Annotated in this window: 50 protein-coding genes (2 of these 50 running past the window's edge); 24 read left to right on the forward strand and 26 right to left on the reverse strand. The window is 62.7% G+C overall.

What is annotated here, in order from left to right:
- Positions 1-263: the final stretch of a hypothetical protein gene (locus VGD45_RS18545; protein ID WP_331156829.1), read on the forward strand. 1,585 nt of this gene lie to the left of the window's left edge; the window shows 263 of its 1,848 coding nt (coding positions 1,586-1,848); the start codon falls outside the window, past its left edge; its stop codon occupies positions 261-263.
- A 3-nt stretch (positions 264-266) separates the two neighbouring features.
- Here the strand turns inward: VGD45_RS18545 and VGD45_RS18550 are convergent, their stop codons facing one another.
- Positions 267-647, reverse strand: a complete 381-nt coding sequence (locus VGD45_RS18550) for a hypothetical protein (protein WP_331156830.1) — start codon at positions 645-647, stop codon at positions 267-269.
- Between the two features lie 189 nt (positions 648-836).
- Here VGD45_RS18550 and VGD45_RS18555 point away from each other — a divergent pair, with 189 nt between their 5' ends.
- A complete protein-coding gene (locus VGD45_RS18555; RefSeq protein ID WP_331156831.1) occupies positions 837-2,051 on the forward strand; it encodes a GGDEF domain-containing protein in 1,215 nt (404 codons plus the stop codon).
- Between the two features lie 53 nt (positions 2,052-2,104).
- Here VGD45_RS18555 and VGD45_RS18560 read toward each other — a convergent pair whose 3' ends face one another.
- Both VGD45_RS18560 and VGD45_RS18565 read right to left on the reverse strand, forming a co-directional pair.
- The gene (locus VGD45_RS18560; protein ID WP_331156832.1) at positions 2,105-3,259 is read right to left on the reverse strand and encodes a response regulator; all 1,155 of its coding nucleotides are present in this window, start codon (positions 3,257-3,259) and stop codon (positions 2,105-2,107) included.
- A gap of 247 nt (positions 3,260-3,506) precedes the next feature.
- Positions 3,507-4,388: a LysR family transcriptional regulator gene (locus VGD45_RS18565; protein ID WP_331156833.1), complete on the reverse strand. Its 882-nt coding sequence runs from the start codon at positions 4,386-4,388 to the stop codon at positions 3,507-3,509.
- A 204-nt stretch (positions 4,389-4,592) separates the two neighbouring features.
- Between VGD45_RS18565 and VGD45_RS18570 the strand changes: the two genes are divergently transcribed.
- The 4 genes from VGD45_RS18570 (at position 4,593) to VGD45_RS18585 (ending at position 8,897) form a co-directional block, all read left to right on the forward strand.
- On the forward strand, positions 4,593-5,720 hold the full coding sequence (locus VGD45_RS18570) for a citrate/2-methylcitrate synthase (RefSeq protein ID WP_331156834.1): 1,128 nt from the start codon (positions 4,593-4,595) through the stop codon (positions 5,718-5,720).
- A 276-nt stretch (positions 5,721-5,996) separates the two neighbouring features.
- Positions 5,997-7,709 (forward strand): biosynthetic-type acetolactate synthase large subunit, encoded by a 1,713-nt coding sequence (gene ilvB / locus VGD45_RS18575; RefSeq protein ID WP_331156835.1) that lies wholly within the window; start codon positions 5,997-5,999, stop codon positions 7,707-7,709.
- Between the two features lie 11 nt (positions 7,710-7,720).
- On the forward strand, positions 7,721-8,080 hold the full coding sequence (locus tag VGD45_RS18580; RefSeq protein ID WP_331156836.1) for a tRNA-binding protein: 360 nt from the start codon (positions 7,721-7,723) through the stop codon (positions 8,078-8,080).
- A 28-nt stretch (positions 8,081-8,108) separates the two neighbouring features.
- Positions 8,109-8,897: a thioesterase family protein gene (locus VGD45_RS18585; RefSeq protein WP_331156837.1), complete on the forward strand. Its 789-nt coding sequence runs from the start codon at positions 8,109-8,111 to the stop codon at positions 8,895-8,897.
- Here VGD45_RS18585 and VGD45_RS18590 read toward each other — a convergent pair.
- Positions 8,818-9,540, reverse strand: a complete 723-nt coding sequence (locus VGD45_RS18590) for a MarC family NAAT transporter (protein ID WP_331156838.1) — start codon at positions 9,538-9,540, stop codon at positions 8,818-8,820. The genes VGD45_RS18585 and VGD45_RS18590 overlap by 80 nt on opposite strands.
- Positions 9,541-9,601: 61 nt before the next feature.
- Entirely contained in the window at positions 9,602-10,315 is a 714-nt protein-coding gene (locus VGD45_RS18595; protein ID WP_331156839.1) for a TetR/AcrR family transcriptional regulator, read from the reverse strand.
- A 223-nt stretch (positions 10,316-10,538) separates the two neighbouring features.
- On the opposite strand from VGD45_RS18595, the gene VGD45_RS18600 reads away from it, so the two are divergent.
- From VGD45_RS18600 to VGD45_RS18610, 3 genes are all read left to right on the forward strand, one after another.
- Positions 10,539-12,860: a TonB-dependent receptor gene (locus VGD45_RS18600; RefSeq protein ID WP_331156840.1), complete on the forward strand. Its 2,322-nt coding sequence runs from the start codon at positions 10,539-10,541 to the stop codon at positions 12,858-12,860.
- Between the two features lie 10 nt (positions 12,861-12,870).
- On the forward strand, positions 12,871-13,629 hold the full coding sequence (locus VGD45_RS18605; RefSeq protein ID WP_331156841.1) for a 3-hydroxybutyrate dehydrogenase: 759 nt from the start codon (positions 12,871-12,873) through the stop codon (positions 13,627-13,629).
- Positions 13,630-13,957: 328 nt separating this feature from the next.
- On the forward strand, positions 13,958-15,181 hold the full coding sequence (locus tag VGD45_RS18610; protein ID WP_331156842.1) for an MFS transporter: 1,224 nt from the start codon (positions 13,958-13,960) through the stop codon (positions 15,179-15,181).
- On the opposite strand, the gene VGD45_RS18615 is transcribed toward VGD45_RS18610, so the two are convergent.
- From VGD45_RS18615 to VGD45_RS18660, 10 genes are all read right to left on the reverse strand, one after another.
- The gene (locus VGD45_RS18615) at positions 15,178-17,001 is read right to left on the reverse strand and encodes a sensor histidine kinase (protein ID WP_331156843.1); all 1,824 of its coding nucleotides are present in this window, start codon (positions 16,999-17,001) and stop codon (positions 15,178-15,180) included. The two genes, VGD45_RS18610 and VGD45_RS18615, sit on opposite strands and share 4 nt — an antisense overlap.
- An 82-nt stretch (positions 17,002-17,083) precedes the next feature.
- Entirely contained in the window at positions 17,084-17,266 is a 183-nt protein-coding gene (locus VGD45_RS18620) for a hypothetical protein (protein WP_331156844.1), read from the reverse strand.
- Between the two features lie 15 nt (positions 17,267-17,281).
- Entirely contained in the window at positions 17,282-18,118 is an 837-nt protein-coding gene (locus VGD45_RS18625) for a DUF4159 domain-containing protein (protein ID WP_331156845.1), read from the reverse strand.
- 24 nt (positions 18,119-18,142) lie between these two features.
- Positions 18,143-21,799, reverse strand: a complete 3,657-nt coding sequence (locus VGD45_RS18630) for a hypothetical protein (RefSeq protein WP_331156846.1) — start codon at positions 21,797-21,799, stop codon at positions 18,143-18,145.
- Positions 21,796-23,874, reverse strand: coding sequence for a BatA and WFA domain-containing protein (locus VGD45_RS18635; RefSeq protein WP_331156847.1), 2,079 nt, complete (start codon positions 23,872-23,874; stop codon positions 21,796-21,798). Before VGD45_RS18635 ends, VGD45_RS18630 begins: the two co-directional genes overlap by 4 nt.
- Positions 23,874-24,773 (reverse strand): DUF58 domain-containing protein, encoded by a 900-nt coding sequence (locus VGD45_RS18640; RefSeq protein ID WP_331156848.1) that lies wholly within the window; start codon positions 24,771-24,773, stop codon positions 23,874-23,876. Before VGD45_RS18640 ends, VGD45_RS18635 begins: the two co-directional genes overlap by 1 nt.
- Positions 24,770-25,768 (reverse strand): AAA family ATPase, encoded by a 999-nt coding sequence (locus tag VGD45_RS18645; protein WP_331156849.1) that lies wholly within the window; start codon positions 25,766-25,768, stop codon positions 24,770-24,772. The genes VGD45_RS18640 and VGD45_RS18645 overlap by 4 nt, the downstream gene beginning before the upstream one ends.
- Positions 25,768-28,026, reverse strand: a complete 2,259-nt coding sequence (locus tag VGD45_RS18650; protein ID WP_331156850.1) for a tetratricopeptide repeat protein — start codon at positions 28,024-28,026, stop codon at positions 25,768-25,770. Before VGD45_RS18650 ends, VGD45_RS18645 begins: the two co-directional genes overlap by 1 nt.
- Positions 28,023-28,958 (reverse strand): hypothetical protein, encoded by a 936-nt coding sequence (locus tag VGD45_RS18655; protein ID WP_331156851.1) that lies wholly within the window; start codon positions 28,956-28,958, stop codon positions 28,023-28,025. Before VGD45_RS18655 ends, VGD45_RS18650 begins: the two co-directional genes overlap by 4 nt.
- Positions 28,955-31,231 carry a hypothetical protein gene (locus VGD45_RS18660; RefSeq protein ID WP_331156852.1) on the reverse strand — a complete coding sequence of 759 codons (2,277 nt, stop codon included), beginning with the start codon at positions 31,229-31,231 and terminating at the stop codon, positions 28,955-28,957. Before VGD45_RS18660 ends, VGD45_RS18655 begins: the two co-directional genes overlap by 4 nt.
- A 119-nt stretch (positions 31,232-31,350) precedes the next feature.
- On the opposite strand from VGD45_RS18660, the gene VGD45_RS18665 reads away from it, so the two are divergent.
- The 5 genes from VGD45_RS18665 (at position 31,351) to VGD45_RS18685 (ending at position 35,123) form a co-directional block, all read left to right on the forward strand.
- The gene (locus VGD45_RS18665; protein ID WP_331156853.1) at positions 31,351-31,770 is read left to right on the forward strand and encodes a ferritin-like domain-containing protein; all 420 of its coding nucleotides are present in this window, start codon (positions 31,351-31,353) and stop codon (positions 31,768-31,770) included.
- A complete protein-coding gene (locus tag VGD45_RS18670; protein ID WP_331156854.1) occupies positions 31,767-32,591 on the forward strand; it encodes a family 1 encapsulin nanocompartment shell protein in 825 nt (274 codons plus the stop codon). Before VGD45_RS18665 ends, VGD45_RS18670 begins: the two co-directional genes overlap by 4 nt.
- Positions 32,592-32,780: 189 nt before the next feature.
- Entirely contained in the window at positions 32,781-33,722 is a 942-nt protein-coding gene (locus VGD45_RS18675) for a LysR substrate-binding domain-containing protein (protein ID WP_331156855.1), read from the forward strand.
- A 282-nt stretch (positions 33,723-34,004) separates the two neighbouring features.
- On the forward strand, positions 34,005-34,346 hold the full coding sequence (locus tag VGD45_RS18680; RefSeq protein ID WP_331156856.1) for a hypothetical protein: 342 nt from the start codon (positions 34,005-34,007) through the stop codon (positions 34,344-34,346).
- Between the two features lie 303 nt (positions 34,347-34,649).
- Positions 34,650-35,123 carry a DUF5658 family protein gene (locus tag VGD45_RS18685; RefSeq protein WP_331156857.1) on the forward strand — a complete coding sequence of 158 codons (474 nt, stop codon included), beginning with the start codon at positions 34,650-34,652 and terminating at the stop codon, positions 35,121-35,123.
- On the opposite strand, the gene VGD45_RS18690 is transcribed toward VGD45_RS18685, so the two are convergent.
- A complete protein-coding gene (locus VGD45_RS18690) occupies positions 35,124-35,546 on the reverse strand; it encodes a hypothetical protein (protein WP_331156858.1) in 423 nt (140 codons plus the stop codon). It abuts the gene before it with no gap.
- A gap of 220 nt (positions 35,547-35,766) precedes the next feature.
- On the opposite strand from VGD45_RS18690, the gene VGD45_RS18695 reads away from it, so the two are divergent.
- The 3 genes from VGD45_RS18695 (at position 35,767) to VGD45_RS18705 (ending at position 38,759) form a co-directional block, all read left to right on the forward strand.
- The gene (locus VGD45_RS18695; RefSeq protein WP_331156859.1) at positions 35,767-37,818 is read left to right on the forward strand and encodes a response regulator; all 2,052 of its coding nucleotides are present in this window, start codon (positions 35,767-35,769) and stop codon (positions 37,816-37,818) included.
- 14 nt (positions 37,819-37,832) lie between these two features.
- Positions 37,833-38,513, forward strand: coding sequence for an alpha/beta hydrolase (locus tag VGD45_RS18700; RefSeq protein ID WP_331156860.1), 681 nt, complete (start codon positions 37,833-37,835; stop codon positions 38,511-38,513).
- Positions 38,514-38,621: 108 nt separating this feature from the next.
- Positions 38,622-38,759: a DUF3096 domain-containing protein gene (locus VGD45_RS18705; RefSeq protein WP_331156861.1), complete on the forward strand. Its 138-nt coding sequence runs from the start codon at positions 38,622-38,624 to the stop codon at positions 38,757-38,759.
- Between the two features lie 30 nt (positions 38,760-38,789).
- Here the strand turns inward: VGD45_RS18705 and VGD45_RS18710 are convergent, their stop codons facing one another.
- The gene (locus tag VGD45_RS18710) at positions 38,790-39,179 is read right to left on the reverse strand and encodes a UrcA family protein (protein WP_331156862.1); all 390 of its coding nucleotides are present in this window, start codon (positions 39,177-39,179) and stop codon (positions 38,790-38,792) included.
- 288 nt (positions 39,180-39,467) lie between these two features.
- Between VGD45_RS18710 and VGD45_RS18715 the strand changes: the two genes are divergently transcribed.
- On the forward strand, positions 39,468-40,538 hold the full coding sequence (locus VGD45_RS18715) for a sensor histidine kinase (protein ID WP_331156863.1): 1,071 nt from the start codon (positions 39,468-39,470) through the stop codon (positions 40,536-40,538).
- 22 nt (positions 40,539-40,560) lie between these two features.
- A complete protein-coding gene (locus VGD45_RS18720) occupies positions 40,561-41,397 on the forward strand; it encodes a LytTR family DNA-binding domain-containing protein (protein WP_331156864.1) in 837 nt (278 codons plus the stop codon).
- Here VGD45_RS18720 and VGD45_RS18725 read toward each other — a convergent pair.
- Both VGD45_RS18725 and proS read right to left on the reverse strand, forming a co-directional pair.
- Positions 41,348-42,265, reverse strand: coding sequence for a DMT family transporter (locus VGD45_RS18725; RefSeq protein WP_331156865.1), 918 nt, complete (start codon positions 42,263-42,265; stop codon positions 41,348-41,350). The genes VGD45_RS18720 and VGD45_RS18725 overlap by 50 nt on opposite strands.
- Before the next feature lie 58 nt (positions 42,266-42,323).
- Positions 42,324-43,871, reverse strand: coding sequence for a proline--tRNA ligase (gene proS, locus VGD45_RS18730; protein ID WP_331156866.1), 1,548 nt, complete (start codon positions 43,869-43,871; stop codon positions 42,324-42,326).
- A gap of 218 nt (positions 43,872-44,089) precedes the next feature.
- Between proS and VGD45_RS18735 the strand changes: the two genes are divergently transcribed.
- On the forward strand, positions 44,090-44,332 hold the full coding sequence (locus VGD45_RS18735; RefSeq protein ID WP_331156867.1) for a helix-turn-helix transcriptional regulator: 243 nt from the start codon (positions 44,090-44,092) through the stop codon (positions 44,330-44,332).
- Positions 44,333-44,342: 10 nt separating this feature from the next.
- Here the strand turns inward: VGD45_RS18735 and VGD45_RS18740 are convergent, their stop codons facing one another.
- The 3 genes from VGD45_RS18740 to tagH are packed head-to-tail and all read right to left on the reverse strand — an operon-like array spanning position 44,343 to position 47,989.
- On the reverse strand, positions 44,343-45,908 hold the full coding sequence (locus VGD45_RS18740) for a serine/threonine-protein kinase (protein WP_331156868.1): 1,566 nt from the start codon (positions 45,906-45,908) through the stop codon (positions 44,343-44,345).
- Positions 45,905-46,630 (reverse strand): PP2C family protein-serine/threonine phosphatase, encoded by a 726-nt coding sequence (locus VGD45_RS18745; protein WP_331156869.1) that lies wholly within the window; start codon positions 46,628-46,630, stop codon positions 45,905-45,907. The genes VGD45_RS18740 and VGD45_RS18745 overlap by 4 nt, the downstream gene beginning before the upstream one ends.
- Before the next feature lie 3 nt (positions 46,631-46,633).
- A complete protein-coding gene (gene tagH / locus VGD45_RS18750; RefSeq protein WP_331156870.1) occupies positions 46,634-47,989 on the reverse strand; it encodes a type VI secretion system-associated FHA domain protein TagH in 1,356 nt (451 codons plus the stop codon).
- A gap of 143 nt (positions 47,990-48,132) precedes the next feature.
- Here tagH and VGD45_RS18755 point away from each other — a divergent pair, with 143 nt between their 5' ends.
- Together VGD45_RS18755 and VGD45_RS18760 are read left to right on the forward strand one after the other, a co-directional pair.
- On the forward strand, positions 48,133-48,738 hold the full coding sequence (locus tag VGD45_RS18755) for an SRPBCC domain-containing protein (RefSeq protein ID WP_331156871.1): 606 nt from the start codon (positions 48,133-48,135) through the stop codon (positions 48,736-48,738).
- 108 nt (positions 48,739-48,846) lie between these two features.
- Positions 48,847-49,629: a hypothetical protein gene (locus tag VGD45_RS18760; protein ID WP_331156872.1), complete on the forward strand. Its 783-nt coding sequence runs from the start codon at positions 48,847-48,849 to the stop codon at positions 49,627-49,629.
- A 3-nt stretch (positions 49,630-49,632) separates the two neighbouring features.
- On the opposite strand, the gene VGD45_RS18765 is transcribed toward VGD45_RS18760, so the two are convergent.
- Together VGD45_RS18765 and VGD45_RS18770 are read right to left on the reverse strand one after the other, a co-directional pair.
- A complete protein-coding gene (locus VGD45_RS18765) occupies positions 49,633-52,122 on the reverse strand; it encodes an ABC transporter permease (RefSeq protein WP_331156873.1) in 2,490 nt (829 codons plus the stop codon).
- Positions 52,119-52,796, reverse strand: a complete 678-nt coding sequence (locus VGD45_RS18770; RefSeq protein WP_349263303.1) for an ABC transporter ATP-binding protein — start codon at positions 52,794-52,796, stop codon at positions 52,119-52,121. Before VGD45_RS18770 ends, VGD45_RS18765 begins: the two co-directional genes overlap by 4 nt.
- Here VGD45_RS18770 and VGD45_RS18775 point away from each other — a divergent pair.
- Positions 52,795-53,553, forward strand: a complete 759-nt coding sequence (locus tag VGD45_RS18775) for an arylesterase (protein ID WP_331156874.1) — start codon at positions 52,795-52,797, stop codon at positions 53,551-53,553. The two genes, VGD45_RS18770 and VGD45_RS18775, sit on opposite strands and share 2 nt — an antisense overlap.
- 23 nt (positions 53,554-53,576) lie before the next feature.
- Complete coding sequence (locus VGD45_RS18780) at positions 53,577-55,265, forward strand: AMP-binding protein (RefSeq protein ID WP_331156875.1); 1,689 nt, start codon at positions 53,577-53,579, stop codon at positions 55,263-55,265.
- Positions 55,266-55,505: 240 nt separating this feature from the next.
- Here VGD45_RS18780 and hemE read toward each other — a convergent pair whose 3' ends face one another.
- On the reverse strand, positions 55,506-56,591 hold the full coding sequence (gene hemE, locus VGD45_RS18785; RefSeq protein WP_331156876.1) for a uroporphyrinogen decarboxylase: 1,086 nt from the start codon (positions 56,589-56,591) through the stop codon (positions 55,506-55,508).
- A 45-nt stretch (positions 56,592-56,636) separates the two neighbouring features.
- On the reverse strand, positions 56,637-57,671 hold the 3' portion of the coding sequence (locus VGD45_RS18790) for a deoxyguanosinetriphosphate triphosphohydrolase (protein ID WP_331156877.1). It continues 129 nt past the right edge of the window; the window shows 1,035 of its 1,164 coding nt (coding positions 130-1,164); the start codon falls outside the window, past its right edge; it ends in the stop codon at positions 56,637-56,639.

The following is a 57,671-nucleotide window of genomic DNA, read 5'->3' on the forward strand; positions in this document are numbered from 1 at the left end:
CTGCGCCGGTGGCTGGAAATCTCGATGGCGGCGCGCTGTGCGCGACCCAGGGCTTCGGCGGTTATAACGGCGCCATCGCTTTGCGAGCCGCGCATGCCGAAGCATTCGCTCGCTACTCGCCGGATCGCAAAGTGCTGGCGGCCTATCTGGAGCGCTGGCCCGAGCTGCGGCGGGAACGCGAGCAGCGCGAGCGCCATTGGCGCTTGCGCCGTCGCAGCGCCATCGAGCTGGCGCAGATACATTGCTGGAAAGGGTTGGATTAGCGCTCAGCCGCCGGCTTTCTTGCCGCTGAACGTGCCTTCACCGAGGTCGCCGAGCTTCACCGTGCCCTTCATGGTCGCGCCATCGACCGTGCCGGTGTAGCTCACCGCCAGATCCGTGCCCTGCGCGTTCACCTGGAAATTGATTGCGATCTCGTTGCCCTTTACCGTGCCGGTCACGGGCGATTCGCCGAGCATGCCCTTGTAGGTGCCGGTGATCTTGTTGCCGTCCTGCTTCAGGCTGAAATGCGGATTGCCCGTGCCCGCCTGAGTCTCGACGGTCAGGTCCCATTCGCCGGCCACGTTGGCGTCGGCGGCGACGGCGGACGTAGTGAGCATAACGAGCGCGGCGGACGCGGCCAGAAGCATTCTGCGCAGACTGTTCATGACTGTTCCCTGATTGATGGTTATGAAGTCCGTGCGAATTGTCGATGCGCGCCACGAGCGGCGGCAAGAGCGCGGGGCGCGTGTTGACGATTCCTGACTCACACGCGTTTTGCCCTGCAGTTGCAACTTGTATGCAACAATACCAACGGACGAGGAACTACGCCGGTGCGAGTGTTCTAATCGAGACCGATGTTTCGCGACTTCCGCAAAATTTCGCCACGCATTTTCGGGCTGGTCACGCTTGCCGCGTTGGCCGTGCTGCTCACTGTCGTGGCGGTTCCGCAGTGGTTATCCAAGCAGGCGCGACTGCAGGTGCTGCGCTCGCATGTGGCCGAGATTGCGCAGCTCGCGGCCAGCGTCGTCGATGGAGACTTGCATCGACAGTTGCTCGATCCGGCCAATTACACACCCGACCTGTACGAGCGCACCGTCGCGCCACTGGTGCGATTCCACTCGGCGGATCCCGAGATCTTTTATGTCTACACGATGATGGAGCGCGGCGGTAAGAGCTTCTTCGTCGTCGACACCGCGGCCTCGGGCAAGCTGAAGACCATGCGCAAGCTGCGGGCTTCGGCGTACATGGAGCCGTACGTGAGCCTCGAGGTCGAGCCCGATCCGGATTATCTGCAACGGATCGCGGCCGGCGAAACTTATGTCTATCCGGGGTTCCAGCGCGATGCGTACGGCACGTTCCTGTCCGGCCACACGCCCATCTACGACAGCCAGGGCCGTTACAGCGGCTTCGTCGGCGTCGATTTCGATCTGACGTATTACCTGTCGCTGGAATCGAGCTTCCGCTCGATCTTCTATGGCTCGGTGGCTGGCGCGGTGTTGATCGCGTTACTGATCGGGTACGTGGTGGCGCGCTACCACTTTCATTTGCAGGACCGCATCGACGAGCAATATCGCATCTCCATTCGGGACGAGCTCACGCAGCTATTGAATCGCCGTGGCGCGCTCAGGTTCTCACGCGAGGCGCTGGAGACGCGCGCGTCGTGTTACGCGGTGATCCTGGTCGATATCGACGATCTCAAAGGCATCAACGATATCTACGGCCACGCCGCGGGCGACGAGTTCATCATCAAGGTGGCCGAGACGATTCGTGGCAGCGTGCGTGAGAAAGATATTTGCGCGCGTATGGGTGGAGATGAGTTTTTGATTTTCGCCACAGGCTGCGATTTGGACGCGGCCACGGAAATCGCCCGCCGCATACTCGGCAAGGTCTACGCACGCGATGGCCACTCGGGGCGCTCGCATTTTGGGGTGTCCATCGGGATCAGCGTGGCGGCTGGCGCCGACGCGAAGTTCGAATTGTTGTATCGGCAGGCGGATGAGGCGCTGTACAAGGCCAAGACGGCCGGCAGAAACCGCTTCGTGATTTTTGATCCGGTCGCAGCGGCATAACGCCGCCGCCTCAAACTCAAAACAATAGTTTTGAAAAGATCTCTGCGGCCGCGTTATGAGGCGCCCTGCGGGCGGGCCTGCAGGATCAGGCGGTGCAAGACGTCGCCCAGTTCTTCCACCGTGTTTGGCTTCAACAACAAATCTCGCACGCCCGTCTTCATTACGGACTCGCGATCCTTGGCGCGCACGTAGCCTGACGTCATCACCACCGGCACCTCGGGCCGCAACTGAAGCACGTGCGAGGCGAACTCAATGCCCGACATGCTGGGCATCGATAGATCCGTGACTACCGCTTCATACGCCGCCGGATCGGAACGGAACGCGGCCAGCGCCTCGTTCGCATCAGTGAAGCCAGCCACGCGATAGCCCAGCCGCTGCAGCACTCGGGTTATGAGATATACGAGCGATTCCTCGTCGTCGACGTAGAGAACGCTCTGACCTTCACCACGCAGCACTTGCGTCGCGAGCGACGGGGTCTTGGCGGCCGCGTCGTGGAATAACACAACGTCTTTCGAGGGTTCTTCTTCATTGCCGCTGAACGCCAGGATTTGATTGATGATGCCGGCCGCGCGGGCGCTGGCCCGCTGCACTTCGGCCAGCGACAATTGAGCCGGATGGTCGCCCGGGAGATCCTCCGCCGCGAGCCGGGCGTTACCGCAGATCGCCAACAGAATATTGTTGAAATCGTGCGCGATGCCGCCGGCCATGGCGGCCAGCGCACGGCTCTTTTCGAGCAGCTCGCGATCCCGCTCGGCCTGCAGGCGCGCCGTCACATCGCTCGCGAACGCAATTACGCCCTCATCGGCAGTGCCTCGATCGACCAGCGCCAGGCGCCAGTGACATTGCAGTCGACTGTGATCCTTGCGTCGCGTTTCGAGCACCACGCCTTCGGGAAACTCGACGCCGGAAAGTAACTTAGGACACACCTCGTCGATGATGGGCATGCTGGCGGGCGTGGCCACCAGCTCATGAATGTGACGACCGATGGCTTCCGCTTCGGTGTAACCGAAGGTAGCGGTGGCAGCCGGGTTCCAGGCACGCACGATGTGATGCGTGTCCCAGACGATGCAAGCCAGCGGCGCGCGGTCGAGATACAGCTGCAATCGTTTGTTGATTGCCTGTAGCTGCAGCACGCCTGCGTCCGCATCGAAATCGCCACGAGTCGCAGGCCGGCGACGCTGTCGCCACCACTGCGTAAACCCAAACATAACCGCCCCGCTGAAGAAAGGTTTACTTGTTCGCGTCTGCACCGGACGCGGATCTTTGTTATCCCCAGCGGCAACGTAGCACGGGAACGGGCGGAACGCCTTGAGCAACTCTCCCGGCAAACGCTTAGGCGAATGGAGTAAGCACCACGTTCAGTGACGTGGGCACGGCCTGCTGCCGAGTACTGGGTGGGGTGAGCTATCAGGCCGCGCGGCTAATAGTCCAGGCCGACGTCGGACCAATGTCTCTTCAGATATTCCAACGTTCGCGGCACAGGGCGAGGAAGCGCGCGCCGGCTTGAGACAATGGCTGATGTCGCAGGTGATAGACACCCACCTGTCGTTCGATGCTGGAAAACGGCAAGCCTTCGATGTGCTCGAGCTCGGGCGGCAGCTCGGTGACAAGATTTGACACATATGTCACAGCCTTGCCCTCGGCCACCAGCGCCAGGCGCAGCTCCATGTGACTCACCTCCCACACCGACGCGAAGGCGTTGCGCAATCGATCGCCGCTCGGACGCCGGGGCGCCTCGTCGAGATAGGAAGTCACTAACGGCAGCGTGCGTAATGTCGCTTGTGGATCGCGCTTCAACGCTTCGCGACTGGGATGATCGCGCGCAATCATCAATCGACGTGTCTCCGAGAAGCACGAATACACCGTGAAGTAATCGGGCATCGTGTGCTGCAAGGGGCCGAAGCCGACTTCCCAGCGTCCGTCGCCCACGCCATGCACGATCTCGCGGCTGGGCGCGACGGTCACCTTGAAACGGGTCAACGGATTGCGTTCGGAGAATTCGCGCAACAGGGCGATGCCAAAACGCGCATTGGTGGCGGGCGAGAGCGCGAGCGACAGAGTCGACAACGCGCCGGTCTTGATCTGCGCGATGTCCGCTAATGTCTCGCGCTCCTCGTTCAGGACAGTCTCCGCGTAGCGCAGCAGCCGGATACCGGCTTCGGTCAGCTGCGGCGGATTGCCCCGGCGTAACAGCACCGCGCCCAGGCGGTGCTCCAGGTTGGCGATGGCCTGGCTCACCGCCGACTGCGATAAGTTCAATCGTTCGGCAGCGCGACTGAAGCCGCCGGCCTCCACCACGGCGTGAAAACAACGGACTTCGTTACGCTCGATTTGCATGTGGTCAATTTTCGCGCAGCAGTCGCAACTACTGCAAATTGGTCAAGAAAGGGCGCGGCATTCAGCGAGGCGATAAGGGTATCGCGCCTTCCGATGCGATCACAGCCGCTGATAAACGCATCGCTCCCAAGCTCTCGTGGTCACCCACGCGCGGGCGTAGCTTGAACCTCATCGAGCCACGCCACGGATTCCGGGAGATACGCCATGAGCGAGTCCACTCACGTTCAGAAAGGCCTCGAAGGCGTGATCGCCGACACCACCGCCGTGTCACTCGTGGATGGCGAAGCCGGACGACTGTACTACCGCGGCTACCCCGTGGAATCGCTGACCAGCAAGCGCTTCGCCGAAGTCATGCATCTCGTCGTGTTCGGCGAATTGCCTGATGCCGAGCGCCTGGACGAAGTCGAGGAATACCTCTGGGTCGCCGGCCGTCTGCCGCCCGAGGTCGCCGCGTCTTTGCGGCAGATCGCGCGACATGGCGAGCATCCCATGGCCACGTTGCAATCGATCGCTTCGCTGCTCGCGATCGAGCCGCCCGCGATCAGCCTGGGAAGATCACAACAGGAAGAGGAGGCGTTGATCGTCGCCGCTCGCCTGCCCGCCGCGATCGCGACGATTAACGCAGCGTTGCAAGATCACCCCGAGCATCGTTATCCAGCGTCGCGTCACTACGGCGAGCGTTACCTGCAACTGTTGCACGGTCGCCGTCCCACACCGACGGAAGTGTCGGTGTTCGAAAGCACGCAGATCTTGCAACTCGATCATGGCTTCAACGCGAGCACGTTCACTGCGCGCGTCGTGACATCGACGTTGGCTCCAGCCACCTCGGCCCTGTCCGCTGCGATGGGCGCGCTATATGGCCCATTGCATGGCGCAGCCGATCAGCAAGCGCTGGAGATGGCGCTCGAAGTGGGCGAGCCTGAACGAGCCCGCGACTTCGTGGCGCATTGCCTCGCGACCGGACGCAAGGTGATGGGCATGGGTCATCGCGAGTATCGCGTGGTCGATCCTCGCTCACGAATGATCCGTACGCTGGCTCAGCAAGTGGCGCGTGAGCCCGCGCATGTGAAGCTGCTCGACGTGTTGAGCGCGGTCGACGAGGCGTTCATCGAGCAAACCCGTGAGAAACGACGCACCCTGCGCGCCAACCTGGAGTTCTATAAGGGGGTCGTGTATCTCGCGCTCGGCATTCCGAAAGAGTTTTTCACCGCGAGCTTCGCGGCCGCACGCGTGTTCGGCTGGATCGCGCACGTGATGGAGCAGCGACAGGACAACCGGATTATTCGTCCCGCCGCGCATTATGTTGGCCCCGCACCGCGCGAATCGGCGTGATAAAGCGCCGCCCGCTCTTGTCAGGTTATGCACAGGGTGGCTATAGTGCAGACACTTGACTCAAGTGACTAACCCGCACGTGTCCCATACTTCCTCCCCCATCGCCGCGATCATTACCCTGATCGACGTCGTAGTACCGGTCGTAGCCATCAGTTACGCGCCGTAGGGGAACTATTAAATAAACGAATTCACGACCCCCGTCGGTGCAAAGCCGGCGGGGGTTTTTCGTTTTTAGCGCCGGCGCACCGATGGGGTTCCGATCCAAGGAGCCAATCGATGATCGCGACCCAACCGGCCGCCGCCCAGCAACGCAGCGGCGCCGATCTCATCATCCACCTGCTGGAGCGGCAGGGTGTGGATATCGTCGCCGGCATTCCCGGCGGCGCTCTGTTGCCTCTGTATGAGGCATTGGGTCGCTCCACCCGCATTCGCCACATCCTGGCGCGTCACGAGCAAGCGGCGGGATTCATCGCTCAAGGCATGGCGCGTATCACCGGCAAAGCCGGCGTCTGCTTTGCAACGTCCGGACCGGGTGTGACCAATGTCGTGACGGCGCTCGCCGACGCCAAACTCGATTCGATTCCCCTCGTGTGCATTGCCGGACAGGTGCCCACCGCTCTGATCGGCACCGACGCGTTTCAAGAAGTGCCCACCCTCGACATGGTGCGGCCCATCACCAAAGCCAGTTTCTTCGTGCGGAATGCGAGCGAGCTATGGCACGTGATCCCGGAAGCCTTCCGCATCGCCGAGGGCGGCAGGCCGGGGCCGGTGTTGATCGACGTGCCCAAAGATATTCAGCTGCAACTCGCCGACAGCGAGCCGCTCGCAGCACCCGCTCGCGAACGCGCGTCCGCCACTATCTCGATGCTCGACTCCAGCCAGCACTTCGATCTCGCGGCTCAAATGATTCATGCGGCCCAGCGGCCCGTGCTCTATGTGGGTGGCGGCGTGGTCAAAGCGCGGGCTCATGCGGCCATTCGAGAGCTCGCTGAACGCGCCGGCCTGCCGGTCACTTCGACGCTGATGGCGCTCGGCGCTTTGCCGGTCGGACACGAGCTCGACATCGGCATGCTTGGCATGCACGGCGCGCGTTACACGAACCTGATCATCGACGAGTGCGACCTGCTGATCGCTATCGGCGCGCGTTTCGACGATCGCGCGACGGGAAATCCGAAGAAGTTCGCGCCGCATGCCCGGATCATTCACATCGACATCGACCCGCGCGAGTTCGGCAAGATCAAGCCAGCCGACGTGGCCATTTGCGCCGACGCGGGCTTCGCCACGCATGAATTGCTGAAGCGCGTGCCGCTCACTCAGCGCACGCTTTGGCTATCCCGAGTGCAGCAGCTAAAACACGGTCATCCTCTGCAGACGCCGGGCATTCGAGAGCTGTGTTCGCCTTATGGAATCGTGCAGGCCGTCGGCGCGCTGGCGCCTGCCGACGCGATCGTGACGACGGACGTGGGCCAGCATCAGATGTGGGTGGCGCAACGCTTTCCGTTCGCGCGACCGGATCGCTGGCTGACATCGGGCGGACTGGGCACCATGGGTTTCGGCCTGCCGGCGGCGATCGGCGCGGCGCTGGTTGCACCAGAAGCGACCACGCTGTGCTTCACCGGCGACGGCAGCCTGCTGATGAACGTGCAGGAGCTGGCCACGCTGGCCGAGCTGGATTTGAATGTGAAAATCGTGCTGCTCGATAATGCCGCGCTCGGGCTGGTGCGGCAGCAGCAGGAGTTGTTTTATCAGCAGCGCTTCGTGGCCTCGCTGTTTTCGCAGCCGAGCCGTTTCGTCGCCATCGCGCAGGCGTTCGGCGTCCCGGCATTCGATCTTGCCGAAGAGGCCGAGCCGCACGAGGCGTTGTCTCGCGCGCTCTCGACACGAGGACCCGCGTTGATACGAGTGCCGATTGCCGCCACTCAGCACGTGTTGCCAATGGTGGCGCCGGGCGCCGCGAACGTCGATGCGCTCGACCATGCGTTGGAATAAGAGGACTTGTGATGACAGAAGCCAATGGCCTCGCGCCGCCGATTACCTGGGCCGAGTTTGAAAAGGTCGAGCTGCGCGCCGGCACGATTCTGGAAGTGATGGAGTTTCCCGAGGCGCGCAAGCCCGCCTGGAAGCTGCGCATCGATTTCGGCCCGCAGATCGGCGAGCGCGTGTCGAGCGCGCAGATCGTCGCGTTGTACCGCAAGGAAGATCTGGTCGGTCAGCAGGTGATGGCGGTGGTGAATTTTCCGCCCAAGCAGATCGGGCCGTTCCGCTCCGAGGTACTGGTGACCGGATTCCACGATGAGGAAGGACGCGTCGTGCTGGTTCGTCCTGAACGACGAGTGCCGAACGGCGCGAAGCTGCTGTAATGTGCGGCCTCCTCTGTGGGGCCTAGCGATGCAGTTCTCCGAGATTCTCGATTCGATGGGTGCAACGGGCGACGAGTGCCACGTCACGGTGAGTGACGATTGGTTACAAGGACGCGCGACGTTCGGCGGGCTCGTGGCCGCCGTTGGAAACGAAGCGATGCGCATGCTCGTGCCCCGTGATCGTCCGCTACGTTCGTTGCAAACGACGTTCGTGGGCCCAGCGACTCCTGGCACGTGGCGCATTCGTGCACGTGTGCTGCGTGTGGGCCGTGCAGTCACGCTGGCTCAGTGCGAAGTGCTCGATGGCGATCAGGTCGCGGCCGTGCAGGTGGGCGTCTATGGCATGGACCGCGAGTCCGCGGTGCTCGTCAAACCGGCCGTCATCGATCCGCCGCGGAAAGTGGATGAGATCAACGAGGTCCGCTTCGATCCCGAACGCTTGCCGCCGTTCGTTCAACACTTCGCGCTGCGCTGGGCACAGGGTGCGAAGCCGTTCTCCGGCACCAGGTCCCCGTCCAAAGTGTTCATCCGCCATCGCGATCCGTCGCCGCTGACCGAATCCCACATCGTCGCGCTGGTGGATTGCATCCCTACGCCGGCGCTGTCCATGTACAAGGCGCCCGCGCCCGGCAGTTCACTGGTGTGGGTGCTGGAATTCTTCGAGCACGATCTGGAGTTCGGCGCGGCAGCGTGGTGGCGCATCGACAGCGACATCGATGCCGCGACCGCCGGCTACGTCAATCAAACGGGCTTGCTGCATGATCCGAACGGACGGCCGGTGGCGCTATCGCGGCAGTTGTTTGCTGTATTTGGCTAGCCAGGCGCGTGACGTCCAGCACGCCGTTGATCATGAACTGCACGCCGATGCAGATCAGCAGGAAGCCCATGATGCGCGCCATCGCGTTCATGCCCGCGACGCCCAGCACCTTCGACAGCTTGGTCGCGGCCCGCAGCGTGATGTAAGAGATCACGCCGACGACGGCGATACCCACCGCGATCAGCATGTGTCCGATGACGATATGCTCGGTCTGCTGCGCCGAGGCCGACATGCCGACGACCACGGCGATGGAGCCCGGCCCGCTCAGGCCTGGCATGGCGAGCGGAGTAAACGAGACATCATGCTTGGCCGCCGCCTCTGCCTGCTCCTGGCGCGACATGGTGGCGGTGTCCGGGAACAGCATGCGAAAGCCCAGGTAGCTCACGATCATGCCGCCGGCGATGCGCAGGCCGGGAATCGAGATGCCGAAGAAATTCATGATCAAGCCGCCCGCGACCAGGAACGACGTGAGGATGAAGAACATGTAGATGCAGGCGCGCCGGATCTGCTCGGTACGTTCGTGCTCCGTCAGATTGGCGGTGATGGTCACCACCATGCCCACGGCGGACAGCGGATTGACGATGGGCAGCAAGGCACCGATGGTGCTCAAAACGAGGGTGATACCTTGGACGAACCAATTCATGCAGCGACGCGCTTCCCGGCGACTGTTCGGTGAAGCGATCTTTTACAGCAAAGCACGCGCTTCACGTAGCCTTTTTGCGCTTAACCGCCTGCGGTTTGCACAGACGCTCGAAGCCGCTGGCGATGAACGGCGCCATGCGCTCGCGGATGGCTTCGAAATCGCTGGATTTACACAGTCCCTCGGACAGCCGGTCGATGCGCCCGGTCTGCGACAACGTGAGCGTCAGCGCGCCGGACAGGAAGTGATAGCTCCAGTACAGCTCCTGCTCGCTCACGTCGGGCAGCGCCTTGCGAAGCGCGTCGATCAGATGGTGAATGACGTTGTCGAAGGTGCGGCCCATGGTCTCGCCGCCCCAGGCCGGCGTGTTGTTCACCTGGGCGATCAATGCAAAGTAGTTGTGCCAGCGCTGATCGCCCGTGGCCGCGCGGCGCAGGATGGGCTGTAAGAATGCGTCGATCACGCCTTCCACGGTGATGGCGCTGCCGGCAGCCTTCACGTACGCGTCGATGGAGTCGATGCGCTCCTTGTTGATGATCTCGGCGCGCCGCTCGAACACGGCGTCGAACAGGCCGCGCTTGGTATTGAAGTAGTAATGCAAGAGCGCGGTGTCGACCTTCGCCTCCTGCGCCACCTCGCGCACCGTCACACCCCAGAAGCCATGGCGCGAAAAATGATCTTCGGCGGCGTCGAGGATGCGCTCGCGCATGTCCGGGGCGGCGTCGGTCTTCAGGGGCCGGCCCCGGCGGACCTTGCGGCGTTTGGTGGTCGTGGTCATCGGTCGGGTCGACACGGCTGGCGGCCTGGCTAGGAAAATCCCCTGTCAGCATACCGCTTTAGCGGGCTTTTTCCCTCCACGGCGGCTGCAGGCCAGTATTCATCAGTTGATGAATAATTGACAAGCGGGCCCGGCGAGAGGCAATCTCGCCAATAATCATCAACTGATGAATAAATCAGGCTTGAGCGGTCGTCGGATCGAAATCGGGTCATTAGGGGGAGTCATGAACGCCTTTGCTGCTCGCGGCGCATTGCGATGGTCGATCGCCGCCGTCCTTGCCACCCAGCTGCCGTTGTCGGCCAGTGCGCAGTCAGTGGACGATGAATCGGCCACCAGTATCGAAAGTGTCCTCGTCACCGCGCGGCGTCGCGAAGAGAGCCTGCAGGATGTGCCTGTGGCGATCTCCGCGTTGACCGCGGATCAACTGCAGACTCAAAACGTTCGCACGCTCGAGGACATGACCGCGTTCGCGCCGAACATCAAAGTGAACGCGGGTCGAGCCACGAGCAGCACCATCAACGCTTATATCCGCGGCGTGGGTCAGAACGATCCGCTGTGGGGCTTCGAACCGGGTGTAGGCATCTACATCGATGACGTTTACATCGCGCGTCCGCAGGGCGCCTTGCTGGATGTTTACGATGTCGAGCGCATCGAAGTGCTGCGCGGTCCGCAAGGCACGCTGTACGGCAAGAACACCATCGCCGGCGCCATCAAGTACGTGACTCGTGACATCGCCACCGACGAGCCGGCGCTGAATGTTTCAGCCACGGGCGGCAGTTACAACCAGCGCGAGATCAAGGTCGGCGGTTCCATGCCGGTGGTCGATGAGCACGTCTTTCTGGGCGCGGCAGTGGCTTATCTGCGGCGTGACGGCTACGGCGAGATCGTCGACGACGGCCGTGCGCGTCTGTACAACCGAGTCGGCCAGGACGTTTCGGACAAGGACGTGCTCGCCGCGCGCGCCAACGCGACGTTCGTCTGGGGCGACAGCTCCAAGCTGCGGATTCTTGCCGACACCGTGCAGGACAACTCCAATGCGACGGGCGGTCAACGCCTGAACAATCTCACCGTGCCCACGCTGCCGGCCGGCCCGGCGGCCGGCACATTCCATCCGCGGCTCAGCGATCGATACGATCAGCGCACCGACATGCCGGTGGATCGCGACCGCTTCATCAATAAAGGCATCGCGGCGACCTACACGCAAACGCTGACCGACGCGCTGGATCTGAAAATCGTGGGCGCGTATCGCGAGGGCGACGGCCGGCAGTTCATCGATTTCGACGAGCTGAACGCCAACCTGTTTCAGGTGCCGGCGCAGTACAGCGACGATCAGAGCAGCGGCGAAGTGCAACTCACGTACACCAGCGATCTGGTCAAAGGCGTGGCCGGCGTTTATTACTTCACCGGGCAGGCTGAAGGCGCTTTCGATGCGTCGCTCGGCTCGCTGGGCCTCACTTCGTTGACCAAGGGCAGCGTCGATACCGATAGCATCGCGGTGTACTTCGATACGACCTGGCCGCTCACCGATCGTTTGAACCTGAACGTCGGCGCGCGCTGGAACGAAGATGACAAAGAGGCGAGAGTGTTCGTCGCCCAGTACCGCGGCGTGCTTGCGCCGAACGCGACTTTGTTCGACGAGAACAATGTTCCGCCGGGCTTCTCGCTGGTCGCCGTGCAAAGCAATTACACCAACGACCGCAGCTTCTCGAACGTGTCGCCCCGGTTGGGGATGGACTTCCGGCTCAACGACGATCTGATGCTGTATTTCAGCTATGCGGAGGGCTTCAAGAGCGGCGGCTTCGACATGCGCGGCAATCAGCTCGCGAATCCGACGACGGTGAATGGCTACGATGCGGAGACGGCGGACAACTTCGAAGTGGGCATGAAGTCGACCTGGTTCGACGACACCCTGCAGCTGAATCTCACCGCGTTCTATACGCCGTATGAAGACATCCAGGTCACCGCTCAGCAATTCGTGCTGGTCAATGGCAACCCCACCAACGCCACGGCCGTGCTCAATGCAGGCAAGCAGCTGAATCAGGGTGTCGAGTTGGAGACGATGTGGCGGCCACTGTCGGCACTGACGCTGGTGCTGAATGTCGGCTATCTGGATGCGGAGTTCGAGGAGTTCTTCACGGCGTGTCCGACGCCGACGCCCGGCTGCCGAGTGGATATCAGCGGCCTCAATGAACCCATCAACTCGCCAGACTGGACGACGTTCCTCGGCGCGACCTATGAATGGTCTCTTGGCGCGGGCGACATGAGTTTGCATGCGGGCTATCAGTATCGGAGCGCCACAAAGGTGGCCAACACGACCCGTAGCATCACGGATCAGGATGCTTATGACCTGCTGGATCTAGGTGTCGCTTACACGACGGCGAATGAGACCTGGCGCTTTGCCGTGGAAGGCAAGAACATCCTGGACGAGGAATATCGCGTGGCCGGTTATGACTTCGGCACCGCGGGCCCGACGGGTGGCTTCAGCCAGATCGGCTTCTACGGCCCGCCGCGCACGGTGTCGGTGACGGCCACGTACCGCTATTGATCGACGGCTCATGGCTTCCAAACATCGCATTCTCATCACGGGCGCCGCCAGCGGCATCGGGCTGGCGCTGACCCAGCACTTCGCGGCTGCCGGTCATCGGGTGGTCGCCTGCGACTTGCAGCAGGCGGCGCTCGATTCGCTGCAAAAGGATTTGCCGTCGGTGCGAACGTTGGCGTTCGATCTGTCCGATGCTGGGCAGATCGAGGCTGCATTTTCGTCACTGCGTGACGATGCGCCGGACGTGCTGATCAACAACGCGGGGTTGCAGCACGTCTCGCCCTTGGAGGAGTTTCCGCCGGAGAAGTGGCAGCTGTTGATTGCCGTGATGCTGACAGGGACAGCGCTGCTCACACGGGTGGCGTTGCCATCGATGCGGCGGAATAACTTTGGCCGCATCGTGAACATCGGATCCATCCACGGGCTCGTGGCGTCACCGTTCAAGAGCGCATATGTGGCCGCGAAGCATGGTCTCGTTGGGTTCAGCAAGACCGTTGCCTTGGAGACCTCCGATGCGGACATCACGATCAACACGGTGTGCCCTGGCTATGTGAAGACTCCTCTGGTGGATGCACAGATAGCGTCCCTCGCTCGGACTCACCACATGACCGAGCAGGAGGTGGTCGAAGAAATCATGCTCAAGCCCATGCCCAAACGGCAGTTCATCACCACCGACGAACTGATCGGCACCGTCGAATTCCTCCTCAGCCCCGCCGCCCGAAACATCACCGGGCAATGCCTCGTCCTCGACGGCGGCTGGACGGCGCAGTAACACAACCTCGCTCGCCCCCCCTTTCCAACCGCAAAGACGAGAGGTTTTGCAGACAGGCGCCCAGCCGACGCATCTAGCGTCCGCATCCAACCAACGTTTCGGCACGTCGTCGAGGTGGGGTACCTCCTCCCAGCAGCTTCGATCCAACAGGAAGTTGGTCGGAGCAGCAGCTACATGGACGTACAAGCAGGCCGACACGCGACAGCGTGGCGGAGGCGGGTGCGCGGTGCCGGGAGGAGGTACCCCATCTCGGCGGCGTGCGAGCCACCGAGGCTGCCTCCTTCCGAACAGATAAGATACGCAACGACTTCTGCTTCGCGAGGCCGGGATGTCCCGCAGTTATAAGGTCACGTTGCTGATCGCCCTGTACATGGCGCAGGGTCTGCCGTTCGGGTTCTTCACGCTGGCGCTGCCGGTATTGCTGAGAGAGGCAGGTTATTCGCTCACCCAGATCGCCGCCCTGAATTTTCTGTACCTGCCCTGGGTGCTCAAGTTTCTTTGGGCCTCCGCGCTCGACTACACCGGGTCGCGGCGAGCCTGGCTGCTCGGATTTCAGTTTGCCTCGATCGTAGCAGCGTTGCTCCTGGCGCAGGCAGATCCAAGCCAAGGGCTGCTGCCGATGATCGTGGCTGCGTTCGTCTTTAGCACCGTGGCTGCGTCACAGGACGTGATCACCGACGGCCTCGCCGTGCGCATGCTCGACACGCGGGAGCGTGGTTTGGCGAACGCTATCCAGGTCGGCGCATATCGCTTCGGCATGATTCTCGGCGGCGGCCTGCTGCTGACCGTATTCGCACGCACCAATTGGGAAGTGACCTTCCTCTGCATGGCGGGCTTGCTCGCTCTCGCGACCGTACCCACATTGGCTTTGAAGGAATCGGGGCCGGCGAGCGAAGGCCCAAAGCACACCGCTGCGCAGCTCGTCATCGGCTGGATGCAGCGCTTGCTGACGCCCGGCATCCTGCGCTTTGCCCTCATCATTTTCCTGTATCGCTTCGGCGATCAGATGGTGGCGACGCTGCTCGGCCCGTTCTTGATCGATCAGGGCATGGATAAAGAAAGCATCGCTCTGATGAAAGGCACCGTCGGTTCCGCCACCAGTCTGTTCGGCGCGGTCATCGGCGGCTGGCTCGCATTCAGCGCCGGAAGGCGTACAGCTGTACTCGCGAGCGGCGTAGCGCAAGCCGCCTCGTACACGCTCTACATCGTGGCTGCCATGGGAATAGGCGGAACGACCTTGCTCTGGGTCGCGACCATCTTCGAAGGCATCATCGGCACGATGGCGACCGTCGCGTTGTTCACATTGATGATGGACGCGTCCGACCCCAAGCACGCCGGCACCGACTACACCTTGTTCGCCAGCCTGGTGGTACTCGTCGGCCCGATCGGCAACTTCACCGGCGCCGCGCTGGCGGACGCCACTGGGTACGCGGCGGCATTCACTGCGGGATCGATACTAGCGCTGGCCGGAACGCTGCTGGTCGTGCGCATGCTGGATTACAAACCCATCCCTGCACGCCTCGAAGAAGTCTGGAAACGAGCGACCGCTTAACCCGGCAGCTCGATGGTAAACGTCGCGCCCTCGCCGGGTTTGCTCTGCGCGTACACGCGACCGCCGAGCCGTTCGACGGCCTTGCGCACCAGCGCGAGGCCGATGCCGGTGCCGGGATACTGATCGTCACGATGCAGTCGCTGGAACAGCTTGAAGATGTGGTCGTGATATTGCATGTCGAAGCCGATGCCGTTGTCCGTAACGGCCAGTGAGACGCCGCCATCCTTGCGCCGACAGACCACGGCGACGCGTGGACTCTTGGTATCGCGCGTGTACTTCAACGCGTTCTCCACCAAGTTGCGCAAGGCTAGAGCCAAGCCACTCGCATCGACACGCACCGTCATCGGCTCGACCACGACGGTCAACACGATGCCGCGACGTTGCACCTCATCCTGATACGGACTCAACACCTGATCCACCAGCGACGGCAAGCTCACGACACTGGCTTGCATGCCTCGGCGATCGATATGTGAGTACGACAGCAGATCGTCGATCAGTGTCGACATCTTCAGCGAGCCATTGCGGATCCGCGAGAGATGCTCGCGGGCGCGGTCGGTGAGCTGACCCTGTAGTTCCTGCTCGAACAAGTGCGCAAAGCCATTGATCGCGCGCAACGGCGCTTTCAGGTCGTGGGCGACCGCATACGAGAAGCCTTCGAGCTCTTCATACGCGCGCTTCAGCTCGGTCGTACGCTCACCCACGCGTTGCTCGAGCACGGTCGTGAGCTCTCGGTAACGAGCCTCGCTGTGACGCAGCTCCACATTCGCATCCTGCAACTGCTGATTCGCCGTCACCAGCTGATCCGTCAGCTGCTGCGACTCGTTCTGAATCCATGCCTCGCGGGCGCCGAGGATGACGGCGAACAGAATAAAAATGCTGGCCGAGAGCCAGATGACCCGAGGCGTTAGCGTAGCGGTGCTGCTCAACGCCACGGCCACCATGATGACGATCAACAGCGCCGGCATCACCGCCTCGAGCCAACGCTCGCGCGTCTGCATCCTTTGTCTGATGTCGCCCGGCTCGCGCTTGCTCAACCAAGCCTGCTCGTAGGCTGCCGCCGCGAGCAGGCCGAACATCGCCAGCCAGCTGACGTTGACCAGGTCGTCCGCCAGATAGCTCTGGGTCAGCAGCGCATGCGCATACACGAAGTTGGAGATCGCATAGATGCTGGTCGCGAACACGAGCAACAGCATCGGCGTCCATGACGAGCCCCAGCGGAACGTCCACAGAGCGCTGAGGGTAGACAAAAACGTTCCCGCGACCAGCACCGTATGCGCCACGCCCAACCACAGGAAAGTACCGGTGACGCTCTGGTTCTGCAGCGCCGGCTCGAGCATGCCCAGCACCACCGTAATCGCCAGGCAACAAGTGACGAGCCCAAGGTTGCCGACATGCTTCAGAGTAAATGGCTCCCGGTGCCGGGCCTCGGGCAACATCATCACGCCGGCGACCACCAGCAAGGCGAAGCCCGTGTAGAAGATCTGGTTGACGCTTGGAAAAGGCTGCGCCACTTTCAAGACCAGCTGCACGTAGTTCCAATGCAGTTGCCCGATCAGCCAGCTGCCGCAGGCGAGGGCGATCGTCGACCAGGCGCGACGACGCTCCTGCTCCACCTGGCGGGAAGTACAAAAGCAGAAGTAAGTCGCGGCCGCGGCAGCGACGGTCCAGGCGAGATCGTTGATCCACACCTGCACGGCATTGTTCGCGATATAGATGGCGACGCCGTAGATCGCGAGCCCCGCCAGCCAGGCGTACGCCAGCGTGAAACGCGAGCGCGTCGAGTCGATGTCCGTGTGGATCTTGTCTGCTTCAGCTGCCATCGCCGGTAGTATGCCTTCCCTATCGGACGCGCGTGCGACAGTGAGGCCGGCAGGAGAGTCTGGTTCGGCGGCCGAAGCTGCCTCAGGTCAGCTTGATGCGTTCCTCGCCGCAACGTTTGCAGCGCTCGGTGCTGACCAGCTTGCCTTGCTTCACGTCGAAGCGTCGGCCGGAAAGGAGCTCCCACTTGTGAAAGCCCGACGAGCATAGCGTCTTGCCGTCGGCGCGTTGTTGTTTGGCTTTTTTCAGATTGATGACATTGGACATGATGGCCGGCGGCGCTCAGTGGGTCATTGCATACACAACTACGTTCACGCCGACCATATAGGAGCGCGTGGAGAAGGTCTCGAAGTACCAATCGCCATAGGCTTCGCGCTCCCACCCGTCGCCGACATCGGTGTTGTGAGTGGCGAGCACCATGATACGGCCATCGTCGTCCAGCCAGGCACGCATCTGTGGCGTGTCGAGCGAGCCGGCGGGAAACTTGTGCGCGCCGGGCGACTCGGCCGTGCTGCCGCCGGGGCTGGCGAAAGGCAGCGCGGGGATCTGCGGCATCTCGTGGAGATCGAACACGGTGTGGAAGATGGGATGCTCCGGCGTGAGCACGCGCCATTCGCGATTCGGCAGGACGGTGCGCATCACATTGGCGAACTGCTGCCACTCGGCGTCGCCCCAGAAGTCATCGACCCAGACGAAGCCGCCGCGGGCGAGATAATTTTCGAACGCGGCGCGCTCCGCCTCGGAGATCACCATGTATCCCGGGTCGGACATATAAAGCATCGGAAAGTCGCCGAGATCGGGCGCGGTCAGCAGTCGGCTCGAAGCTTGGGGAGCGACATGGATGCGAGTCAGCTGCTTGAGCCGATGGCCGAAGTTGTCGTCGCCTTCGGGAAAGTCTGTCTCCCAGCGCGCCCACACACGACCGTCGTACGCGTAATACGCTTCGCCCATGCCGCCTTCGCTATCGTAAATGGCGCGGACCAGATTGAGTCGTGACAGATCCGGCGGCGTGGACGAGCGGCCGCCGTCACCAGTGATGAGATTCGTGCCGGCGAGCGCGGCCAGCGTCGCGAAGGCGGCGTAAGTGGCCAGTAACGAGAGTGGAAGCCGGTTCCTCATGATCCGCGCCGAAAACTCTCAAGGTCAGCGATTCCCCAACCGTCGGTAGTACTCGGCCACGGCTTCGCGATAACGCTGCGAATCCGGCGACGGCAACGTTGCATGCGCCGGTTTGTCGCCTCGCGCGCGAGTCGCGGCATTCAAGGCAGTGAGCTCGATCTGATCGATGATCTTCATCATGGCCTCGCCCTGCTCGGCCATGGGATCGCCATTCAAACGTCGCAACTGATTCGCCTGGCGGCGCAGAGCGTCCAGCTCGGCGGGCGTGAGCTCGTCGCTGCTCATGCGATTGGTGATATCGCGAATGCGTTGGCTGATGGCGGACGTCTGGCGAGCCAGCGAGCCCCGACCATCTTCGAGCGTGTTGATCCCTCGCGCGGGAACGATCGGATTCCACGCGGAGAGGCCATTCTGTGCGCCAGCGCTGCCGCCGCGAGAGCTTTGCCGCTGCGATGTGCCGCCTTCACGCGAGCCCGGAGCGCCATTGCTGCCGTCGGACTGCTGGCCCTCGCTGTTGTCGCCGCCGTTTTGATTTTGCTCGCTCAGCTGCGCAGTTCGAGCTTTGCCAGCGCCGGCACGATCGCCTTGCTCGCCGTCGCGGCCGTTCTGGGATTGCTGATCGCGTTGTTCATCGAATTGGGCGCCGTCGCCCTGTTCGTCGCCACTGCGCTGTGCGCTTCTCACGGCGCGGCGAAGCTCGGCGACCTGGGCCAGCAAATCTTCGGTCGTCGCGGTATCGCGCTTTCGCGAGCGTTCGCTCGACGCCTGAGTCGCGGCTTCCCGCAGGTCGTGCTCCAGCGTTTCGAGCGCATCGGTGATCAATCCTTCGCGGGGCGCGGCTTCGCGAGCGCGTCCGTAGTAGATTTCGGCGGCGCTGCGGTTCAATCGATACATCACATCGGAGCCTTCGATGTCGCGCACGATTTCGCTCAAGCGCTGCGTGCTCTTCGGCGTGTTGGCCCGATGCTGATGCACGGCGCCGCGCATATCCCCTTGCAGCGAAGACAGCTCATCCGCCATCCGCTGCTTGGATTCGACCAGATCCTTGACGCTGCGCTGACTCAGACCGCCACGGCCGCTGGCGCGGAAGCTCGATTCATTCCCCTGCGACAGGGCCTTGTAGAGCTCGCTTTCGATGCGCCGCTGATCTTCGAGCAACTCGCCAGTGCGATCGGCGAACTGTTCGAGCGCCTCGTCCAACCGCGAAGATTCGGGCTTGTCGATCTGCCGCAGCGCCTGGCGCAAATGTTTGCTCGCCTCACGCGCGGACTGCGTGCCCTTGGGGTCATCCTCGCCGTTCGACTGATTAGCGGCCTTCATGTTCTCCAGCGCCTCGTTGACGGACTGCAACGCCTGCTCCACCTCCGAGCGTTCCCGGGATTGGCTGCTCTGGCCGGCGCCCGAGCTCGAGCCGCTCTGCCCCTGCTTCGAGGAATTTCCCGGGCGTTGCTGTTGTGACGAAGCCTGCTGTTGACGATTCAGCGCGTCGAGGCGGCGACGCAGATCTTCCGCTTCCCGCCGCAACTGTTCCTGCTGCCAGCGCTGTTCCTGCAGGGCCTGCGCGTTACGTTGTTCCTGCGCCAGTTTTTCCTGCCGCTCGGCCAGCTCCTTGAGCTTGCGAATCGCCTCGCTCATCTCCTGCTGATTGTTCTGCTGCGACAGTTGCGACTCGCTTTCGTACTGGCTCTTCTCGACGTCCATTTCAAGCTCGAACATCTCGGCGAAGTTGCGCGCGTTCTGCGAGCCCTCGCCGCTGCCTTCCTGCTGCATGGAAACCTGCACTTCGCGGAACGCCGATTCAGCGCGCAGCAGTTGCTGAAGCGCCTGCTGTTCAGGCGTCACGGCTTGCTGCAAACGAAAGGCCGACAGATGACCCGCGGCCGGCTCCATCAATCCTGCCGCGCGTTCCAGGCTTTCGACGAATGTTTTCACCCGCTCGTCGGCTTCGGTATCCATGCGGGCGCGAGTTCTCTGCGCCAGCGTGCGAGCTTGCTGCGACAGAGTAGTTTGAAAGTCGGCCAGCATGCGCGCGCTGTCTTCCAACTGCTCGCGCGAGCGAGTATTGCGTTCGTCGCTTCGTTGCAAATTCCAGGTCGCGAGCAGAATCTCGCGTTGCCGCTCCGAAATCGCGCCTTGCTCGTCGGCCATACCACCGCCGCCACCCCCCGCGCCCTGACCTTGCTTGAACGTTCGCTCGAACGGCTGGACCTGCACCATGAACAGATCGGTCTGCACGGTCTGCTTGCGGTCCTTGGCGACAGCGTAATAGGACACCAGGTCGCCCGGTACGAGCCGTTGCTCATCGGTGGCCTTGGCGCCGAGCTCTTCCATGCTCAACAGCGACTGGTTCTCGCTGCGTCGGGTATTGCCGGCCACCGGCATTTTTTTCCAATCGCCGCCGTTGACCGAGTACAGCAAAGAAACATCGCGCAGCTTGAAATCGTCTTCGGCCTGGATGTGAACCGGCACTTCCTCGATGCTGGTGGCGCGCCAGTCACGACCGGGCTTGCGAATCTCGATGGTGGGCTTTTCGTCGGCGACGATCTCGATGGTGTACTCATCGCTGAGCGCGACGAACTCATCCGCGACGCGAGCGCCGATCTGATAAGAGCCGGGCTCGCTGACCGCGATGGTGCCGACATTGGCGCGGCCTTCCTGCTCCAGTTCCTGGCTGCGTCCGTCGACGATCAGCGCGGGTGCATCGAGCGGGGCGTCGGCAAACACTTCGACCTTGACGTCAGTGCCCGCGACTGCGCGAATGTCACGCGATTCTTCATCGGTCAACGAATCGAGCCCGGTCCACTCCGGATACGAATACGTCAGTCGCACCCGTTCGATGCGCGGCAGGTCCACCACACCGATACTGTGCTCGCCGCTACGAATGCCGTCCGCCTCAACGTAGTAAGTCAGCGGGCCACGCACGGCGTAAAGTTTGAAGTCGTATAGCCCCTCTTCCGCCGCCCGCATGGGCGCGGCTTCCCATTGCTCCTGATCGGCGAACCGCACGAACACCTGAGTCTGTTCCGGCTGGAAGCCAGCGACTGTGGCTCGAATAGCCACATCGCTATTGCGCCTCACCGTCGCGTTGCCGGGCTGAACGGTGACGCTCTTCAACGTGATCGCTTCCCGCGGCAACTCGGCGCCGAGCAGCAGATGCCGGCTGCCGAAGCCCCAGTAAGATGGCCCGACGGTGAGCAACAGAGCGAGCGCGATGACAGCGCCGCCGCCCAGTGCAGCGGCTGCCAGGAAACGATGCGGCGAAACGATCGATGTCGGTGGAGTCTTCTCGGCGATGTTGGCCGCGTCGGCGGCCAGCAGCTCGATCAGCGGCGATGCCATGCCTCGAGCTTCGCGTTGCTTGCTGTCGAGATAAGTCTGAATGCGCCCATGCTCTTCGGGCAGGCGCTCTTCGAAAACTCGTGAGCCTTCATCGCGCGCCAACCGTCGCAGCGGCAGCCAAAGCAGGAGCACCGCCACGGCCGCCAACAAAACAACCAATGCGACGCGGGCCGAGATCGCGATGGACGGCGCGAAGTCCTGGCGGTTGAACAACCAGACAGCGCCGCAGGTAAGTAACAAAGTGCCCGCCGCGGCAGCCGCGCCCGCGCGCAGATAGATGTGACTTTGCAGCCGCCGGCGCAACGACGCCAGGTAGCTTTCGAGTCGTTCACGTGAGGTCATTGGGGCACCTCGCGACGAATGGCCAGATGGCGATTCGCCAGTAGCACTTCAGCCAGCAGCAGGATGGCCGCCAGCCACAACAGCCAGGGGCCGAAGGATTTCGGTGTGGCTTCGGGAATTGCAGCCGCGGCAACCGCGGGCGTCGGCTCCTGCACTCGCAACGCCTGCCAGCGTGCGACGAAGTCCGGAGGCAACGTGGTGAGATCCGATTCACGGGCGTCCACGTTCACCGCCAGCCAGCGCGCCCCTTCGCTGCCGCGAATCTCGTAAAACCCGGCCTGATCGGGAATCAAGCGGTCCGTCGTACTCTGCGCCAGACCCAGCACCCGACGACCCTGTGGATCGAATATCTGCCCGCCGCCGCCCCCGGTCAATCCGGTGGTGACAGTCGAGCCGACCAGAGCGCTCGCGGCGCCGGCCTCGGTCCGCGTCAGATAGCCTGCGGCCGCGCCAATGAAGTGCACGAACAGTGGATGAATGGCCAGGTCGTTCCAGCGACGATCCACCGGCACGGTCAGGATCAGCATGCGTCCGGCGCCCAGGGTGCGCTCGATCAGCAGAGGAGTGCCGTCGTCCAGCGCGATCAAGGTCTTGTCGTCGGCGCCCAGCTCGATCGAGCGCTGTCGGAAGAATCGCACTCGATTCCAATCGGCGGCTTCCCGCAGCACCGGATGAGTGCTGGTCACTTCGCCGACTTTGCCGGTCCGGTTACGCATCTCACCGCTGTTCAGGTCACCCAGCAGCAGGCTGTCCTTGTCGGGCTCTTCACCCAGAGTCGCCAGCACCGAGCCACCGGCAGCCACATAAGAATGAATGCGGCGGGCGACGCTGTTGGACAGCGCGCTCGGATCGGCGATGACGATCAAGGAATATTTGCCGAGCCCGGTCGGGTCCATGGAATTCGCGACTCGCTGCTCGACCGTCAGCCGAGGCGCGGAAAGCGAACCGATCGCCGCGGCGAAGTAGGCGGAGTCATCAGCCTCTGTATCTCGCGAGATCAGCAACGCCGCCGGATCGGCTTGCTCGATGACTGCAAAGAACCGATCGTCCTGAGGCAACTGATCGCCGGGCTGCAGCCGCACTTCGATGCGATGCGCGCCGGAGCCGAGATTCACATCGCTGAAGATCACTCGGGTAAACGAGATTCCGCTACTGCTGACGGGTTGCGGCGTCGATTGAAGTGGCAAGTCGGCGCCAGATGCATTGCCGCCTTCGCCCGCTACGAGATCGGGTTGCGCCGCGGCCGCGGGCAGCGTCACGGTTTTTCTCGACACTTCCTTGTCGTCGACGAGCAGAATCACGTCGCGCTGTTGAGGCTGTGTCACGGAGTTGCCGACCATTGCTTGCAGCGAATGTGTATCGGCGGGCTGCAGCGATGCATTGGCGATATAGATGTTGCCGGCAGTCGGGTCGCTCACGTCATGCATCGCCAGCTGAGTTTGGGCGGGCAACTGCAGATCGGCGAAGCGCAGCGGCGCAGCGCTACGTTGGAAGTCCGAGATCAAATGCAACACCACTTTGGGCCGCGGCGAGCCGAGCCACGAATTGGCGGTGCTCATCGCGTATCCGTAATCGAGCCGCTCGATGCCCGGCTTGAGATTTCTCAGCGAGGCGCGCAATGCGCCTGCGTTGCCTGCCGGTGTGCTTTCGTTGATGACTGCAATCTGTCGGCCAGAACCAGCCAGCAGCATCACGCGATCGGACGAGGGCGTGTCGGCAAGCACCCGCTCGGCTGCTTCAAGCGCCTGCTGCCATCGAGTCCCGTGCTGCATAGATAACGAGCTATCGAGCAGAATGGCATGCAACTGCGCGTTGGCATTCGGCTGCGGCACCATGCGCGCCGTCAGCAACGGTCCGGCGAACGCCAGCACCAGCGCGATCAGCAACAAAATGCGAGTCGCCAGTAACAACCAGTAACGCAGCGTGCGCTTCGCGGTTCGCTGTGTTTCGCTTGCCTCCAGCAGCATGAGGGAGGCAAATGGATGCTGTGTCGGATTGGCGCGCGCCACGCGATGCAGCCACAGCGGTACGCCGATGGCGAGCAATCCCAGAAGGAACGCGGGCGCGAGAAACATTACGTCCGCCCTTCCCGCAGCAGCAGGTAGCGTCGTAAGGCGTTGTCGAGCGGCTCGTCCGTGGTGATCAACAGCTGATGTGCGCCGACATTGGCCGCTGCTCGACGCAGCGACTGGAGGTGCCGCTCGAGACGCTGTTGGTATTCTCCGGCGAGAAATTCGGGCGACACATTGAGGGTCTGCTGGGTCTCTATGTCCTTCAGCAACACGGACTCGCGCCAGTTCGGCCGCATTTCCTGCGGATCGAGCAGCTGGAACAGCATGATGTCGTGACCACGATAAGCCAGCGGCTGCACGGCTCTGCTCATGGCTTCGGGATCGCAGTACAGATCGGAGATCACCGCTACCAGGCCGCGACGTGACAGATGCTCACCGAAGCGCTGGAAACAAGCTTCCAGATCCGTGCCATTGCCCGGCGTCACTGCGTCGATGGCGTGAATCATCGCGATCAAGCTGCCCGCGCGACTGGTGGCCGGGCGGAAGGTGCGCACCTTTTCATCGAAAACGATCAGCCCGACCGGGTCGTGCTGCCGGGCCGCGAGATACGCGAGCGCGGCGGCGAGATACTTTCCATACTGCAGCTTGGTGATCGAATGCGAGCCGTAGCCCATGGAGGCGCTGGCATCCAGCAGAATCATCAGGCGCGTATTGGTTTCGCCTTCGTAGCGACGAATGTAAGTGCGCTCGGTGCGGGCGAAGACGTTCCAATCGACGAAGCGGGGATCGTCGCCTTCCACATAGGCGCGATATTCCTTGAACTCCTGACTGAACCCGTAATGCGGCGAGCGATGCAGGCCGGTGAGAAAGCCTTCCACGGCAGTGCGCGCGATCAGCTCCAGATTCGCGAGTCCGGCCAGCGTTTCCGGCGGCAGCAAGCGATTGGAGGCTGCGGCGTTCACAGCTCGATGACCTCACGCAACACTTCGTCGACACTGCGGCCGTCGGACTCCGCCTGGTAGTTGGTCAGCACACGATGTCTCAGCACCGGCAATGCCAGCGCACGCAGATCGTCGTCAGTGACGTGATACCGCCCTTCCATCAAGGCGCGGGCCTTCGCGGCGAGACAAAGGAATTGAGTCGCGCGAACACTGGCGCCGTAACGAACATAGCGGCGCACGGCTTCAGGAGCATTCGCTTCACGCGGCCGAGTCGCGCGAACCATCTCCACTGCCTTGCGCCTGACTTCGGTGGATAGGGGCACCTGTCGCACCAGCCATTGGAATTTCACGATCTCATCCGCATTGGTGCAGGACTCCACCGCCGGGCCGACCAAACGCGAGGTGTTGCGATCGACGACTTCCATTTCATCTTCGACGCTGAGGTAGTCGAGCAGCACGTTGAACAGGAAGCGATCCAGCTGCGCCTCGGGCAAGGGATACGTTCCCTCCAGCTCGATGGGATTCTGCGTAGCCAGCACGAAGAACGGTTCGCCGAGCGAATGAGTCGTGCCACGCACTGTCACCGAATGTTCCTGCATGGCTTCGAGCAGCGCCGCCTGGGTCTTCGGTGGCGTGCGATTCACTTCGTCGGCCAGCAGCACGTTGGCGAACAGCGGACCGGGCACGAAGGTCCAGCGGCGATGGCCGGTGGTGATGTCCTCTTCGATGATGTCGGTGCCGGTCACGTCGGTGGGCATGAGATCGGGCGTGAACTGAATGCGCTTGAACGACAAGCCAAGCGCCGACGCCAACGTTTTCACCAGCAGCGTCTTGGCCGTGCCGGGCATGCCTGTGATCAAACAATGGCCGCCGACCAGCAGCGTCAACAGCAGATAATCGACGACTTCCTGTTGTCCGACGATGACGCGCTGGACCTGACCGCGAATCGCGCCAATGCGATTACGGAACAACTCCACTAGCGCAGCGGTGTCCTGCTCGTTGGCGACGGCATTCATCAAGTACGCTCCTCGATCATTTTCAGCAGCAGGGCTTGCGCAGGCTTGTAATGTGGGGCGGTGGCGAGCGCGTCCAGTAAATGGCGGCGGCTGCCGGCTTTGTCACCGAGCTCGCGCAGCGCGCGCGCCACGCCATAGTGAGCCGGCGCTTGATCCAGCACATTGAGTGCAAGTAACGCCTGGAACTCGCGCAAAGCGTCTTCGGCGCGGCCGGCGCTCAGCAAACGCTCGCCAAGCTGTGAGTGCAATTCAGTGTTGAGCGGGTCGGCGTAGTTCAGCGACACAAATACATCGGTGGCCTCGTCGGTGCGCCCGGCTTCATCCAGCCAACGCCCCAGCTCTTTCAGCGCACCCGGATCCCATCCGCCGGCGCGTCGATAGGCTTCAAGCGCGACGATGGCGTCGGACCGGCGATTCAGCTTGTCGAGCGCGCGAGCCAGCATCAGATGAGCACTGTCGCCGCCGACATTCTCGGGATAGAGCGCGACCGCGCGGCGAGCCGGCTCGACCGCGTCCGCCCAGCGCTCCTTCTGAATGGCCTGACGCGCGGCCTGTTGCTGTTGCTGCCATTCGTTCATGTTGGCGAGCACGTTCGCGAACCGCGTTCGTACGAACGTATCGAAGTCCTTGTCGAACGCATCCGGCGCGATCTTGAACGTCGCTTCGATGGCGGCGGCGGTCGAGCGCTTACCGTCGAACTGCCGCAGCAGCACGCCGAGTTGCTCGAAGCCCCAGCGCTGCTCGATGAACAGGCAGACCAGGCCCGACTGCATGTACGACACCTGCACCTGATTCGGATAGCTGGGGCGGATGAAGCCCGAGTCCAGCTCGGCGATGGGCAGGAATTGTTTCTTGTCGAGCGCGGCGATGGCTTCCGGCGGCACCGCGACGCCCGGAGTCGGGCCGGTGCGCCACTCTTCGAATACGGAGATGCCTTCGCTCAGCCAGCGTGGCACGTGATGATCCGTGACTTCCAATGTGAACACGTGCGCCATCTCGTGCCACAACGTGCTGCCCCAATGGAAATCGCCAGGAGCACGCCCCGACGGACTGTCCATAGCGACCACATAACCGAATGTGACGCCGAGCAGACCGATGCCCGGCAACGCCGCCACACGCACGGCGAAGTCATCGTGATCCGGATACATCTCGACAGTCACGGGCTCGCGCAACTTGAACCCGTAACGTTGCGAGAAGCTTTCGATACTGCGTCGAGTGAGATTCAGTACGTACGGACGCAGGACGTCCGCTTCTTTCTTGTGGAGCCGCAGCTGAACGTCGAACGTGTCGTTCACGATCGTCACGGGATCGACGCTGACGGAAAACTCGTCGATTCGATCCAGCAGGCGCAGAGAGTTCACCGTCGTCGGGCTATAGGGATCGCCCGAGTACGCGGCCTGCAGGTGCGTGCGAGCTTGGTCGACGATTCCCAATCGCAGCAGGTTCGAGCCCAGCTCCGCATGAGCGCTCCAAAGATCCGGCTGCACTTCGACGGCCCGACGCAGTAACGCGGTCGCTTCTTTATAACGACGACGCATGATCTCGAAGTGCGCCAGCTGTTCATACACCGCGCCGTAGCGTGGGTTGTAGTCGAGAATGCGCTTGACCCACTGATCGGGCGTGTTGCCGCGAGACATCTCCAGCGATGCGCGCAGCGCATAGACTTCCAGCGGCGGCAACTTCTCTTTGCTCACGAGCCGCATGGCGCGATCGAGCGCCTTCTCGGCGTCGTCGAGCTTGCCCTCTTCGAGATCCATCGACGCGGTGAGCAGATGCGCCTCGATCAGATCGCCGTCGGTCTTCAACGCCTCGTCGACCAGAGGCCGCGCCTGGCCTTCGAATCTCTCGGCGTAGACGCCCGCGAGCCCGAGCTTGGCGTGCACGTCGTTTGGAAACACCCGCAGCGCTTCGCCGAACAATTCAGCGGCGTCGGAGTACTGATGCGTTTGTAGAAACAATCGCGCCCAACGAACTCGCGGCTGCACGGCCCGCTCATTGTTCTGCACAGTAATGCGGAAGATCTCGTTGGCGCGTTTGATGTCTCCCAACGCCCAGGCCGCTTCCGCTTGCACGATGGGCGTTTCCGATTCGAGCAGCTTCGAATAACAAGTGCGCGCCTGATCGGAGCGGCCCCGATAACGATGATCGTCGCAGGGACGCAGCTCGACGGCGCGCCGGGGATCGTAGTCGATGGACTGTGCGCTCGCCGCGGCGGCGACCAGTGACAGAACCAATGCGACCGTCAGCTGCCGCGTCATGGCGTCGCGCCTCCGCCCACTTTGGAATCGATCTCTTTTTGCAGCAGGGCCAGGCGCACCAGCACTTCTTCGAGCCGATCGTAATACTGAGTCTCGGGCAGCGACGCCTTCTGCTCCTTCACCCGGTCGAGGTCCTGCTCGATCGAGCCTCGTTGCGACAGCAGCGCCGCCACTTCGGGATTGTCCGGCGCCAGCGCCGCGGTCCCGAGCCGGGCCAGGGTGAAGCGGCCCGCGTTATCGCCTTCGATGCGCGCATGCTCGGTGGCCATCGCGGTTTGCGCCTTGAACGCGCTTTCGACCTGACTGGTCGCGAAGGCGTAAGCCTCGGCCGCGGTGACGACCTGATCTTTGTTGGTGTCGGCGGCATCGGACGCGACCGCCTTTGCCCAGTACTCCGCAAAACGCGTGGCCGTTCGCTCGCCGCCGCTCTTGGTGGCAGTGATCACGACCCTCCGGGGTTTTTGCCAGCGTTCGATCACGGCGCCGCTGGAGCTGGTGGCGTTGATGATCAATTGATCCCGCGCCGGCAGCTCGTCGAACAACCTCGCCAGATCGGCATCGGTGAGATCGGGGCCGGGCAGATTGAATCGATAGTTGTCGCCGTCATAGCTGCCGTGACCGATGAGCACCACGACCGCGGAGTCGTCGGCGTTCATGCGAGAGGCGAGTTGTTTGATTTCCCGTCTGACGGCTTCCGCGCGCGCCGCATCGCCGGTCAGCGAAATCACATTGCCGGCGCTGCCCGCTGCCGCCTGGGCGGCGCTTGCAACGATCGCGGCATGCTCGCGAAATTTCTGTTCATATGCCGGTTCGCCGCCCAGACCCGCGACGACGACAGTGTAAGTGGCAGCGGAGGCGGGCAACGCCGCCATACCTATAATTGGGGCGATGAACGATGTGAGGGCGAGGCGAGGGAAGGACGGTGTGCTCACAGCCGCCCCCAGCGCAATCTCAACAGCCATTCGCCCAACTTCAGCGCCAGCAGCGTCAGAAACACGATGGGCAAGTTCCACAAATCCAGCGTCTGTCGCTCGACGATGCCGGCCTTGGAATAAGGAATCGCCCCGGCCAGGCCGTCGAGATCGCTCAGCGGCCAGTAACGTCCGCCGGTGGCGTTGGCGATACGTTCGAGAAGATCGCGGTGCTGATAAGTGGCGAAGTGCTCGGCCACGCCGTCGTTACGCAACACATGCGTCACGGCGGACCCGACCTCTTTGTTCTCGGCGCGTGCATTCATCTCGATGCGATACAGGCCGGCGGAGGCAGCATCGAGGGTCGCCGTGTAGCGGCCGTCGCCCTGCCCGGAGGGTTGCATGATCTGGCTGAACGCGGCGTCGCGCTCCGGCGCCACATGCAATTCGACAGTGGCATTGCTGATGGGTTCGAAGCGCTCGTCGCGGACTTCGGCTTCCAGCCGCACCATGCGCTCGTCCTCATACACCGTACGCTCGCTGTTCACGGTGACACGCGATGGGGCCGTCGAAGCAATGGCATGCATGAGCTGTCGCCAGAACATTTCGTGGCTCTGATCCTCGGACGGCATGCGCATCTGCCAGCGCAGGGTGCTGGCGGTGGCCAATACATAAGTCGCGCCGCGGCCATAGTGTTGCCACACCAGCAATGGTGAACGCCCCTGCGGGCCATTTGCTTCCAACAAAACGATGGCGCCGGGCTTCAGGCGTCCCAGCGACTGGTAATCGGCGAGCTGGGGTAGATTCTTCCAGCGGTCCACGTTGCGCCGGGCATCCCCATCCAGCCGCGGGATGGGCGATTCGGCGCCATAGATGGTGAGCTGCGCCTGCGCCGGACGTTGCACGAACTGCGCCGGCTGTCGGCCCGTGAGTTGCACGGGCAACGTCTGTGCCAACGCCGCGTTCTGCCAGCCGCCAGCTGAAAGACCGTAGCGCCCGGCCAGCATGAGCACCGTGCCGCCGCGCTTATCGACGAACTCTTTCAGCAACCGGTGTTGCTCGGCTCGGAGCGCCGCGGCTTCGTAACTGCCGATGATGACTGCTTCGTAACCGAACAGCTCGGCGGGATCCGAAGGAAAGCCGTCCACCAGTTCGTCGGGGGAATTCACGCCCTGGCGGTAATGTTTATTGGGCGTGGTGCGAACGATGCTCGCGACGCGTAACGCGCGATCGCGATCGACCGCGCGCCGCAGGAATTTGTATTCCCAACGAGGCTCGCCTTCGACGTACAGGATGTTGCGTCGAGTGGCGGGCACATTCACTACGCGCGTGCGCGTGTTGTTGATCACGTTGCGCTCACCTTCGATGGGATCGAGCACGAAGCGCAACTCATGAGTGCCCGCCTGACCGGCGGGAAGATCTAGTGACAGCTGGGTGGTCGCGGCGTCGGTGCGCAGCTTCACGTCACGGGCGGCGACGAGATTGTCACGATCGTAAACACGCAGCCTTGCCTGGGCCGCGCCGTTGTGACGAATGCCGATCTGCGCATCGATGGTCGAGCCCGCCGGAGCCGAGCTGGCCACTTCGACGCGTTCCAGTTCGAGATCGTCCGTCACCTGCTCGGGGCCAAGGCCGACAGTGTGAACGGGCACGCCGTACGAGGCGATCTCGGCGAGTCGCTCCTCGCTCAGCGTATTGCCGTTCTCCGCGCCGTCGCTGAACAGAATCACTCCTGCCAGTGGAGCGCTGCCAGCACTTTGCAGGACCTGAGTGAGCGCGTCGCCGATACGCGTCTGCCGCCCGGGCGGCGGCATCGCTTCGAGCGAATCCAGCGGCGTAGTGGACTGCGCGAAACCGAACAAACGTACGGCGAAGGTTTTTTCCAGCCCCTGCAGGGTGTCGTTCCGCAAGGCGGCGGCGACTTCCTGAAGCCGCGATTGCCCGCCCTCGCCGTAAGCCATGCTGGCGGAGGCATCGACGGCGATGGCCAGCTCGTTCTCACGGTCCCGAACCCGCTCGACGTTCAGGACCGGCCGCCACAACAGGCACAGGATCAATGCGATCAGCGCCGTCTGCAGCACGCCGACCGGCAGCAATAGCTGCCAACCCAGCGCCCGCCGCCGCCACAGCGTCCAGGCGACCAGCGCCGCGCCCACCAGAATCGAGGTTACGAGCAGCCCTATCGGCCATGCGTTCGCAAACGCGAACGTGCCGGTTCGATACGCCCAGAGGGGATGAGTGAACAGCCGCTCGAACACTGTCCAGTAATAGGCGAAGCGCCGGCCGGAACGCAAGCCACAATCCTGCTGAACTTCGTGAAGAAGCGGTTACGCGCTATTCATGTCTGGCGCGGAACCGTGGCTGGCCTCATGCGTACTGGTTTGACTTATAAGCCGTAACAGCTGAAGGCCCCATGGCAAGCGAATCCCTGCACGAGAGCGCCAAGGCGCTGCGCCCCGAGACCATCGACCGGCATCGCGCCGTGTCCTCGCTGATGGAAGAGCTCGAAGCGGTGGACTGGTACGACCAGCGCATCGACGCCGCCACCGACGCCGAGCTCAAACGGATCCTGGCGCACAACCGCGACGAGGAAAAAGAGCACGCGGCCATGGTGCTCGAATGGCTGCGGCGGAAAGATCCCAAGCTCGACGAGCATTTGCGCACGTATCTGTTCACCGATAAGCCCTTGCTCGAAATCGAGGAAGAGGCTGAATCGGCCGGTGAGGACGGCGGCGGTAAGGGCAACGGCGACGGCTGTCTGGGCATCGGCAGCTTGCGCGGCGAGCAGCAGAGTCCGATCCGCCACATGGGGCGCATGGGAATCGAACCATGAACGAGCTGTTACGCGATCACGCGCCCATCGCCGCCGAAGCGTGGAATGAAATCGACGCCGAGGCCAAGCGCACGCTGCAAACGCTGCTGGCGGCGCGCCGGCTGGTGGACTTCAAAGGCCCGCTCGGCTGGAACTGCTCGTCGGTCTCGACCGGTCGGACGCGCACGCTGTCGCCATCGTTGCAGGAAGGCGTGGTGTCCAGGCTGCGGTTGTCGCTGCCGTTGATTGAGATTCGCATTCCCTTCGAGGTGGATCGCGAAGAGCTCGACGCGATCGGGCGCGGCGATACCAATCCGGATCTGGACTCGGTGCGTAACGCGGCCCGCGCAGCCGCGATCGCCGAAGATCGGGCCATCTTCCAAGGCTATCCTGCCGGTGAGATCGAGGGGATCTTTCCCGCCGCGGCCAATCAGGGTCTGACGATTCCATCCGACTTCGGCGCGTATCCCGACGTGGTCGCCGAAGCTACCCATCGATTGCGGAGCGAAGGCGTCAGCGGTCCCTATGGAATCGCGCTTGGCCCACGCTGTTACACCGGGCTGACTCGCAGCACGCTGCGGGGCTATCCAGTCATCAATCATGTGCGCGAGCTGGTCGACGGTCCCATCGTCTGGGCGCCGGCGGTCGATGGCGCGGTGGTGATGAGCCTGCGAGGCGGCGACTTCGAGTTGATCGTCGGCCAGGATTTCTCTGTGGGTTATCTCGACCACACCAGCAGCTCGGTGCTGCTGTATTTGCAGCAGAGCTTCACATTCCGTGTGTTGGCGCCGGAAGCCGCCGTGCCGCTGACTTACGCGGCTGCCGAGATTCCGGCCAAGTGAATCCGCCACCTGCACGATCTGTGAACAAACCGTGACTTAACTGCTTGACCGCACTCTAAGTGCACGTGTTTCATGGCGGCTGCCTGTGCATGGGGCGGCGGCCACGACTGGCCGCGGTTCGTGGGCGGTTCCAGTCCATGGAATCCGCCATTCCCATGCCAACGGCACAAGACTTGCTGTAACAAGGGCATGACATCCTTGCCCCCTCCCGTGCCGCCGATTCACCGGCCTTCGACCATGCGCCTGCCTTCCCTGAAGTTCCTGAAGACGTTCCAAGTCGCCGCGACTCGCCTGAGTTTCAAAGAGGCGGCCGAGGAGCTGTGCATCACCCCCTCGGCGGTGAGCCATCAGATCAAGGGGCTGGAGGAGCAGCTCGGCGTTGCCCTGTTCGAGCGCGGCCCCAGCTCGCTGACCTTGACCGAGGCCGGCGAAAGCTACGTTCAGCACTTGGAAAAAGTGTTTTCCCGGCTCGAGGCGGTCACCGAGCAGTTACGGATTCGTTATGGGCGCGATGTGGTTCGCCTGCACATCCCGCCGTTCTTCGCCACCGAGATGCTGTTGCCTCGCCTGCCGTCGTTTCTCGAAGCGCGGCCCGAGATGGACGTACATATCAATACCGTCGCCGGCACCCTGGAGTCGCATCCAGCCGAGGCGGACTTATCCATCGTCGTGGACACGTCACCGGAAGAGGAACACGACAACGATCACGACTGGTGCAAGCTGTTCTCGCAAACCTTCGTGCCGGCGTGCTCGCCGGCGTTGTTGCAGCGTCTGCCCATCCAGGCGGTGCAGGACCTGAACAAACATACGTTGATCATTCACGAGGCGCGTCGCGACAGCTGGGAGCGATGGGCGCAAACGCACGGCATCGACCTGCGGCCCAAGAGCATCGTGCGCTTCGACTCCATGAACACCGCGGCGGAGGCGGCCGAGCACGGCGTCGGCGTCGCACTCGTTTCGTCACGTCTCGGTAACGACCGGTTCGCGGAAGGCACGCTGGTGAAGCTGTTCGATCGCGAGCTGGAGACGGGCGAGAGCTATTACCTGATCCTGCGCAGGGAAGACGCCGAGCGGCCCAACGTCAAGGCGCTCAGGCAGTGGCTGATCGAGGAATTCAGCGTCGCGGCGTGATCGGGCTCTCGCTCTAAGGAAATATTCCCGCCTGGCATCATTGCTCGGCCTACGCATGGGCGTGGGCCCGATGCTATTTCCTCAGCTAATAAATATTTCTGTTTTGTTTCTTCTGGCGCAGCGAAGCGCGTGCGCGCTCATCGGGGATTGCCTGCATGAGCGCTTTTGCTGCCAGCATGAATTCTTCTCGTTTGTCGGCGTGCTGGGCGGGCCCTACAGTGGCCCCATTCGACAACGACATGTTTCCCGGGGGTGTGTAACCAACTTTGGGAGATCACTGTGATGAACGCTCGTATCAACAAGTCTGTTTCTATCGCTCTTGCCACCCTCGCGCTCGCCGCGCCGTTCGCCAGCCAGGCGCACGACTACGACGCCGCGATGGATTCGTGCATCAACGCCTTCGTCGCCTCCAACCTGCCCAAGGAGCAGCCGGTGCGCGTGCAGAAGGAAGCGTCGGTGTCGAGCCCGCTCGCGATTTACTCGCGCGGCTACAAGATCATCGTCAGCGCCAAGGGCGTCGAGAGCGGCAAGTACCTGGCTCGCGGCACCTGCCTGGTCGATCGTAGCGGTCAAGTAATCGCGCTGAACGGCAAGCCGATCGCGCAGAAGCTGGCGGCCCGCTGATTCGAGATCGTCACATCACAATCTGAATGGCGTCATTCATCTGAGTGACGCCCCGTCTTCCCACTCCGGGAGCGTGCGCGACTGTCATCCCCCTGCGGTTCCGCACCGGCAAGCAATTGCCAACTCCCGGAGTGGTTTTCTACTCGCCCTCCGGTCGAAGAGGCCGAGGCCCTTTCGACATTTGTTCCCGTCGGTCACGACATTATTTTGTCGAGTGATTACGGTAACTCGACTCCATCGTCCGGTACGCTTCGCTCACACTGGCTTCGCTGAAGCAATGTGAGTCGAGGCCTCTTACAGTCCATGCACGCAAAGGAACGCGTCACTCCAGAACGTCGTAGCGGTGTCGAGCGTCGGCATCACACCGTGGCGGCCTATTTGCGTGGCGCCCTGAATCCCCGCCGCCGTTCCGGCCGGCGTGCAACCGATCACGCCTATGCCATCGTCGATTGGCATTCGCCGCGCGTGCTGGCGCTGGTGCTCCTGATCCTCGGCTTGTCGACGCTAGACGGCGTGCTGACGCTGCTGCTGATCTCGCAGGGCGCGAATGAAGTGAATCCGGTGATGGCGCTGTTCGTGCCACACAATCTGGGCTGGTTCGCGGTCATCAAGCTGGGCTTGACCAGTCTAGGCGCGGCCGTGCTGGTGGCGTGCGCGCGGATGAAGCTGTTCAGATTGTTTCCAGGCGAGCTGCTGCTGTACCTGGTGGTGGCCTGCTATCTCGTGCTGGTCGGTTACGAGTTGTTCCTGCTCGAGAACCCGCCGCCGGCGCACTGATTAGATTTTGTTCTGACCCGACGCGACCGCGGCGCGCGCCCGGTACCCGCCCACGTACAGCCGAAAGGCGAAGTAAGTCCACGCGGACAGCGTGCCGCTGACGACCGCCGTAACGAAATGTTCGGCGTCGAACAAACGGGCGGCGACGACGATGCCGCCGAGCATGGACAACGTCGCCTGCCCGAGGCGTAGCTCCCAACGATCCACGTAGTGCATGTATGCCGGCGCGCATTCGGCGATGCGCGTGCGGTGCGGATCGAAGCCGAACAGCTGCGACAGCATCATGTAGCTGCCGACGCCGACGATGCTCCATAGCGCCACGCGCCATAGATCGACTGAATTGCCCGACAAGGCGGCATAGACAGTCGCGGCCAATACAAACAAGGCAAAGGCGATCAGGGCGTGCAGCTTGCGCGATTGCATGGCGTGGAACCGCAATGAGAAGGTGAGGCAGATATAGCGCCGCCACTTTGCCATTTCTGTGACGTGGGTCAAAGCGCCAACGACCTGAGTCGCACCGAGCATTTTCCCGCTGTGCGATCCCGGTCGATTACCTACGTATGCCGTGCTTTGCTGACAGCTATCTCGCGGCGGCGGCGCGAGGCACAATACCCTCTTTGCCAGTGAGCGGATAAAACAAAGAATGCGATTCTTTCGACGCTCGCTGATCACGTTGGGGGTGGCCGCGACGCTACCGACGGTGGTCTTCGTCGCAGTCGGCGCGTTTTATTTCCTACGCGCCGAACGCGTTCGCGTCGAAACCGAGGCGCTCGGGCGCAGCGAGATCGCCACCATGCTGGTCGACGGACGGCTCCGCCGCGACCTGGCAGCCCTTGGCGTGCTGACCAGCTCGGTGAATCTCGTCAACGGCAATTTTCGCGACTTCTATTTCCGTCTGCAGCGGGTCATGAAGGTCAATCCCGCCTGGCGCACCATCGTGCTGATCGATGCACAGAGCGGACAGGAAATATTCGATCTGCGCCGGCCGTTCGGCCTGCCTCAGGCGCTCGCTGAAACACACGCGGAACCCTTGCAGAAGATTCGTCGGAGCAAGGCCGCAGTCATCGGCTCGGTGACCGCGCCACCTGATGCGCTCGCCTGGGTGTACGTACCCGTCCTGATCGAGGGCCAGGTGCGGTACATGATTGGCGCCGCCATCCTGCCCCCCGTATTCCAGGAGCTCCTGACGGCAGTGGCCGAACCCGGCAGCACAGCTGCGATCGTGGACCGGGATGGTAAGTTCGTGGCGCGCACGCTGAGCTTCGAAACGCGAGTCGGCACACCTGCCACGAGCTTCGTACGTCAGGCCATCCGCGAAGGAGACCGGGGCTTCTATCGTGGCACCACGTATGAGGGGCTGAAGAACTTCACGGCGTTTCATACATCGCCGTGGTCGGAATGGTCGGCGCACCTGGCCGTCGCCTCCAGAATGATCGACGCGCCGACTACCTGGTCGTTCGTGGCCGCCGGACTCGCGGCCCTGGGCGCTTTGGTTCTCGGCGGCACGCTGGTGCTTTTAGTCCTGCGCGACATGGCGGAACGTCGTCGCGCGGAAGAAACATTGCGTCAATCTCAAAAGATGGAGGCCGTGGGACAGCTGACGGGCGGCATCGCTCACGACTTCAACAACCTGCTGACCGCCGTGATCGGCAATCTGGACATGATCCGCACCCGCGTTCAGGACAACGAGCGGCTGCGCCGCTTCGCGGATAACGCCTTGGAAGCGTCACGACGCGGCGCCAAGCTCGCATCGCAGCTGCTGGCGTTCTCCCGCAGCCAGCGCATGTCGGTCGGACCGGTGGATTTGCAGCAGCTGTTCAACGGCATCAACGGCTTGATCGAGCAGTCGGTCGGCCCGTCGATCGAGGTGCGCATGGAGCTGGATCCCGACGCCCGCAGGGTGATGAGCGATGCCAATCAGCTGGAACTTGCGCTGCTCAATCTGGCCGTGAATGCTCGCGACGCCATGCCCGCCGGCGGCAAGCTCATCATCGCCGCCCGTCGCGCGAATGCGGTGGACAAACATTTGCCAGCGGGCGATTACGTGCAGCTGTCCGTGACCGACACCGGGGCCGGCATGACCGAGGACGTGCGCGTGCGGGCCATCGAACCGTTCTTCACGACCAAGCCGGTCGGGCAAGGCACGGGTTTGGGACTGTCGCAAGTGTATGCGGTGGCCCGCGAGTCCGGTGGATCGTTGGAAATCGATAGCGAGCTCCATCAGGGGACGACGGTTCGTTTGACTCTGCCCCTGGCAACCGCGCCGATTGCTCCGCCAGTGACGGCGCCGGCACCCCAGCCCGCGGCCGCGGAACATCCCGGCGCGACCGGATCGGCGAGTATCCTGGTCGTGGACGACGATCAGCTGGTGCGCCGATTCATGCGTGAGTCATTGCGCTCGATCGGTTATGAAGTGCACGACGCGCATGACGGAGCGGGCGCCTTGGCTCTGATGGACTCGCAACGTTTCGATTTGTTGCTTGCCGATTTCGCCATGCCAGGCATGAATGGCGCCGAGCTGGCCAAGGCGGCGCAATCGAAACAACCTGGCTTGCCCGTGCTGATCGTTTCGGGCTATGCCGACAGCGCCGCCGTGGAAGCGGTGCTCGGCATGGCCAGGCAGCTGCGCAAGCCGTTCGACATGGCCGAGCTCGGCAATGCCGTTGCAGAAATTTTGCGCGCTCGCGTGCACTGATCTTAGAGAGAGTTATGCCCTATTCGACTTCTGAATCCGCCGATGCCGTAGTTCTCACGCCGCCAACATCGCCTACCGCGGCAGTTATCTGGCTGCATGGCCTCGGCGCGGACGGCTTCGACTTCGTTCCCATCGTCGAAGAGTTGCGCCTGCCCGCGTCTTTGCCAGTGAAGTTTGTTTTTCCGCACGCCACGCCGCGACCCGTGACCATCAACAATGGCTACGTCATGCGCGCCTGGTATGACATCAAAGGCTTCGGGCCGGAACGCGCCGAGGACGATGCCGGCATCCGCGAATCCGAAGGTGTGGTGAAGAAATACATCGAGCAGCAGATCGCGCAGGGCATTCCGGCCGACAAAATCGTCATTGCCGGTTTCTCACAAGGCGGCGCCATCGCTTTCCAAGCTGGCTTGCGCTATCCGCAGCGCCTGGCCGGGCTGATGGCGCTGTCGACCTATTTGCCGTTACGCTCCACGGTGGCGCAGGAAGCCTCGGCGGCGAATCGCGATGTGCCGATCCTGATGTGTCATGGCGCATACGATCCCGTCGTGCAGCTGCAGATGGGCGAGGCGTCACGCGACGTGTTGCAAAGCCTGGGTTATCGCATCGAATGGCGCACCTATCCCATGGAACACTCGGTGTGCATGGAAGAGGTGGTCGAGATTTCCAGATGGCTGCAGGCCCGACTCGCCTGAACGACCGAGCGCCTGTATGACTGAACCCGCGACGCATCGGAACAAACGCCGGTGTTCTGACGTACCGCCTGTGAGTCCGCTCACAGGCAATTCCAATAAAGGCGCTATATGTACGTCAGCATCGGTCCCCTGGTTGCGCTGGTCGCCGGCATTCTGATCCTGGTGGTGCCGCGGCTGCTGAACTACATCGTCGCCGTTTATCTGATCGTCATCGGCCTGCTCGGGCTGTTCGGCCCACGCCTGTAGGCCGGGCCCGAGCTGGCGCCAGAAATCACATCAAGTGCTCGCTTGGGCTTTGTCGTCGCGACCCGCCACGCGGATCTGATCGTCCGCCGCGAACGCCGCAGTCAAAGCTGAGTGCCCGACACTTTCGACAGCGCGCTCGAGCGTCTCCTGGTAGCACGCTGAGTACAGCCGCTTCATGCGCAGGTCGCGGATATCGCTGTTCTGGTTGCAGACGCGCGCCGAAGCCCGCTGCAGGCGGCTGTACAGAGCGCGCACATCGGCTTCCTTGGACAGGTCCAGATCGGAGTATTGGATCACGGTCTTGGCCGGACCGACCTCGGTGGACAACTCACCGGCCTGAGCCGTGACGCCGAAGGACAGGGCGGCAAACGCACCGATGGCAGCGAAACGCGCGACGCGGAAAGTGACGGGGCTGGACATGATCGAGTCTCCTCTAAACTTTGCTTATTCAAGTACCGTTCATCGCGCGCTTGAACTTGAGATGCGAGCCTTTCCAGAAGGGTTGCAAGCGTCGCGAGAAATTTTTCATCGACGCCGATTGGACGGGCCGGCGCGCGCTTGCATTCCTTCCGCTCATCGCGCCTTGCCATCGTTTGGACGTAACGCAGCTGGAGCCGCCGATAGCCGCTGAGCGCGCCTTGCGACCGGACGTGCCGGCGGCGCGACGAAAGGTTGGCTTGCGATGCGTGCCTTGCTTACAGTGGCCGCATGGACCTCGCACAACTGAAACAAAACAGAAACCTGCTGTTCTGGTCCCTGCACGTGCTCGGCTGGAGCGCCTATGGCGTTTCGCAGTACGTCGGGGCACTGCTGTACGGCAAGCCTGTGGCCTATGTGCAATACATCGCCGTGGCGGCGACGGCGGGTTGCGTGCTCAGCGCACCGTTGCGCTACATCTGTCGATGGTTATGGAAGCAGCCGCCGGCCACCATGATCGCCGGCGGTCTCGCCGCCGCTTACCTGACCGCCTGCGTGCTGCGCGTGATCATGAACTGGTTCTATCACACGTATGTGGATACGGAATGGCCCATCGTTCACATGGCGGAGTACTTCAGCGGCGCGCTGAGCTCCACCTATCTGATGCTGTGCTGGATCGGCCTGTACTTCGGCGTGCGCTACTACGAGTCCTTGCAGGCGGAACGCATCGCCACTCTGCGAGCGTCCTCGCTAGCGCAGGAGGCGCAGTTGAAGATGCTACGTTATCAGCTCAATCCGCACTTCCTGTTCAACACGCTGAACGCCATTTCCACGCTGATTCTCGATAACCGCAACAGCACGGCCAACAACGCCGTGACCGGCCTGTCGGAGTTCCTACGCTATACGCTGGATCAGGATCCGATGAAGAAGGTGACGGTGGCGCAGGAAATCGACGCTCTCAATCTGTATCTGAACATCGAGAAGATGCGGTTCGGCGCGCGGTTGCGCCTGAACTACGCCATCGAGGACGCCGCAAGCTGCATGCTGGTGCCCAGCCTGTTGTTGCAACCTTTGATCGAGAACGCCATCAAATATGCGGTGTCGCCACGGGAGCAAGGCGGAGAAATCCGCATCGGCGCCCACGTCACCGGGGGTATGCTGCAGCTGGAAGTGGCGGACGACGGCCCGGGAATGATCGATGCGACCCGTTTGGCCAATGGTCGCGGCGTCGGTATTCGCAATACTCGCGAGCGTCTCCAGGTGTTGTATGGAGACCGAGGCGCCGTTGGCGTCGCCAATACCGACCCCGGCTTGCGGGTGTCCCTGACGTTCCCGGCGGAGCGCGCCACGGCGCCGGCCTGAGTAAGACGTCATGAGTAGTGCCATGACCGACCAACTTCTCGATCAACCCATTCGCGCCATTATTGTCGATGACGAGGAACTGGCCCGCCGCGGCATCGAGCTGCGCCTGGCCACACACACCGACATCGTCATCGTCGGACACTGCGTCAACGGCCGTGAGGCGCTCGCGGCTGTGGCCGAACAAAAGCCGGATCTGATGTTTCTGGACATTCAGATGCCGGGGCTGTCCGGCTTCGAGGTGCTGGCCCGGCTGCCCCACGAATCGCTGCCCATGGTGATTTTCGTGACCGCGTACGATCGTTATGCGCTGGACGCGTTCGAGGCGCAGGCCATCGATTACCTGCTCAAACCCATCAACGACCTGCGGTTCACCCAGGCGCTGGATCGGATGCGCGGTTACTGGCAACAGAGGAATGCGCTGAGTCAGCGCGAGCAGTTGATCAAGCTGCTGGCGACCACGCAGGGAACTGGCTCGGTGGATGAGCAAACATTACGTGAATACCTGCACGCGGAGCGACAGCCTCAGTACCCACAGATTCTGCCGATTCGTGACGATGCCGGCACCGTGCGAGTCGACGTGAACACCATCGATTGGATCGATGCGGCCGGCGACTACATGTGCGTGCATGCCGACGGACGCACGTATGTGTTGCGAGAGACGATGAAGTCGCTGGAGGCGGTGCTGGATCCGAAGCTGTTCCAGCGCGTGCATCGGTCGACCATCGTCAACGTGTCACGGGTGCGGCGGCTGCGGCCTCACACCAACGGCGAATATTTCCTGACCTTGGAGGACGGCCAGGAAATCAAGCTCAGCCGATCTTATCGGGATCGGGTCGATCAACTATTGCAGCGGCGCTAGTCGGCGGGCGCACCAGCCAGGGGTGCAGAAACACGGCCGCGAGCACGATGGCCACACCTAAATAGAAGCTGGGGCTGAGCTCGCGTTGCTCGCCGAGCAGGACGATCGCCATGACGATGGCGTAGATCGGCTCCATGTTCAGAGCGATCGTCGCCGAGAAGGCGCTGACGTGACGTAGCGCCGCCAGCGACATGGCAAACGGCAGCAAGGTGCAGCCCATTGCCAGCACCACGAGCAGCGTTGCGTCGTGCGTCGAGGGCAGAACGAAAACTGTCTCTGGCGAGAACACGGCGGCGATCACGGTCAGCAGCAGGAGGCCGGCGCCCATTTCCAAACCAGTCACCGTCAATGCGTCACTCTGGCCGATGAAACGTTTGTTGAGGCTGGCGAAGATCGCGACCAGCAGCGCACCGAGCACGCCAACCGCAATTCCCATGCGCATGGTCGTTGGCGTGCCGCCGACCACCAAGGCCACACCCGGTATCGCCGCGACTCCGAACAACAGCTCGCGAGTGTCGAAGCGTCGACCGACCAGAAACGGTTCGATGAACGCGAGGAACACCGGCGAGAGCGCCAGGCAAGTCGCCGCCACTGACGCATTGGCCAGCCGAATGGATCCATAAAAGGCCAACCAGTGGAGCGCCACCACCATTCCGATGCCCGCATAAGTCGCAATCATCCGCGGCGGCAGCGCCTTCAACCCACGCCAGAAGCGGGGGACCAGCACCAGCGCGCCGGCGACGAGCACGATGCGCCACCAGACGAGCGCGAGCGTGCCCAGGGAGATCAACTTGCCGAGAATGGCAGTGAAGCCCCACAGGACGACGCAGAAATGAATTTGCCAGGTGGCGCGCGAAACCGCGGTCATCGAGAAGCCTTGTGACAGTCGCCCCAACGGCGACTGTCAGTGAACGTTGATCGCGGGCTTAGTACGCTTTGGCCCAGACGACTCGCTGCGGGCTCGGCTTGCCGGTGAACGGGCACGTGCCGGGCTCGCTCTTCTCTAAGGGAATGCAGCGCACGGTCACGCCAAGCTCGGCCTTGATCCGTTCTTCCAGCTGCGAGTCGCCGCTGAAATGCGTCAGCGCGAAACCCGCATGGATCGGCGTCGGCGCATTCTCCGGCACAGTCGGCGCGGTGAAGAATTCATAGAACTCTTCCTTGGTGTCGATACGGCGCGTGAACTGCTCTCGATACGCCACGGCGCGCGCGAACAAGCCGTCCTGGATGGACTGCAACGTCGCGCTGACCGACGCGACGAACTCACCGCGCGGGATGCTCTGCTTGTCCTTGGGCGCGCGGTCGCGACGACCGACGAACAGCGCATCCTTTTCGATGTCGCGCGGGCCGACTTCGATACGCAGCGGCACGCCTTTCTTGATCCAGTTCCAGACCTTGTCGCCGCCGCGCTCATCGCGCTCGTCCACGACGACCGAGACCGGACGGTCGGCGAAGCGCTGTGCCCGCAGCTCGCCGGCAACCGAGCGGCAGTACTCGATCACGCGCGCGCGATCTTCATCGGAGCGGTAGATGGGCAGGATCACGACCTGCACCGCCGCCAACTTCGGCGGCAGCACCAAACCGTCATCGTCGGAATGCGTCATCAGCAAGCCACCGATGAGGCGGGTGGACATGCCCCAGCTGGTAGTCCACGCGTGCTGGTGCTGGCCGTTCTGGTCGAGGAACTCGATGCCGCTGGCCTTGGCGAAGTTCTGGCCCAGGAAGTGGCTGGTGCCGGCCTGCAGCGCCTTGCGATCCTGCATCATGGCTTCGATACAGAAGGTCTGCTCGGCGCCCGGGAAGCGCTCGTTCGCGGTCTTTTCGCCGCGAATCACGGGAACAGCCATCCATTCCTCGGCGAACGTGGCGTACACCTCCAGCATGCGCATGGTTTCTTCCACGGCTTCCTGCTTGGTGGCGTGGGCAGTGTGACCTTCCTGCCAGAGGAACTCGGCGGTGCGCAGGAACATGCGAGTGCGCATTTCCCAGCGAACCACGTTCGCCCACTGGTTGATCAGCAACGGCAGGTCGCGATAGCTCTGCACCCAGCGCGAGAACGCGTCGCCGATGATGGTCTCGGAGGTTGGCCGGACGATCAGCGGCTCTTCCAGCTCGCCGGTCGGCCGCAGCTTGCCGTCCGGACCCGCTTCCAGCCGGTGGTGCGTGACCACGGCGCATTCCTTGGCGAAGCCTTCCACGTGGGCGGCTTCCTTCTGCATGAAAGACAGCGGAATGAACAGCGGGAAGTAGGCGTTCTGATGGCCGGTGGCCTTGAACATGTCGTCCAGGACCCGCTGCATGTTCTCCCACAGCGAGTAGCCCCACGGCTTGATGACCATGCAGCCGCGCACGGCGGAGTTCTCGGCCAGGTCGGCGCCGCGAATAACCTGCTGATACCACTCGGCATAATTCTCGTCCCGAGTGGGGGTGATGGCGGTCTTGGCCTTGGAGGCTTGTTGGGGTTTGCTGCTCATGTGTTGAACGGGGGCTGGAATCGTGCCGGCGCGACGCGGGAAAGGGCGCGATTACAGCAGATTTTCCGTGTCAGACGAAGTGCAGGCGCCGGGCGGCGTGCGCGGGCCCGATCCAACGGTCGCCAGGCAGCTCTGCGCGGCGGCAATAAATAGTATCCTGAGTTGGGATATTCGTGGGGCCGGAATATAGACACGGGCGCCAACACGGAGCTCGTGCCTTGAAGTCACTGCGTTCACCTGCACATGTCCGCCTGCTCGAGCTGCTGCACGCCGCGCGCGAGAAGGCTGGTTTGACTCAACAGCAGCTCGCCGATCGTCTCGGCAAACCCCAGAGCTTCATTTCCAAATACGAAGGGGGCGAGCGGCGCATCGACGTCATCGAGTTCATCGCCATCGCGGACGCGCTGGAGATGGATCCGAGCCGCGCGATCCGCGACATCCGAGCGAAGTTTCGCGCCTGATTCCGTTCGACTACTTTGCGGCTTCTACGACGGGCGCGTATTTCCGGAAGTGCGCGCTGAGTTTCTGCAACTCCCGCGCGAGCTCGCGGCGCATCTCAACATCATCTTTTGTCGCGCGTAACGCTTCGTCGGCTCCACGATTGAGTGCTGCAACAGCTTCTCGATTGCGCGGATGCATGTCGTAGGCCTTGGCATAGCTCGCCAGCGCCGTGTTGATCGCATCCGCGAAACCATCGCGCTCATAGAACGCCCACGCTTCGTTTCCTTCTTGCATGGCGGCGCGGAAGTCCTGCTGGACCTGCGCCGGCAACTCGGCGAACGGAACGGCCGGGCTGGTTTCCACGTAGTTTTGATACCAGAGATAGCCCGCGGTCAGCGCCAGCACCGCGGTCGCAGCGAGCGTCACTTTCTGAAGTAACGTGACGCCGCGGAATGCTTTGAGAAATTCGCTCGCGTTCTGTGGCCGATCCTTGCGCTCGAAGGACAGGCAGCTCTCGATGGCGCGCGCCTGCTTACGCTTCAGCCCTTTCAGCGGCGGAGGCTTGATGCCGAGCTTGCGGGCGTTCGGCGCGCTGTGTCGCTGATACGGATGGAAGCCTGTGACCAGTTCGTACGCGATGATGCCGAGCGCGTACATGTCATCGACCGGATGTGGATCGATACCCGCGACCATTTCATCCGTGGCATAGGCCTCGGTATATGCGCCGAGCGAGCCGGCGTCGAATTCGTCTTTGTTCTCTTCGGTGACCGAGTTCGGCACGGCGCGCGCGATGCCGAAGTCCAGAATCTTCGCGGCGCCATCCTCGGCAATGAATACGTTGCCCGGCTTGAGATCGGAATGAACGATGCCTTTGCGATGCGCGTACGCCAGACCTTCGGCGATCCCGCGCACGATGGGCATCGCTACTTCGGCGCTCGTGCCCATGCCGCGTGCCTCGCGAACGATCGCGTCCAGTGAGCGGCCCTTGAGCAGCTCCATGGTCATGTAAACCGTATCGCCGTCGCGATCGAAGTCGAACACCGTCACGACGTTGGGATGCGCCAATGTTTGTGCTTTTCGAGCCTCGCGTTGCAGCGCCATGAACGACTGCGGATGACGCGCGAAATCCGTGTTCAGGACCTTCAGCGCCACATGCGGATTGGGGTCGCGCGCTTCGAGCTTGCGGCGGTCGACGACCCCGAACACCAATCCCATGCCGCCCTTGCCGAGCATCCGCTCCAGCACGAAGCGTTGCTTGATGACCGAGCCGGGCTCCAACGGACCCAGCGGACTTTCTTCGGTATAGGAGGGATGGACGGTTCCTGAATTCTGGACCGGCCGGCCGGCTTTGAGCGTACGAGCTACAGTGCCGCCTTCATCAGGCTCGGCGCGCAACGTTTCTTGCACGGTGCGAGCGACCGTCGCGTCCATGTTCGTCGGCTGCCGAGCTTCGACCTGGGTCTCGGCGGCGGGCCGCAGCACCGTCCGCACTTCGGTGCCGGAGTGTTGCAAGGTTCCGTCGGCGGCGGCTGCGGAACGCAGTTTGGTCTGTTCTTCTTCCGTGGGTTTCATGCTGAGCAGGCTTATGCCTGTCATCGAGCTTCGACAACGACCACCGTCACATTGTCACGCGCTCCCGCCTGAAGAGTGGCCTCGATCAGCATGCGCGCGCTGGTTTGCACATCCGCGGCTGCCAGGCCCGCTGCGATCTGCGCTTCGTTCAGCTCACGCGTGAGCCCGTCCGAACACAACAGATAACGATCGCCGACCCGCACCTTGTCCTTGCGGATGTCCAGGGTCAGCGTGCTCTCGCCGCCGACCGCGCGGGTGATCGCATGATCGGCTTCTTCGTCGGCATGCTGCAGGTTCAGCTCGGCGGCCCAGGTATGGTCCGTGGTCAATTGGGTCAGCTGACCCTGGCGCCAGCGATAGACCCGACTGTCGCCGGCCCAAAGGAGCGCGCAGTCTTCGCCCCGGACCACCATGACGACCACCGTGCTGCCGCTGACGATGGGATTGATGGCCCGCACCGACGCCTCGTACAAGCGACGATTCACGTCGCTCATGCGCTGGCGCACGACGCTGATCGCTTCGTCGAGCGAGCCCTGGGGGCTCAGCCGCTGCAGCCCCTGGCAGACCATGCGACTGGCGACATCGCCGTCGCGATAGCCGCCCATGCCGTCAGCCACGGCCCAGACGCCCACCTCGTTGAGCTCGACGAAGGCATCCTGGTTGGTGGGCCGCAAGCGCCCCACATCGGTGCTGCCCGCGGATACGTAATCGGGTGGGCGGTCCTGTGCCGTCAATGTTTCATCCATGAATCACTGTCCTGCCGGGCGGCTGGATTTTCTCAGCCGCTCCAGATGTTCCTCGTAAGCGCGGGCGAAGGCTTCCCCGAACAAAGTTCGAAAGCCCGCTTCGGCATCCTTGACCAGCTCGCCGTACTTGTCACGGAACAGGTCCCAATAACGCAGCTTCGCCGGCACGCCCAGGATGGAGCCTTTCATCTGCCGGTCAAACTCTTCCTGCATTCGCTGCGGATCGAACTCCGACAGCATGGATTCGAACGCCAGGCGCATCGCGGCGAGGAACGCCGCCTGGTGATCGCTCACATCGCGGAACGCATCCTCGAACGCATCGGTCGGTGGCAGATACGCCGGATTGCGCTTCACCAGCAGGTTGTGGAAAGCGTCCTCGACATTGGCGGAGAACTTCAGCGGATTGTTGTCGGTCGCCTTGAAGCTGGTGCCCCGCATGCGCAGGTCGTCCTTCATGCGCTCTCGCGTGCGCAGCGCTTCCATCACGCCGCCGACCGCGACGCGCAGCATCTCACCCAATGTGGCCGCCGCTTCGCTGCTCGGATCGAGCCCTTCGATGCCGGCCGCTTCGAACAGCGCTTTCAGCTGTGCGTCGGTGGCAGGCGTCGGCGCGCTTTGTTCCGCTCGAGGGCTCGGTTCTGCTCGCGGGCGAGGCGCGGGTATGTTCGGCACCGCTTTAGCAACCGGCGGCGGTCGTCGAACGGGCGGAAGAGGCGGCGGCACGGCGACTGTGGATTTCACAACCTGGGGCCGCAGGCGCTCTGTGGAAGGCGCCGGTTTCTTCGGCGCCATGTCCGCGACACCGAACCATTCGGTGCCCGCATCGTCATCTTCCTCGTCCTCCGGCTCCTCGTCCTCCTCCCTGGCGGACGGTGGAAGTTGGGCAACGGTGCTGTCGTTCTGTCGAAGCACGGCGAGGTTTTCAGTTTTGTCATCGAGTGCGACGGGCGTCGGAGTGGGTGCCCGAGCCGCAGGAGGTACTGCCTTCGTCGTGCTGTTTTTCAGGCTGGCGAACGGATCGTTGCGGCGATCCACGGCGGCATCGTTCTGGATGGAAACATTGATCTGGTAGGCATCGATGTACAGCAAGTCGCCGTCGTGCAATTGCTGCGGTTGCCCACGCGACAGCCGCTTCTCGGGCGAATTGATGAAGACGCCGTTGGTGCTGGTGTCCTCGACGAAGAACTTGCCGTTGACGTAGCGGATCAACGCATGCCGGCCGGAGACATACGGATCGGGGAACACCCAGTCATTGTCCGGCAGCCGGCCGATGGTGCCGCCGATGGCCTTGAAGGCCTTGCGCGCGCCGGCGCCCATTTCCTGGGCCTGCGGGCCGGTGACTTCCAGGGTGAGAATCATGCCAATCCACTGCCAGTCGATGGATACCCAGTTGCGGGACTAATATTCATCGGCGCCGTAGCCACGGCCCGTCCCGGATCGTACCGGTCCGGCATTACACCAGCGGAAGCTAGCATCGCAGTATCGGCCAGAGGTCTGCAAGAATGACGCGCACGAGTTCCAGGTTCCTTGTTAAAACAATCATTTCTGGGCGTCGGCTGGTCGCCGCGCTGCTCGGCAGCGCCTGGCTGTTGGCCGGCCAGTTCGCGCTGGCCGCCGAGCCGCAGGTCACCGAGGGATTTATCAACGCGGCCACGCCCGAGGTGTGGCGCATCTTCACGACAGCCGAAGGTTACAAACAGACCGGCGTCGCGCACGCCGAGGTCGACCTGAAGATCGGTGGCGCCATCCGTACTCATTACGATCCCAAGGGTCGGCTGGGCGACGCCAGGACCATCGTCAACGAGATCCTGGCCTACGAGCCGGAGCGCATGCTGGCCTTCCGCATCAAGCAGGCTCCGGCGGACTTTCCGTATCTCGACGCCGTGGCGGGCACCTGGACCGTGATCTATTTGACCCCGGCCGGGGACAACATGACCCAGGTGCGCATCATCGGCCTGGGCTACACCGACCAGCCGCAATCGGTGGCCATGCGGAAGTTCTTTGCCGAGGGCAATCGGTGGACCCTGGACCGCATCGCCAAGGGGTATTGGCCCAAGTGCGCCAAGTGCGCGGCCGAGGAGGCCGCCGCCGGTCAGAGCACTAACTAAAGTGTGAGGCTCGTCTCGTTATCGGTGGATTTTGCGGACCCTGGCGACATATCCACCGACACCCTTGGGTTACGCTCCGGGCCGCGTTATGGCAATCAGGCGGCCCGGATGGATCGCAAGTACATCGAGAGTGAGCACATCGTCGATCGCTATCTGTCCGGCGATCTGACCGTGCGCGAAGCGCGCGACTTCGAGAAATTCTGTCTCGACCATCCTGCTTATCTGCAGGCGCTACCCATTCCGGTGCGTTTGAAAACGCGTCTGTCGCGGCGGCCGGTCGAAGGTAGCGAAACCGGTGTGTTCGAAGCCATTCCCTCCAGCGCCACGCGCGCCGCGATGGAAGTAGTCGAGGACGACGACTTCGATCCCGACGAAGCCAGAGAGGAATCGCGCCGGTTCAACTTCGGCGTGGGACTGAATCGAGTGGTCATCATGGCGTTGCTGGTCGCGGTGGTCGCCGCTGGCGCCGCTGCCGTCGTGTTCGGTCTGCAAGCCAGTTCGCTCGCCGATCAACTGCAAAACGCGAGCAAGGAAATGACGGCCACGCAGATGCAGGCGCCCGGCAGCGTGCAGCGTTACAAGCTGCAGATGGTGAAAGCCAAACCCTCGGCGCCGACTTTCGCACCGGGGTGGATGAATCCGCCGCAACTGCTCGACATCAGCATCGATGCTTCGGAAGGCAAGATCGCGCAGTATCAAATCACCATCGACAAGACCGACGGCGTCCGCGTGATGCAGATCAAACGCATCATGCGCGACTCCAACAAAGAAGTGCGTTTCAGCCTGAACTCGTCTGCGTTCGGCCCCGGCAACTATTTGGTCAAGGTCGAAGGTTACAACTGGCGGGGCCAGACCCAGGACGTGGGTTGGATGATGCTCGGATTGGAGTGAGCATCATCCGCCGCGCAGGGTTGCCACTGGTGGGTGGTTGACTACTGAGCGTGTTGCCAGCGTGCCGCTGATGCCGACCAGCGCCGCGCCTGCGAGCAAGCCCACGGCCCACACGGTGATGTCGAACGTGTAATCGAGATTGAATAGCTCGGTCGCAAGGAAATATCCCGCGGCCGTTGCGCCTATGGCCGCGAGCGTGCCGGACAAAATTCCCAACGTCGTGAACTCCGCGGCCACGCCCTGCAGGACGATGCGACGGCTCGCACCCAACGTTCGCAACATCGCGCTCTCGTAACGTCGCTCATCGCGCGTTGCTTGAATCGCCGCCAGCAACACGGTGACGCCGGCGAGCAGCGTGAAGCCGAATACATACTGCACAGCCAATGACGCCTTATCCATCACGCCGCGCACCTGCGTGAGAATGGCTTCGAGATCGATGGCCGTGACCTCTGGAAACTTGCGCACGAAGTCGAGCAGCAGAGGGCGCTGCTCCTTGGGAATGTGCACACTGGTGATGTATGTGCCGGTGCTGTCGTTCAACGTGCCCGGCGAAAACACCATGAAGAAGTTCGGTCGGAACGAATCCCACTGCACTTCGCGAAAGCTGCTGACCTTGGCGGTGATGATCTCGCCGGCGACGTCGTAAGTGAGCTCGTCGCCGAGCTTCAGATTGAGCGCTTCGGCCAGCTCGATCTCCACGGACACGCGCGGCCCGCCGCCATCGTTCGGCCGCCACCATTCGCCGGCGACCAGTTTGTTGTCGTCCTGCATGGTCTCGGCCCAGGTGAGATTGGCTTCGCGATCCAGGAACTCACGGCCGCGATCGCTCTGAATCTTCAGGTCGCTCGCCGAGGCGCCGCCGATCTTGATCAGGCGCGCGCGGATCATGGGCACCAGTTGCGGCGGCGTCACCGAATGCTCGGCGAAGAACTCGCGGATCTGATCCGTCTGATCGGGGCGGATGTTGATCATGAAATGATTCGGAGCATTCTCCGGCAGGCTGGCGCGCCATTCCTGCATGAGGTCGTTGCGAACCACGGCGAGCAGCAACAACACCATCAGTCCCAGACCGAAGGCGACGATTTGAATCACGCTGTCCCGGCCACGGCGCGCGATGTTGGCCATGCCGTAGCGCCAGGAAATTCCGACGCTGCCGCGCAGTCCGCTCAAGGCGCGGACCAGCAGCCAACCGGCCAGCATCAGGACCGCGAATGTGATGAACGTGCCGCCGAAGACATACATCAGCAGATCGGCATCGCGAACCAGCCAACCCAGCAGTGCAATCAACGCGGCGAGGGCAGTGCCGTAAACGGTGGCGTACTTGAGCGGTGGCGGTTCCAGATTCCGACGCAGCACGCGTGCCGGCGGCACGTATCGAAGCTGTAGCAGAGGGGGCAGAGCGAAGCCGATCAGAATCAGCACGGAAGTGACGATGCCCAATCCGCCCGCGCTCAACGACGGGCTCGGCAGCTCGCCGCGCACCAGGTCTTTCAACAGATATGCGATGCCTTCCTGAGCGGCATAACCAATGAGCGCGCCGATCACGCCGGCGAGCAATCCGATCATCAGCAACTCGAGCACGCTGATCGCGAGCACCAATCGCTGTGGCGCGCCCATGCTTTTCATCAGCGCCACCGTATCGAGATGCCGGGCGACATAGCGCCGCGCCGAAATCGCAACCGCAATGGCCGCAAGCAGGATGGTCACGAGTGCGGCCAGATTCAGGAAGCGTCCGGCGCGGTCGATGGCGGAGCGGATCTGCGGACTGGCGTCGGCGAGATCGACGATGCGCTGGCCGGGCTTTTTTATTTCCGTGAGCTTTTGTTTGAACGCGGCGATGGTCTGCTGCTCGCCCGCGAACAGGGCATAGTGAGAAATGCGACTGCCCTGTTGTGCGAGACCGGTCGCGTCCACCTCATCCAGGCGCATCAGCAAAGTCGGCGCGAGATCGACGAACTGCGAGCCCTGGTCGGGACGATAGTCGAGCACGCGTGCGGCGGTCAGCTCGGTGGAGCCGACGCGAATCTTGTCACCCACCTTCGCGCCGAGCTGCGCGAACAGGCGCGCTTCGAGCCACGCTTCGCCGGGGCCGGGAATCGTTTGTACTTCCTGCGCCGGCCCGAAGGGCACGTCGGCCACTTTGACGCGACCACGTAGCGGGTAGGTTTCCGACACGGCGCGAATGGCCGTGAGCGCGCTGTCCTCGCCGTTGAATACGACGCTGGGAAAGTTGGACAGCTCGGCCGTTCGCAGGCCAGCGTCCTTGGCCACCTGAAAATATTCGCGGTCCAACGGCGAGCGCGACTGCAGGCGCAGGTCCGCCGCCAGCACTTCGCCCGCTTGTTGATCGACAGCGAGACTGACACGGCTGGTGAAGAAACCCACTGCCGTCAACGCAGACACCGCCACCAGCAGCGCGAGCATCAAGACTCGCAGCTCACCGGACTTGCCATCGCGCGCTAGCGCGAGGATTGCTAGCCGTAGTGCCTTCATGCAGCAACCTTACCGGCGTCGATGCGAATCGTGCGCCCGCATCGTTGGGCAATCGCGTTGTCGTGAGTGACCATCACCAACGTGGTCTGCGTCGCGCGGTTCAGCTCGAACAGCAGTTCGATGATGCGTTCACCGGTAACAGAATCGAGATTGCCGGTGGGCTCGTCGGCGAACAACAGCGCCGGTCGGGTAACAAATGCTCGCGCGATTGCGACACGCTGCTGTTCGCCGCCAGAAAGCTGGCGGGGATAATGTTCCAGCCGCGGCGACAGTCCTACTTTCGCTAAAACTTCGGCCGCCGCTTCGCGCGCGCCCGATTTGCCAGCCAGCTCCAACGGCAACATCACGTTTTCGATGGCCGTGAGCGAAGGCACGAGATGAAAGCTTTGGAACACGAAGCCGACGTGCTGGGCGCGCACCGCGGCGCGACCGTCTTCATCCAGCGCGGTGAGCTCCGAGCCGTTCAGCCAGATGCGGCCGTCGCTCGGCTCGTCTAATCCGGCAAGCAACGCCAGCAACGTGGATTTGCCCGCGCCCGAAGCCCCGATAATCGCGACGGTTTCGCCGGCATGAATGCTCAGATCGACGGCCGCGAGGATGGTCAGCGTTCCCTCCGGACTGCTAACCTGCTTGCTGATTTTTTCCGCTCTGAGGACCGGTTGCGCAATGCTCATGTCGAGGTCTGAATCTGGATCGTTGGGCGAATACACGCGGCGGCTCACGGCGGCAGTCGAGCATGCGGCTCGGGTCGCCGCAGTCTGCCAGCGCAAACTTAGCGGAAACTTACGCAGAACTGTCACGATCGGTTTCAGCGGGGCGCTCGCCGGCCTGCTGGGGCTCGGACTGGCGCTGTCCGGATTGGTTCACGCCGCGACCGCGCCCAATACGATTCTGGTGCTCGGTGACAGCCTGAGCGCCGGCTACGGCGTCAAAGTGAATGCCACCTGGGTGGCCTTGCTGGAACAGCGGCTGGCCAAGCAAGGTTACGGGTACCGCGTAGTGAATGCCAGTATCAGCGGCGAGACTACCGGCGGCGCACGCGGCCGGCTGCCGCGCGCCCTGGAATTGCACAAGCCGTCGGTCGTGGTCCTCGAGCTGGGCGGCAACGACGGCCTGCGCGGCCTGCCCCTCAAACAGGTGCGGGGCAATTTCGAGTACATGATCGAAACGTCGCAGGCGGCCAAGGCCGAGGTGGTGCTGGTCGGAATGCGCATGCCGCCGAACTACGGCGCGGAATATGCCAACTCGTTCCACGCGCTGTATGGCGAGCTGGCGAAAAAATACGACGTGCCACTGGTCGATTTCTTTCTCGACGGCGTGGCGCTCGACGACACTCTGATGCAGGCCGACGGCATTCATCCCAATGCCGACGCCCAACCGAAGTTGCTGGACAATCTGTGGCCGGCCTTGAGCAAGGTACTGAAAAAATGAACGCGATACCGCAGGGGGCGCCAATGACGGCTGCATCCGACCACCCGACGAAGCCCTGGCTGAAGAGCTATCCGAGCGGCGTGCCCGAGCTGATCAATCCCGAGCAGTACCGCTCGGCGGTCGAGCTCATCGACGGCGCCTGCGCCAAGTTCGCCACAAATCCGGCGTTCACCAGCATGGGGCGCACCATCACGTTCGCGGATTACGAACGGCTGTCACGCGACTTCGCTGCGTACTTGCAGAGCATCGTGCATCTGAAAAAGGGCGACCGCATCGCCATCATGATGCCCAATGTCCTGCAGTATCCGATCGCGCTGTACGGCGCGTTGCGGGCCGGGTTGACGGTCGTCAACACGAATCCGTTGTACACGGCGCGCGAGCTGGAGCATCAGCTCACCGACTCGGGCGCGAAGGCCATCGTCATTCTGGAGAACTTCGCGCACACGCTGGAGCACGTCATCGAGAAGACGCAAATCGAGCACGTGATTGTGACCGGCGTCGGCGATCAGCTCGGCTTTCCGAAATCCGCGCTGGTGAATCTGGTGCTGCGCTATGTGCGCAAGCAGGTGCCCAGCTTCGATCTGCCCGGCGCGGTGCGTTTCAACAAGGCGCTGCAGCTCGGTCACTATGAAACATTCACGCCGGTGTCGCTCGATCATGAGGACATCGCATTCCTGCAGTACACGGGCGGCACGACGGGCGTGGCGAAGGGCGCGATGCTCACGCATCGAAACATCGTCGCCAACGTGTTGCAGGCTGAGTCGTGGATCGGTACGGCGGCGTCCGTCGGGCAGGACACGATCATCACGGCGCTGCCGCTGTATCACATCTTCGCGCTCACCGGGAATTGGGTGGTGTTCGTGAAGCTGGGCGCGCACAACGTGCTCATCGTCAATCCACGCGACTTCCCGGCTTTCGTCGCCGAGCTGAAGAAATATCGGTTCACTTATATCAGCGGCGTGAATACGCTGTTCAATGCGCTGCTGAACACGCCGGGCTTTTCCGAGATCGATTTCAGCGCGCTGCGCATCACTTTGGGCGGCGGCATGGCCGTGCAGCGCTCGGTGGCGGAGCATTGGAAGAAGGTGACGGGGAATGTGCTGACGCAGGCGTGGGGTTTGACGGAAACGTCGCCCGCGGCGTGCATCAATCCGTTCGGCGAAGATTTCAACAATTCCATCGGTCTGCCGATTCCTTCCACGGAGATTTCCATCCGTGACGACGACGGCAACGACCTGGGCATCGACAAAGTCGGCGAGATTTGCATTCGCGGCCCGCAGGTGATGCGAGGCTATTGGAATCGGCCGGACGAGACGGCCAAAGTCATGATGGGCGAGTGGCTGCGCACGGGCGACATCGGCCGGATCGACGCCAAGGGCTACGTGTTCATCGAGGATCGCAAGAAGGACATGATCCTCGTGTCGGGCTTCAACGTGTATCCCAACGAAATCGAAAGCGTCATCGCCGCTCATCCCGGCGTGCTCGAAGTCGCCGCGGTCGCGCAGCCGGACGAGCACTCAGGCGAAGTGGTGGCGCTGTTCGTCGTGAAGAAAGACCAGTCGCTCACCGAGCAGGCGCTGATCGATTTCGCCCGCCAGCAGCTCACGGGGTACAAGGTGCCTCGGCATGTTCACTTCAGAACGGAGCTGCCGAAGACGAACGTGGGCAAGATCTTGCGTCGGGCTCTGCGAGATGAGCTGAAGGGGAAGTAAGAGGTCCGGTGGCTTGCGACTGCCGGGAAGGGGATATCTCCTCCCGGCACCGTGCTCCCCCTCAGTCGCGCTATCGCGCGACGTCGTCGGGTCCCGTCCCTGGGCGCACTTTGTCGAAAAGGTCCCTCTTTCTCGACAATGCCGGGAGGAGATATCCCCTTCCCGGCAGTCGCCGATACGATGGTGGCAACCCTCTGATGCCTTTTCCTCCGTGGTAAACCTCTTTGCGCCCGACGATTGTTAGCGCGGGGTGTGATATTGCGGGCTTAGCTCGTGCACGGCGGCGATCATTGCGCCGGCGTGTTCGGGCGGGACTGCGGGGTGGATGCCGTGGCCGAGGTTGAAGACGTGGCCATGGCCGTGGCCGTAACTTGCGAGCACGCGAGCCACTTCTTCGCGAATGCGCTCGGGCGCGGCATACAGGCAGTTCGGATCGAGGTTTCCCTGTAGAGCTACGCGATCGTTTACTGCGCGGCGCGCGTCGGCGAGATCGGTGGTCCAATCGACGCCTAGCGCGTCGCAGCCGGTTTGGGCCATCACGGCGAGTTGGTCGCCCGCGCCCTTGGTGAAGAGAATCACCGGCACGCGGCGTCCATCAGCTTCACGCGTCAGGCCGTCGACGATGTACTGCATGTAGTGCAACGAGAACTCACGATACTGACTCGGCGTGAGCACGCCGCCCCACGTATCGAAAATCATCACCGCCTGCGCGCCCGCCGCGATCTGCGCGTTCAAGTACAAGCGAGTAGAGTCGGCCAGCAGTTGTAACAACGCTCGCAGCGTGGCGGGCTCGTTGTACATCATCGTTTTGATTCTCGAGAACTCTCGCGAGCTGCCGCCTTCGACGACGTACGTGCCCACCGTCCATGGGCTGCCAGCGAATCCGATCAGCGGCACGCGGCCCTTCAATTCGCGCCGGATCAAACTCACCGCATCGATCACGTAACGTAGCTCTGTGTGCGGATCGGGCACACCGAGCTTTTCAACATCCGCCCGCGATCGCACCGGGCGCTCGATTCGCGGACCTTCGCCCGTCTCGAACTGCAGGCCCAGACCGAGTGCGTGAGGAATCGTCAGGATGTCCGAGAACAGAATTGCCGCGTCGAGAGGGAAGCGATCCAAGGGCTGTAGCGTGACTTCGCACGCCAACTCGGGCGTCATGCACAGCTTCAAAAAACTCCCCGCCCGCTCTCGCGTCGCCCGGTACTCCGGCAAGTACCGGCCCGCCTGCCGCATCATCCATACAGGCGTGCGATCCACGGGCTGACGCAGCAGCGCGCGTAGGAGCAGGTCGTTGGTTAAAGGGGGGCGGGGCGTCGTACTCATGAGAGTGACTTTACCAGCTGTACGCCCCGCTTTCGCGGGTCCTCGTCAGCTGCGCTTGGCAGGGTCGAAGAGGCGTTCGTGCTCGACGATGGCGTAGCGGTCGGTCATGCCGGCGATGTAGTCGGCGACGGCGCGGGCGCGGCCGGCGTCGCCGGAGGTGGCTTCCATTTGGGTGGCGATTTGCTGATGTTCCGTGGGCAGCAGTTCGGGGCGGGCGAAGAAGGTTTGAAAGAGGCTGCTGATGACCGCGTCGGCTTTGTTGGTCATGCGCAGGACGCGATAGTGCCGGTAGACGTGATCGAGCAGATAGCGCTTGAGCGCCATGTGTTCCGCCAGCACCGGCTCGCTGAATTTCACTAATGGCCCAGGAGCGCCGCGCACTGCCTCGACGTCGCTGGGAGCAGCAGCGCGCAGCTGGGCGGCGGTGTTTTCGATGAGGTCGGTGACGACGTACGCGATCATGCGCCTGACGATCTCGTGCACCAGCCGTCGCCCGTTGAGCGTTGGATAGGCCGCCGTCACGACGTCGTACTGCCGCCTGAACAGCGGCACTTGTTTCAATTCATCCACGGTGATGAGCCCCGCGCGCAAGCCATCGTCCAGATCGTGATTGTTGTAGGCGATCTCATCGGCAAGATTGGCGATCTGCGCTTCGAGGGTCGGCTGACGACGGCGGATAAAGCGCTCACCCAGTTCGCCGAGCTTGCGCGCGTTGTTGAGCGAGCAGTGCTTGAGAATGCCCTCGCGCGTCTCGAATGTGAGATTCAACCCAGCGAACGCCGCGTAGTGTTCTTCGAGCTCGTCGACCACTCGCAGCGACTGCAGATTGTGCTCGAAGCCGCCGTAATCGCGCATGCATGCATTGAGCGCGTCCTGTCCCGCATGCCCGAAAGGTGTGTGGCCAAGATCGTGCGCGAGGCAAATGGCTTCGCAAAGCGTCTCGTTGAGTTGCAATGCCCGAGCGATGGTGCGGGCGATCTGCGCGACTTCGATGGAATGCGTCAGCCGCGTCCGAAACAGATCGCCTTCGTGATTGACGAAAACCTGCGTCTTGTAGACCAGACGTCGGAACGCCGTGGA

Origin of the sequence: Steroidobacter sp., assembly GCF_036402275.1 — a bacterium.
Taxonomy (GTDB): Bacteria; Pseudomonadota; Gammaproteobacteria; order Steroidobacterales; family Steroidobacteraceae; genus Steroidobacter.

Coding starts and splice junctions, on each gene's coding strand:
- VGD45_RS18550 (WP_331156830.1), bottom strand. CDS start 647: ATGAACAGTCTGCGCAGAATGCTTCTGGCCGCGTCCGCCGCGCTCGTT.
- VGD45_RS18555 (WP_331156831.1), top strand. CDS start 837: ATGTTTCGCGACTTCCGCAAAATTTCGCCACGCATTTTCGGGCTGGTC.
- VGD45_RS18560 (WP_331156832.1), bottom strand. CDS start 3,259: ATGTTTGGGTTTACGCAGTGGTGGCGACAGCGTCGCCGGCCTGCGACT.
- VGD45_RS18565 (WP_331156833.1), bottom strand. CDS start 4,388: ATGCAAATCGAGCGTAACGAAGTCCGTTGTTTTCACGCCGTGGTGGAG.
- VGD45_RS18570 (WP_331156834.1), top strand. CDS start 4,593: ATGAGCGAGTCCACTCACGTTCAGAAAGGCCTCGAAGGCGTGATCGCC.
- ilvB (WP_331156835.1), top strand. CDS start 5,997: ATGATCGCGACCCAACCGGCCGCCGCCCAGCAACGCAGCGGCGCCGAT.
- VGD45_RS18580 (WP_331156836.1), top strand. CDS start 7,721: ATGACAGAAGCCAATGGCCTCGCGCCGCCGATTACCTGGGCCGAGTTT.
- VGD45_RS18585 (WP_331156837.1), top strand. CDS start 8,109: ATGCAGTTCTCCGAGATTCTCGATTCGATGGGTGCAACGGGCGACGAG.
- VGD45_RS18590 (WP_331156838.1), bottom strand. CDS start 9,540: ATGAATTGGTTCGTCCAAGGTATCACCCTCGTTTTGAGCACCATCGGT.
- VGD45_RS18595 (WP_331156839.1), bottom strand. CDS start 10,315: ATGACCACGACCACCAAACGCCGCAAGGTCCGCCGGGGCCGGCCCCTG.
- VGD45_RS18600 (WP_331156840.1), top strand. CDS start 10,539: ATGAACGCCTTTGCTGCTCGCGGCGCATTGCGATGGTCGATCGCCGCC.
- VGD45_RS18605 (WP_331156841.1), top strand. CDS start 12,871: ATGGCTTCCAAACATCGCATTCTCATCACGGGCGCCGCCAGCGGCATC.
- VGD45_RS18610 (WP_331156842.1), top strand. CDS start 13,958: ATGTCCCGCAGTTATAAGGTCACGTTGCTGATCGCCCTGTACATGGCG.
- VGD45_RS18615 (WP_331156843.1), bottom strand. CDS start 17,001: ATGGCAGCTGAAGCAGACAAGATCCACACGGACATCGACTCGACGCGC.
- VGD45_RS18620 (WP_331156844.1), bottom strand. CDS start 17,266: ATGTCCAATGTCATCAATCTGAAAAAAGCCAAACAACAACGCGCCGAC.
- VGD45_RS18625 (WP_331156845.1), bottom strand. CDS start 18,118: ATGAGGAACCGGCTTCCACTCTCGTTACTGGCCACTTACGCCGCCTTC.
- VGD45_RS18630 (WP_331156846.1), bottom strand. CDS start 21,799: ATGACCTCACGTGAACGACTCGAAAGCTACCTGGCGTCGTTGCGCCGG.
- VGD45_RS18635 (WP_331156847.1), bottom strand. CDS start 23,874: ATGTTTCTCGCGCCCGCGTTCCTTCTGGGATTGCTCGCCATCGGCGTA.
- VGD45_RS18645 (WP_331156849.1), bottom strand. CDS start 25,768: ATGAATGCCGTCGCCAACGAGCAGGACACCGCTGCGCTAGTGGAGTTG.
- VGD45_RS18650 (WP_331156850.1), bottom strand. CDS start 28,026: ATGACGCGGCAGCTGACGGTCGCATTGGTTCTGTCACTGGTCGCCGCC.
- VGD45_RS18665 (WP_331156853.1), top strand. CDS start 31,351: ATGGCAAGCGAATCCCTGCACGAGAGCGCCAAGGCGCTGCGCCCCGAG.
- VGD45_RS18670 (WP_331156854.1), top strand. CDS start 31,767: ATGAACGAGCTGTTACGCGATCACGCGCCCATCGCCGCCGAAGCGTGG.
- VGD45_RS18675 (WP_331156855.1), top strand. CDS start 32,781: ATGACATCCTTGCCCCCTCCCGTGCCGCCGATTCACCGGCCTTCGACC.
- VGD45_RS18680 (WP_331156856.1), top strand. CDS start 34,005: ATGAACGCTCGTATCAACAAGTCTGTTTCTATCGCTCTTGCCACCCTC.
- VGD45_RS18685 (WP_331156857.1), top strand. CDS start 34,650: ATGCACGCAAAGGAACGCGTCACTCCAGAACGTCGTAGCGGTGTCGAG.
- VGD45_RS18690 (WP_331156858.1), bottom strand. CDS start 35,546: ATGCAATCGCGCAAGCTGCACGCCCTGATCGCCTTTGCCTTGTTTGTA.
- VGD45_RS18695 (WP_331156859.1), top strand. CDS start 35,767: ATGCGATTCTTTCGACGCTCGCTGATCACGTTGGGGGTGGCCGCGACG.
- VGD45_RS18700 (WP_331156860.1), top strand. CDS start 37,833: ATGCCCTATTCGACTTCTGAATCCGCCGATGCCGTAGTTCTCACGCCG.
- VGD45_RS18705 (WP_331156861.1), top strand. CDS start 38,622: ATGTACGTCAGCATCGGTCCCCTGGTTGCGCTGGTCGCCGGCATTCTG.
- VGD45_RS18710 (WP_331156862.1), bottom strand. CDS start 39,179: ATGTCCAGCCCCGTCACTTTCCGCGTCGCGCGTTTCGCTGCCATCGGT.
- VGD45_RS18715 (WP_331156863.1), top strand. CDS start 39,468: ATGGACCTCGCACAACTGAAACAAAACAGAAACCTGCTGTTCTGGTCC.
- VGD45_RS18720 (WP_331156864.1), top strand. CDS start 40,561: ATGACCGACCAACTTCTCGATCAACCCATTCGCGCCATTATTGTCGAT.
- VGD45_RS18725 (WP_331156865.1), bottom strand. CDS start 42,265: ATGACCGCGGTTTCGCGCGCCACCTGGCAAATTCATTTCTGCGTCGTC.
- proS (WP_331156866.1), bottom strand. CDS start 43,871: ATGAGCAGCAAACCCCAACAAGCCTCCAAGGCCAAGACCGCCATCACC.
- VGD45_RS18740 (WP_331156868.1), bottom strand. CDS start 45,908: ATGACAGGCATAAGCCTGCTCAGCATGAAACCCACGGAAGAAGAACAG.
- VGD45_RS18745 (WP_331156869.1), bottom strand. CDS start 46,630: ATGGATGAAACATTGACGGCACAGGACCGCCCACCCGATTACGTATCC.
- tagH (WP_331156870.1), bottom strand. CDS start 47,989: ATGATTCTCACCCTGGAAGTCACCGGCCCGCAGGCCCAGGAAATGGGC.
- VGD45_RS18755 (WP_331156871.1), top strand. CDS start 48,133: ATGACGCGCACGAGTTCCAGGTTCCTTGTTAAAACAATCATTTCTGGG.
- VGD45_RS18760 (WP_331156872.1), top strand. CDS start 48,847: ATGGATCGCAAGTACATCGAGAGTGAGCACATCGTCGATCGCTATCTG.
- VGD45_RS18765 (WP_331156873.1), bottom strand. CDS start 52,122: ATGAAGGCACTACGGCTAGCAATCCTCGCGCTAGCGCGCGATGGCAAG.
- VGD45_RS18775 (WP_331156874.1), top strand. CDS start 52,795: ATGTCGAGGTCTGAATCTGGATCGTTGGGCGAATACACGCGGCGGCTC.
- VGD45_RS18770 (WP_349263303.1), bottom strand. CDS start 52,796: ATGAGCATTGCGCAACCGGTCCTCAGAGCGGAAAAAATCAGCAAGCAG.
- VGD45_RS18780 (WP_331156875.1), top strand. CDS start 53,577: ATGACGGCTGCATCCGACCACCCGACGAAGCCCTGGCTGAAGAGCTAT.
- hemE (WP_331156876.1), bottom strand. CDS start 56,591: ATGAGTACGACGCCCCGCCCCCCTTTAACCAACGACCTGCTCCTACGC.